Origin of the sequence: Bradyrhizobium sp. INPA03-11B (assembly GCF_040446015.1) — a bacterium.
GTDB lineage: Bacteria > Pseudomonadota > Alphaproteobacteria > Rhizobiales > Xanthobacteraceae > Bradyrhizobium > Bradyrhizobium macuxiense_A.
The window spans coordinates 1-57,671 of record NZ_JASGSR010000044.1 but is presented as its reverse complement, the minus strand read 5'-3'; the positions used below and the strand labels follow the sequence as shown (position 1 = coordinate 57,671).

General features: G+C 64.6%; 45 protein-coding genes and 4 tRNA genes. 28 read left to right on the top strand and 21 right to left on the bottom strand.

Annotated features, from left to right (window positions below; genetic code table 11):
- The first annotated feature begins 33 nt into the window (after window positions 1-33).
- Window positions 34-339, top strand: coding sequence for a hypothetical protein (locus QMZ05_RS20015; protein ID WP_353702305.1), 306 nt, complete (start codon window positions 34-36; stop codon window positions 337-339).
- Window positions 340-552: 213 nt separating this feature from the next.
- Here QMZ05_RS20015 and QMZ05_RS20010 read toward each other — a convergent pair whose 3' ends face one another.
- The 10 genes from QMZ05_RS20010 to QMZ05_RS19965 all read right to left on the bottom strand — a co-directional run bounded on the left by QMZ05_RS20010 (window position 553) and on the right by QMZ05_RS19965 (window position 8,041).
- Window positions 553-1,008, bottom strand: a complete 456-nt coding sequence (locus QMZ05_RS20010; RefSeq protein WP_353702304.1) for a DUF992 domain-containing protein — start codon at window positions 1,006-1,008, stop codon at window positions 553-555.
- A 352-nt stretch (window positions 1,009-1,360) separates the two neighbouring features.
- Window positions 1,361-1,495, bottom strand: coding sequence for a hypothetical protein (locus QMZ05_RS20005; RefSeq protein ID WP_353702303.1), 135 nt, complete (start codon window positions 1,493-1,495; stop codon window positions 1,361-1,363).
- Between the two features lie 265 nt (window positions 1,496-1,760).
- Window positions 1,761-3,092: a glycosyltransferase family 87 protein gene (locus QMZ05_RS20000; protein ID WP_353702302.1), complete on the bottom strand. Its 1,332-nt coding sequence runs from the start codon at window positions 3,090-3,092 to the stop codon at window positions 1,761-1,763.
- 410 nt (window positions 3,093-3,502) lie between these two features.
- Window positions 3,503-3,634, bottom strand: a complete 132-nt coding sequence (locus QMZ05_RS19995; RefSeq protein WP_353702301.1) for a hypothetical protein — start codon at window positions 3,632-3,634, stop codon at window positions 3,503-3,505.
- Window positions 3,635-3,806: 172 nt separating this feature from the next.
- A complete protein-coding gene (locus tag QMZ05_RS19990) occupies window positions 3,807-5,594 on the bottom strand; it encodes a retroviral-like aspartic protease family protein (protein ID WP_353702300.1) in 1,788 nt (595 codons plus the stop codon).
- Window positions 5,595-6,148: 554 nt separating this feature from the next.
- Window positions 6,149-6,225, bottom strand: a tRNA-Arg gene (locus QMZ05_RS19985).
- Window positions 6,226-6,568: 343 nt separating this feature from the next.
- Entirely contained in the window at window positions 6,569-6,826 is a 258-nt protein-coding gene (locus tag QMZ05_RS19980; protein WP_353702299.1) for a hypothetical protein, read from the bottom strand.
- Between the two features lie 113 nt (window positions 6,827-6,939).
- Window positions 6,940-7,302: a hypothetical protein gene (locus QMZ05_RS19975; RefSeq protein WP_353702298.1), complete on the bottom strand. Its 363-nt coding sequence runs from the start codon at window positions 7,300-7,302 to the stop codon at window positions 6,940-6,942.
- A gap of 142 nt (window positions 7,303-7,444) precedes the next feature.
- Window positions 7,445-7,621 carry a hypothetical protein gene (locus QMZ05_RS19970; RefSeq protein ID WP_353702297.1) on the bottom strand — a complete coding sequence of 59 codons (177 nt, stop codon included), beginning with the start codon at window positions 7,619-7,621 and terminating at the stop codon, window positions 7,445-7,447.
- A 33-nt stretch (window positions 7,622-7,654) separates the two neighbouring features.
- Complete coding sequence (locus QMZ05_RS19965) at window positions 7,655-8,041, bottom strand: hypothetical protein (RefSeq protein WP_353702296.1); 387 nt, start codon at window positions 8,039-8,041, stop codon at window positions 7,655-7,657.
- 82 nt (window positions 8,042-8,123) lie between these two features.
- Here QMZ05_RS19965 and QMZ05_RS19960 point away from each other — a divergent pair, with 82 nt between their 5' ends.
- Entirely contained in the window at window positions 8,124-8,435 is a 312-nt protein-coding gene (locus QMZ05_RS19960; protein WP_353702295.1) for a hypothetical protein, read from the top strand.
- A 475-nt stretch (window positions 8,436-8,910) separates the two neighbouring features.
- Here QMZ05_RS19960 and QMZ05_RS19955 read toward each other — a convergent pair.
- Window positions 8,911-8,987 (bottom strand) — tRNA-Arg (locus tag QMZ05_RS19955).
- 287 nt (window positions 8,988-9,274) lie between these two features.
- Between QMZ05_RS19955 and QMZ05_RS19950 the strand changes: the two genes are divergently transcribed.
- The 7 genes from QMZ05_RS19950 to QMZ05_RS19920 all read left to right on the top strand — a co-directional run bounded on the left by QMZ05_RS19950 (window position 9,275) and on the right by QMZ05_RS19920 (window position 22,445).
- Entirely contained in the window at window positions 9,275-14,482 is a 5,208-nt protein-coding gene (locus QMZ05_RS19950; RefSeq protein WP_353702294.1) for an alpha-2-macroglobulin, read from the top strand.
- Entirely contained in the window at window positions 14,479-16,593 is a 2,115-nt protein-coding gene (gene pbpC, locus QMZ05_RS19945; protein WP_353702293.1) for a penicillin-binding protein 1C, read from the top strand. The genes QMZ05_RS19950 and pbpC overlap by 4 nt, the downstream gene beginning before the upstream one ends.
- Window positions 16,594-16,756: 163 nt before the next feature.
- A complete protein-coding gene (locus QMZ05_RS19940; protein ID WP_353702292.1) occupies window positions 16,757-18,421 on the top strand; it encodes a glycosyltransferase family 39 protein in 1,665 nt (554 codons plus the stop codon).
- Window position 18,422: 1 nt separating this feature from the next.
- Entirely contained in the window at window positions 18,423-19,268 is an 846-nt protein-coding gene (locus QMZ05_RS19935) for a phosphatase PAP2 family protein (RefSeq protein WP_353702291.1), read from the top strand.
- A 69-nt stretch (window positions 19,269-19,337) separates the two neighbouring features.
- Complete coding sequence (locus QMZ05_RS19930) at window positions 19,338-20,099, top strand: glycosyltransferase family 2 protein (RefSeq protein ID WP_353702290.1); 762 nt, start codon at window positions 19,338-19,340, stop codon at window positions 20,097-20,099.
- Window positions 20,099-20,437 carry a lipid-A-disaccharide synthase N-terminal domain-containing protein gene (locus QMZ05_RS19925; RefSeq protein WP_353702289.1) on the top strand — a complete coding sequence of 113 codons (339 nt, stop codon included), beginning with the start codon at window positions 20,099-20,101 and terminating at the stop codon, window positions 20,435-20,437. The genes QMZ05_RS19930 and QMZ05_RS19925 overlap by 1 nt, the downstream gene beginning before the upstream one ends.
- Window positions 20,438-20,639: 202 nt before the next feature.
- On the top strand, window positions 20,640-22,445 hold the full coding sequence (locus QMZ05_RS19920) for a M23 family metallopeptidase (protein ID WP_353702288.1): 1,806 nt from the start codon (window positions 20,640-20,642) through the stop codon (window positions 22,443-22,445).
- Window positions 22,446-22,466: 21 nt separating this feature from the next.
- Here QMZ05_RS19920 and QMZ05_RS19915 read toward each other — a convergent pair whose 3' ends face one another.
- On the bottom strand, window positions 22,467-24,149 hold the full coding sequence (locus QMZ05_RS19915) for a Na/Pi cotransporter family protein (protein WP_353702287.1): 1,683 nt from the start codon (window positions 24,147-24,149) through the stop codon (window positions 22,467-22,469).
- A 332-nt stretch (window positions 24,150-24,481) separates the two neighbouring features.
- On the opposite strand from QMZ05_RS19915, the gene QMZ05_RS19910 reads away from it, so the two are divergent.
- Both QMZ05_RS19910 and QMZ05_RS19905 read left to right on the top strand, forming a co-directional pair.
- Complete coding sequence (locus tag QMZ05_RS19910) at window positions 24,482-24,727, top strand: PilZ domain-containing protein (protein WP_021079298.1); 246 nt, start codon at window positions 24,482-24,484, stop codon at window positions 24,725-24,727.
- Between the two features lie 140 nt (window positions 24,728-24,867).
- Window positions 24,868-25,692, top strand: coding sequence for a tetratricopeptide repeat protein (locus tag QMZ05_RS19905; RefSeq protein ID WP_353702286.1), 825 nt, complete (start codon window positions 24,868-24,870; stop codon window positions 25,690-25,692).
- Between the two features lie 24 nt (window positions 25,693-25,716).
- On the opposite strand, the gene QMZ05_RS19900 is transcribed toward QMZ05_RS19905, so the two are convergent.
- The 5 genes from QMZ05_RS19900 to metC form a co-directional block, all read right to left on the bottom strand.
- Window positions 25,717-26,985 carry an AAA family ATPase gene (locus QMZ05_RS19900; RefSeq protein ID WP_353702285.1) on the bottom strand — a complete coding sequence of 423 codons (1,269 nt, stop codon included), beginning with the start codon at window positions 26,983-26,985 and terminating at the stop codon, window positions 25,717-25,719.
- Window positions 26,982-27,719, bottom strand: coding sequence for a CpaD family pilus assembly protein (locus tag QMZ05_RS19895; RefSeq protein ID WP_167528989.1), 738 nt, complete (start codon window positions 27,717-27,719; stop codon window positions 26,982-26,984). Before QMZ05_RS19895 ends, QMZ05_RS19900 begins: the two co-directional genes overlap by 4 nt.
- A gap of 33 nt (window positions 27,720-27,752) precedes the next feature.
- Complete coding sequence (locus QMZ05_RS19890; RefSeq protein ID WP_353702314.1) at window positions 27,753-29,141, bottom strand: type II and III secretion system protein family protein; 1,389 nt, start codon at window positions 29,139-29,141, stop codon at window positions 27,753-27,755.
- A gap of 91 nt (window positions 29,142-29,232) precedes the next feature.
- Window positions 29,233-30,036 carry a Flp pilus assembly protein CpaB gene (cpaB, locus tag QMZ05_RS19885; protein WP_353702284.1) on the bottom strand — a complete coding sequence of 268 codons (804 nt, stop codon included), beginning with the start codon at window positions 30,034-30,036 and terminating at the stop codon, window positions 29,233-29,235.
- Window positions 30,037-30,321: 285 nt separating this feature from the next.
- Window positions 30,322-31,518 carry a cystathionine beta-lyase gene (metC, locus tag QMZ05_RS19880; RefSeq protein ID WP_353702283.1) on the bottom strand — a complete coding sequence of 399 codons (1,197 nt, stop codon included), beginning with the start codon at window positions 31,516-31,518 and terminating at the stop codon, window positions 30,322-30,324.
- Window positions 31,519-31,846: 328 nt separating this feature from the next.
- Here metC and QMZ05_RS19875 point away from each other — a divergent pair, with 328 nt between their 5' ends.
- Genes QMZ05_RS19875 through QMZ05_RS19860 form a run of 4 tightly spaced genes read left to right on the top strand, consistent with a single transcriptional unit; the run spans window position 31,847 to window position 36,363 of the window.
- A complete protein-coding gene (locus QMZ05_RS19875; RefSeq protein WP_074126434.1) occupies window positions 31,847-32,863 on the top strand; it encodes an amino acid ABC transporter substrate-binding protein in 1,017 nt (338 codons plus the stop codon).
- Window positions 32,864-32,888: 25 nt separating this feature from the next.
- Window positions 32,889-34,094, top strand: a complete 1,206-nt coding sequence (locus QMZ05_RS19870; RefSeq protein WP_353702282.1) for an ABC transporter permease subunit — start codon at window positions 32,889-32,891, stop codon at window positions 34,092-34,094.
- Window positions 34,091-35,611, top strand: coding sequence for an amino acid ABC transporter permease (locus tag QMZ05_RS19865; protein WP_353702281.1), 1,521 nt, complete (start codon window positions 34,091-34,093; stop codon window positions 35,609-35,611). Before QMZ05_RS19870 ends, QMZ05_RS19865 begins: the two co-directional genes overlap by 4 nt.
- 11 nt (window positions 35,612-35,622) lie before the next feature.
- A complete protein-coding gene (locus tag QMZ05_RS19860) occupies window positions 35,623-36,363 on the top strand; it encodes an amino acid ABC transporter ATP-binding protein (RefSeq protein ID WP_074126441.1) in 741 nt (246 codons plus the stop codon).
- 177 nt (window positions 36,364-36,540) lie between these two features.
- On the opposite strand, the gene QMZ05_RS19855 is transcribed toward QMZ05_RS19860, so the two are convergent.
- A complete protein-coding gene (locus tag QMZ05_RS19855; RefSeq protein WP_353702280.1) occupies window positions 36,541-37,575 on the bottom strand; it encodes a cysteine synthase A in 1,035 nt (344 codons plus the stop codon).
- Window positions 37,576-38,146: 571 nt separating this feature from the next.
- Between QMZ05_RS19855 and QMZ05_RS19850 the strand changes: the two genes are divergently transcribed.
- The 6 genes from QMZ05_RS19850 (at window position 38,147) to QMZ05_RS19825 (ending at window position 48,219) form a co-directional block, all read left to right on the top strand.
- Window positions 38,147-39,616, top strand: coding sequence for an efflux transporter outer membrane subunit (locus tag QMZ05_RS19850; protein WP_353702313.1), 1,470 nt, complete (start codon window positions 38,147-38,149; stop codon window positions 39,614-39,616).
- On the top strand, window positions 39,606-41,051 hold the full coding sequence (locus QMZ05_RS19845) for an efflux RND transporter periplasmic adaptor subunit (protein WP_353702279.1): 1,446 nt from the start codon (window positions 39,606-39,608) through the stop codon (window positions 41,049-41,051). The genes QMZ05_RS19850 and QMZ05_RS19845 overlap by 11 nt, the downstream gene beginning before the upstream one ends.
- Before the next feature lie 48 nt (window positions 41,052-41,099).
- Window positions 41,100-44,228, top strand: coding sequence for an efflux RND transporter permease subunit (locus QMZ05_RS19840; protein ID WP_353702278.1), 3,129 nt, complete (start codon window positions 41,100-41,102; stop codon window positions 44,226-44,228).
- A complete protein-coding gene (locus tag QMZ05_RS19835; RefSeq protein WP_353702277.1) occupies window positions 44,225-47,329 on the top strand; it encodes an efflux RND transporter permease subunit in 3,105 nt (1,034 codons plus the stop codon). The genes QMZ05_RS19840 and QMZ05_RS19835 overlap by 4 nt, the downstream gene beginning before the upstream one ends.
- 35 nt (window positions 47,330-47,364) lie before the next feature.
- Complete coding sequence (locus tag QMZ05_RS19830; protein ID WP_353702276.1) at window positions 47,365-48,090, top strand: tRNA-uridine aminocarboxypropyltransferase; 726 nt, start codon at window positions 47,365-47,367, stop codon at window positions 48,088-48,090.
- Window positions 48,091-48,145: 55 nt separating this feature from the next.
- Window positions 48,146-48,219 (top strand) — tRNA-Cys (locus tag QMZ05_RS19825).
- Between the two features lie 44 nt (window positions 48,220-48,263).
- On the opposite strand, the gene QMZ05_RS19820 is transcribed toward QMZ05_RS19825, so the two are convergent.
- Both QMZ05_RS19820 and QMZ05_RS19815 read right to left on the bottom strand, forming a co-directional pair.
- Entirely contained in the window at window positions 48,264-48,446 is a 183-nt protein-coding gene (locus tag QMZ05_RS19820) for a hypothetical protein (RefSeq protein WP_024584196.1), read from the bottom strand.
- A gap of 408 nt (window positions 48,447-48,854) precedes the next feature.
- Entirely contained in the window at window positions 48,855-49,499 is a 645-nt protein-coding gene (locus tag QMZ05_RS19815) for a TetR/AcrR family transcriptional regulator (RefSeq protein ID WP_353702275.1), read from the bottom strand.
- 94 nt (window positions 49,500-49,593) lie between these two features.
- Here QMZ05_RS19815 and QMZ05_RS19810 point away from each other — a divergent pair, with 94 nt between their 5' ends.
- From QMZ05_RS19810 to QMZ05_RS19780, 7 genes are all read left to right on the top strand, one after another.
- The gene (locus QMZ05_RS19810; RefSeq protein WP_353702274.1) at window positions 49,594-50,079 is read left to right on the top strand and encodes an anthrone oxygenase family protein; all 486 of its coding nucleotides are present in this window, start codon (window positions 49,594-49,596) and stop codon (window positions 50,077-50,079) included.
- 341 nt (window positions 50,080-50,420) lie between these two features.
- A tRNA-Asn gene (locus QMZ05_RS19805) sits at window positions 50,421-50,495 on the top strand.
- Between the two features lie 133 nt (window positions 50,496-50,628).
- Entirely contained in the window at window positions 50,629-50,808 is a 180-nt protein-coding gene (locus QMZ05_RS19800; RefSeq protein WP_050419688.1) for a hypothetical protein, read from the top strand.
- Window positions 50,809-50,930: 122 nt separating this feature from the next.
- Window positions 50,931-51,596, top strand: a complete 666-nt coding sequence (locus tag QMZ05_RS19795) for a protein-L-isoaspartate O-methyltransferase (protein WP_353702273.1) — start codon at window positions 50,931-50,933, stop codon at window positions 51,594-51,596.
- Window positions 51,597-51,816: 220 nt separating this feature from the next.
- Window positions 51,817-53,199, top strand: a complete 1,383-nt coding sequence (locus QMZ05_RS19790; RefSeq protein ID WP_353702272.1) for a TolC family outer membrane protein — start codon at window positions 51,817-51,819, stop codon at window positions 53,197-53,199.
- Window positions 53,200-53,534: 335 nt separating this feature from the next.
- Window positions 53,535-54,284 (top strand): DUF2497 domain-containing protein, encoded by a 750-nt coding sequence (locus QMZ05_RS19785; RefSeq protein WP_353702271.1) that lies wholly within the window; start codon window positions 53,535-53,537, stop codon window positions 54,282-54,284.
- Between the two features lie 134 nt (window positions 54,285-54,418).
- Window positions 54,419-57,286, top strand: a complete 2,868-nt coding sequence (locus tag QMZ05_RS19780; protein ID WP_353702270.1) for a valine--tRNA ligase — start codon at window positions 54,419-54,421, stop codon at window positions 57,284-57,286.
- A gap of 30 nt (window positions 57,287-57,316) precedes the next feature.
- On the opposite strand, the gene QMZ05_RS19775 is transcribed toward QMZ05_RS19780, so the two are convergent.
- Window positions 57,317-57,671, bottom strand: a 355-nt coding sequence (locus QMZ05_RS19775; RefSeq protein ID WP_353702269.1) for a DNA-3-methyladenine glycosylase, incomplete at its 5' end; no start/stop codon positions are given.

Here is a 57,671-nt window from a genome sequence, read left to right as displayed (position 1 = left end):
CAGCGTGTGCAACGGATCTGGACGGAATCTTCCATGACGGCCCTGAAGTATCGGCGAGCAGCGCGCGCTCACAATAGCTTTGCGGAGGCAATTTCGGACCAAGAAATCACGAGGCGAAGCGCGCCGCAAACCATCGCGGCAGCCTGCAACGTTGCGAACCGAATGCGTCGGGCAGCGCAAGCGCTGCTGGAACTTTGTTCACGCACGGAGAACTACGGAAGCATTCGTGCGCTGAATGATAAGGAACAAGACGCGACTTCAGAGCAGATCGTGAACATCAAAAAGAAAAGGCCTCAGCGCGTGGGCCACGCCGAGGCCAAGTTGACACTTTGGTCGTGAGGCACCGTCACCAGCGCCTCGATGCTTAGCCTACCTTCGTTTCTCTGCAGCTAAATAGCCCATATGGGCCATGATGCCTGGCACAGAACGTGCAGTGTTGGAGCCGTCAGGATTTTGCATCACCTTCCTGGGGCTAGGAGCAGCGCCGTCCGCCTATATTTCAAGCGGACGGCGCTGTGCATTTGGGCCGCCGGCACGCGGCTCAAGCCGCGATCAGTGATCCATCGGCCGAATCTCCAGGCTCTCGATCTTCACCGGCGGAATTGCGGGATCCTTGTCATCGAGCGGATGCAACGCGATCGTCGCATGCGTGCCGCCGGCGAGAACATTGTCGCCGGCGCCGCTGGCGTGCGCGTAACTGCCGGCGAGATCGTCGAGCCCGAGCCACGGCACCGGCGCCATCACCTTCCAGCTCAACACGACGTCCTGATCGCCGATGAAAACACCAAGGTTGGGAATGGCTGCGACGTAGCGGCGGTCGGGCGCGCTCTCGACGTGCAGCACGCAGTCGAGATTGGTCACCGGGCCCAGGATGAAACCGGTATCGGGGCCGCCGCGGCACGCGAGCGTTCCGGCCTGCACCTGTTGTGCCTCGGCCGTCGTGATGGGCGCGGCGAGAGCTACCACGCCGCACATCGCAAGCAGCACCCAATGACCGGTCGTACGCATGGGGCTGTACAACGCCGATCGATGCGCAATCGCTCCACGATCTCGGCCGCGGCCTTCGCTTGTGGTTAAGAGAGTTTTAGAGCTGGGGTTTTGTTGCCGCCAACGGGTGGGCCTTTGCGGGCGATCCGGCTGAGCTAGCGGACACATCCGCCAGTTAAGGGGCAGCCGATCACCCCGCCGCAAACATGCGCCGGCGACGACCACGTTGCTCAGTCTGAAAAAAAACTACGCCGCCGGGCTCGAAATGGATTGTCCCGGCGGCGCCCTGTTTCAATCTGGGCCCGCAATCCCAGTCATGGTCTGTCTGCAAGAGCGGCGCCAAGGTTCGAATGCCCCGGAGTCTTACGGGGATTTAGCGTCTGGCGACCGTCTGGTGCTGGTCGCTGACATTCTTGTGCCCGGGCGGAGGTCCGATGGTGGCCCAGACCACCGCGGCAATCACCATCGCCGTGACGATGGCGCCGGCCAAGGGCTGATCGTTGTCCATGCTCCGCGCCCGTTCAGCTATGGTGCTCGAGCTTCCGCATCTCGTGCAGGCGAGCCAGGCAAAAATCCCGATACAATTCGTTGATGAAATCCCACATGACCGAATCCCCTTTGGTCCAATAATGGGACGCTACGCCGGGTTTGTTTCCGGCCGGCTTCGTGGCTTTCGGAAAATGGCTTCATAGCGAGCCGATACGGGCAGGACCCGAACGTATGAGCTCCTTGCCCCAGCCGCGGCCTGGCGCCTCCCGCTGCGGACGCGACCCTCAAACGCTCGCCGGCTCTCGCAACGGTGCGGCTGTGGTTGTCTCGCTCGCCGTGCGATGGCGGTAACTCATCAAGATGACCGCGATCACGGTCGCGCACATGAGCGGGCCGACCGGCCACAACACCAGCGGGAATACGTATCCCAGCAGGAACACGATGCCGACACCGATCCGGAAGACACGACGATTGGAGCGCGGCGCGATCCGCTCGTCCGTGCCCGCATTCATGAGAAAGACCAGCGCGATCGCCAGGATCGGCATATCGTAGATGGCGAAATAAGGAGAAACGAGTGGCGTTGCCGCCAGCAGACTCGCGGCCTGCACCGAAAAGCTGACCTGGCGACGCCAGATGATCAGCACCCAAATCGCGCAGGCCGCCGCGATTGCGACGTGCAACGACATCGCCGGTCCGTAGTCCAGGCCGGCAAACCGAAACAGGCCATAGTTGCTTTGCAATTTGTACCATGGCAGTGCGCCGCTGAGGTGAAACTGCGTCGCCGCGTAAGTTGCCGCTTCACGAAATCCCTTGAAAGTATCCCAGCCGAAGATGATCCCCGTGAGCAGGATCAGGGTAGGCGCCACGAGGCTGGCCGTGACGACGACACGCCAGCGCTTGGTCGCGATCAGCACGAAAGGAAGCAGAACGCCGTATTGAGGCTTGAAGATGAGCAGCGCGAGCAGGAAGCCGCTCAGCAGCGGGCGCCTGTCCAACGTCAACAGGATGCCACCGAGCAGCGATGCCGCGAGCAGCGCACTTTGGCCGGCAATAAAATCAAAGAAGACCGGCGGCGCGGCGAGCGCAAGCAGCATTGCGGCGGAACGTGGCCGGATCGCATGAACGACGAGCAGCCAGCATAGCAGCTTTGCCGCGCTCCAAACCCAGAACGCGATCCAAAACGGCAGGAGCGCCAGCGGTGCCAGAACCAGGAAAAATACCGGCGGATAGAAAAACGGAACCGGCATCTGATCGTAGGGATACGCGGCGTGAATGATCGGCTGCATCCGGATGAGCAATTGATGCAGTTGCTGCCAGTCGTAGGCGGCCGCCGCGTGGCCCTCGAGCGCCATCGTGCCCGCGCCCCAGAAACACGAAAAGTCGATCCCGGGATGGCTGCCGCCACTGACAAATATCAGCACTACGGCAAGGATCGTGAGGCACAACAGGACAGCGCAGGCAACCGCCTGCGCTGGGTCGTCTCCCGCAGCAGCATCCCAGCTCAGCATCTTTTTCAACGAACCAGTCATGATCAAGATTGCTTCTGAAAAATAGAACTGTTCGCGCGGACTGGAAGAAATCGGTGTCGCCGTCCGGCAATGTTCAAAAATATTCAAACGTCACGCCAAGGTTTATCCCAGCAATCTGCGATGCAGCAACGAGGTATTGTTCTTAACCTAACCGGCCGAGGCCAGCTGCCCTGGTCCTGTCCCGGTCGTGATTTTACGGGACTGCGGTGTTGATTACGCGTTCTGACCGTCCCAAGAAAAGACGCCGCCGGTCTCACAAATACACGCCCGGCGGCGGTTTCTTCCTGAACCGGGACACTGAAATCCCCGGCCTTGGAGAAGCAGCAATGGCAATGCCAAGCTACTCTGGCGAGGTGATCCGTTTGAGCCATTGACGAGGATACGCAGGCGGGTCTGAATTCCCCGATGCGAGGTGTCGAAGTCCCCCAAACCCCGACGCCTCCATGCCCCACGGCCCCGGTACTCCAAGACTGGGGCCGTGCCCATTCCTGGGCCGCTCAATTTGGCTTCTTTCGAGCGAGCAGCAGGACTGCCACGGCAACCAGCGCGGCAATGCCGAGAGGGCCGGTTGCGTGGCCTTCGAGGATGCAGCTGAGTTTCAGGGAAAGCGAATTGGCTTCGGTGAGCATGGTGGCCTCCGTTGAAGAGGCCTCCCATTGGTGGCACGTCCCGAATTCCAGCAACGCACCATCAACGAGGAACGTTGCGCCAACCTTCTATCCCGGATCACCGAAGCTGTTGACCTTGGCGATGAGTGCGACCGCGGCGACGACTAGGATAACGAGCGGCAAGAGTAGAAAGCTATTGCAGTACAAGCTCGTGACTCACGTTATCCTGTGACCAAGACCTGAACCTATTCAAAAAGGACTGTCCAAGCAGCAAAGGGGCATTCGCGCGTGCGATGCTCGCACGAACATTGGTCACCGTTCGATCTCCAACCGTCAAAGATCTGATGATAAACGTCCTTGATGAGACAATTGAACCATCAGCAAGGCGATGGTTCGCCGATCCAGTAAAGTCGCTTTCGTTGATCGTGCCGGTACTCATCAAGGTGCGAGCAACATCGGCGGGGATCGAAACGTCAGAGGCGCCGCTGTCAACAACGAAGTTCAACTTTAGAGTATCGTTTATGAGAACGGGCACGTGAAAGGTCCCGTTGCCTGAAACCATCCTCACGCGCACCTCGCCTACAGATTGTTCGGTCGTTATCGGAGATGCCGCGGGCCGAACCATGCTGAGACGGGCCAATGCTGCTTGGGCAAAACCATTTCCGTGATCTGCGGCCAACCTGTACAGACGGACGGCTTCGCGCTCATCTTTTACTAACCCGCCGTCGCCACGCTCGTATGCAGCTGCGAGATTTGCCTGACCTTGAGCGTTACCACCCTCTGCAGACATTTTGAAAAACCGTACAGCCTCCACGACATCTTTGGGCAGTCCTCCGAGCCCGCGCAAATAGGCAAGTCCTAGATTCGCCTGCGCCAGCGCATTCCTGTGTTCTGCTGAGAGCTTATAAAGCCGTACTGCTTCGGTCTCGTCCCTAGTTAAGCCACCAGAGCCGCGCAAATAGGCCGCGCCCAAGTTATTTTGCGCCTGATCGTTGCCTTGATCAGCTGACAGCTTGTAGAGACGCACAGCTTCACGATCGTCTCTTGCTAGCCCGCCCTCTCCGCGCTCATAGGCAAATCCGAGGTTCAGCTGGCCGACAGCGTTACCTTGATCAGCCGAAAGCTTAAAAAGTCGTACAGCTTCACGCTCGTTTTTTGATAACCCTGCGCGACCTCGCGCATAGGCGAGTCCTAGATAGGCCTGTCCGAGAGCATTACCTTGGTCGGCCGATAATCTGTAGAGTCGGCCTGCTTCACGTTCATCTTTTGTGACTCCGCCGCGTCCCTCGAGATAAAAGAGCCCGAGATAGACTTGCGCGAAGGCGTTACCGCGCTCTGCTGCTGTTCTGTATAGACGGACGGCCTCGTACTCATCTTTGGCTAAGCCGCCACGTCCCGTTTGATAGAATTTGCCGAGATTATATTGCCCCGGCGGGAAGCCCTGATCTGCGGAAAGCCTGAAAAGACGAGCGGCTTCAACATCATTTTGGGGAAGCCCGCCACGCCCCCCTAGATAAAGAACTCCGAGGTCGTTTTGACCTTGCGCATTCCCGCGGTCTGCAGCGATTTTCGACAGGCGGGCCGCTTCGGCGTCATCCCTCGGGATGTCGTCTTCTCCAATCAGATAAAGCGACGCCAGGTTGGCCGTAGCTTGAACGCTGCCACCCTCGGACGCCTTCAAGTATTGCCGCCGGGCCGCATCAGCGTTCTTTGCGGCCTGATATGCCCGACCAAGCTGCATGGCGATCCGGGGATTGTTTGGGGCCACCTTCGCTGCGCGTTCGCATGCATCGATCGCGACCTCTGCGACGATCTTTTCAAAACTGACGCCGGCAACTCTCGCTGGTCGCGTGCTATCAAATGGATGAGCCGCAACTTGATCGCAGGCTGCTAGAAGTTCAACGACTGGCTTCTCGGCGGCGGAAATAGAGGACCCACTAAATCCAATCAAGAGTCCGACGGAGATATAAACGAGCCTCACCGTACTCCCCCTGTGAGACGTGCTGAAAGTGTTTCGCTACAATTGGACCCAAGCCTATTCGTCCGGCCCGCTCCTGCCAATGCCGGATGCTCAGGAAGATGTGCGGTGCCAGGGAGAAAACTCTCGGTTGATCAAGAGTTCCCGCTGGGTGGACACGCTCGCGCCCGCCAAAGTATCCCTTCGCCCGCGGAGGCATGACGCGCGGCTAGGGGAGGGCGCCCTCTGGGGCCTGAACACAGCTGCCGAGATGTCCTTGCTGGTCGCCGCCTAGCCGAACGCCAATCCGCGCTCGCCTGATGTCACGCGGACAGCAAACGTTCAGGCAGCCGCGGCGCCACGCCTTGCAGACTATGGCGCGACTGCACATCAACTGATGTCTTGGTTTGGATGGCGCACGCTGAGCGAGGCTGAGCGCTACACCGAAGAAGCAAACCGGAAGCGTCTGGCGGCTGAGGCCGGCAAGCTCATAACCGGAACAGGAATTGGCAAACTGCAAATCCAGTTTGCCAAAAACAGACGTAAGCCACTGAAATCTAAAAGGTCGAAATCATGAGTGGCGATCCCGGCAGGATTCGAACCTGCAACCCGCGGAGTAGAAATCCGCTACTCCATACAGTTGAGCTACGGGACCGTGGCCGCCTTGTAGCACCGCCATTGCGGCGTCCGGATCTTTCATCAACTTGCGCACGGCCGCTTCGGCCTCCGCCTGAAGTCCGCTACTTCCGCCGCTGAGGAGCAGCACCGCGAGAAGAGAAACCGCCGCTACGACGATCATGATGTAAAATCTAGCATCAAAAGAGGGCGCGCTCTGGTTGCTGCTTTCGGTCGGCTGCATGGGGAAATTAGTATCGCTCATACAAAATACCCCAATCAAAGGGGTATCGTATCGCAACCTATGCGGGCAGGAAAGCAGGCCGAGTAGACCTAGCGTCCCCGTGATTTTACGGTGGAGAACGCGGACGCTGGCGTGGCCGTTATCCCTCGATAATGAGGCGACCCAGGAACGCATTGCAGGCCCGTTCGGCTTCAGCGAACGTGCTGAAGGGCGATCCGGACACTAGAGCCGCCGGCATATTCAAAAAGTCGGGGCGATACGACGCAACAAAGCCCGGCTCTCCATGCAGCCCAGGTCCACTTCGGCTCTCGTTGCTGATAACGAATGAATAGTCGTCGCTGCTTGCAATCCATATCTCCAGATCGCCATTCTCGACGCGGCTGAAGTGCAGGGCCATTTCACCCTCCACATCACATCGGTAGTCATGACCACCACCTACCTAGATCAGCGAGAGTCGAGCTCGCCGCTAGGATCGTCGTGGTTCATCTTAGCGGGCGGCCGGCTTCGCTGCTAATAGCAAGCATATGCATTCTGGCTGGCGGTTGCGATGCAGTAGCCATAACTCGCTCGGTACGGGTAGCCGTAGCCATAGGGGTAACCGTAGTCGTAACCGTATCCGTACACGGGGTAGCCGTATCCGTAAGGGTAAGCGTAGGCGCCGGCCAAGCCGAGCCCTATCCCAAGTCCAAGAGCGGCGGCTCCAAATCCGCCTCCGCGCCAACCGCCACCACGCCAGCCGCCACCACCAAATCCGCCGTGGAAGCCGCCGCCATGAAAGCCACCGCCACCGAAGCCGCCACGCGCAGAAGCAGTGGTCGGCGCAAACGCCACGGTCATAACCGCGATGAATATGATTAGGGCTTTCCCAGACATCGGACTCTCCCAGCTTTAGCAAGTCGCCCGATCTGGAAAACGCCTCACGTCCGTTTTGGTTGCTGACTACCGGCCTCCGATCTCGACCAACCGCGTGACGGGGCCAACGAAATTTCGCGATATCCCAACTAGTGGATCGTCGCTAATAGGTCAGCGCCAGCAGCCGCTGCACGATCGCGCCGAGACACACTAGCACTACCAGCAGCTTCAGGAGCTGTGCCAGGCGACCATCCGGCGCGAACCTATCTATCACCCAAAAGCAGATCGCCCCCACAACCACGATGATCAGAATGCCGATTAAGAGTGGAATGATCGCCATTGTGCAGGTCCCTTTCGCGCTATTTCGATCGGCTCATTTCCGGTTGCGGTCGCGTCGCACCCTCTGAAATTCCTCGGGCCCCTTTACGAGTTGGCGCTTGCGGCTGGCCAGCTCATCTGGGTTGGCCGCCTTGTCGGCCATTTTGTCGATTGCTTCGCTGGCCATCTCGCGAGCGTGCTGGCGTTGGCTTTCAGTTTTGGGGCGTACTTTGGTTGATAGGGTCAACGCGAGGAGTCGACGGATGGCCTCGGGTCGTGATGGCTTGTCCTCCTGCTTCGCGATCCAGCCATCAATGGCGGCCAATTCGGCTGGCGGCAAGCGAAGCCCAATCTGCGGAGCTCCTTTGCCTTCGCTGCCCTCATAAAGCACGGGCCTGCCGCGCTTCTTTTTACTGCTACCAGTTATTGTTGACTTCGCCATAGATAACTGATACCAGAATATGCAAGCCGGGGCAAGGCGCGCCGAAGGCGAGCGACTTTACGAAGAAGCAAAGCAGGGACGAATGACGCTTACGCACGACGAGCGGTGGGAAATCGTCTGGGCCATGCCGGAGTGGAAAGAGCATGACCGGCTCGTCGAGCTGAGTAACGAGCATTTCGACCGCATGTTCGGTTTGATCGACGCGATGTGGGCGATTCCGGCACGGACGGAGGCCGGCAGAAAGTCGAAGGTGCTGGTGCTACTCGCCTGCGTACTGGACCTGCGGGGCCATGATGACGAGCTCGATTATCGGGACCTCTTGGGCCGTCGGCTGCTAATCGAATTCGTCGGCGGTGAGGCTGCAGCGTCATTGCGAGAATCGTTCGCCGCTTGACAGGCGGGGGATCTTGCCCGCTGCGGCTGGCGGTCCCAAGAAAAGACGCCGCCGGTCTCAAAAATACACGCCCGGCGGCGTTTCCTTCCTGAGCCGGTACACTGAAATCCCCAGCGGCAGATGTGCTGCACGGTCTATGCCGCGGGCCGGAGTAACCCTTAAGAGCGTCGCGTTGCCGCTAACTACCCGGGAACAGGTGGGCATCCTCGGACGTCATCTTGGTTGGCTTCCGTTGTCACACCTGCCCCCCGACTGCGGGAGTCGGAATGGCGGCCTCGGCGTGCCCACACACCGGGGCCGTTGCTTTGCGATTTTCGCTAGGGGCGAGCAGAACAAACGCGGAAGTGCCGTGTACGATCCGTGTACTACCCACTCAGCGGGACCAAGCGGGAAAGCCTGAAATTAAGGGGGTTTCGTCAACGCGCGATGATACGTGATATTTTGGAGAGCAGAACACGCATCGCATTGAGATAGCTGGCGATCCCGGCAGGATTCGAACCTGCAACCCGCGGAGTAGAAATCCGCTACTCTATCCAGTTGAGCTACGGGACCGTGGCCGCCTTGTAGCACCGCCATTATGAAAAATCCGCCTTTCCGCCAAGTCCGTCCGAACCGATTTCTGGGGGCGAACGACAAAGGCGAGCAGGGGTCTCGCCCTGCGTTGACCTGACCAGTCCTCCGGGCCGGCTTGACACTGCCGCCGGGGCTTGTCGAAGGATGTCGGCAATGCGATCTGCGACGTTTTCGTCCGTTCATGTCCGCGCCTTCACTCCGTCACCTTTTCGCGCATTTTTAGCCCCAACGCGGCGCTCGACCGCGGGGCGTTCAGGAGCTCCATCATGATCGGATTGGTTCGTGCCGCCGCACTTTGCGCCGCGCTGGCGCTCGGCATGGTCAGCGCCCAGGCTGCGGACAAGGCCTTCAAGCGCGACGATCTCGCCGATTCCGCGATCAAGCTGGAGGCCCAGATCAAGAGCGAGGCGGGCGCCGTCAACAAGTCGGCGGCGACCTTGCGCACCGATGCCGACGCCGCCTTCAAGCGCAACGATTTCCGCGGCGGGCTCACGATCCTCGGCCAGATCGCGGCGACCGCGCCCGAGGACGGCGCCAACTGGCTGCGGCTCGCCAAGACCGTCTTCCAGATCCGGTCGGCGAGCTCCAGCGAACAGACGTTCCTGATGGAACGCGCCTCCACCGCCGCCTACATCGCCTATCAGCGCGCCGGGAACGCTGCGGAGGAGGCCGACTCGCTGGCCGTGCTCGGCAGGGCGCTCGCCGAGCGCAAGCTGTGGCGGCCGGCACTCGACGCGCTGCGGCTGTCGCTCGACCTGCGCGAGGTGGCCGATGTCAGAGGCCAGTATGAGAAGATGCGCGACGAGCACGGCTTCCGGCTGCTCGATTATACCGTCGATTCGGATGCGGCCTCGCCGCGAGCCTGCTTCCAGTTCTCGGAGGAACTGGCCAAGCGCGTCGACTTCGCGCCGTACCTGGCACTGGCCGGCACCGACAAGCCGGCCTTGTCGGCGGAAGCCCAGCAGCTCTGCGTCGACGGGCTGAAGCACGGCGAACGCTACAACATCAATCTGCGCGCCGGTCTGCCGTCGACCGTCAAGGAGACCCTGTCGAAATCGGCCGAGTTCAACATCTATGTCCGCGATCGCAAGCCGTTCGTGCGGTTCACGGGGCGGGCCTATGTGCTGCCGCGAACCGGCCAGCGCGGTATCCCGGTGGTCAGCGTCAACACGCCGGCAGTCACAGTCGACGTATTCCGGATCGGCGACCGCAATCTGATCAACACCGTGATCGACAGCGACTTCCAGAGCACGCTGAGCCGCTACCAGCTCTCTGATCTCGGCGGCCAGCGCGGCGTCAAGGTGTGGTCCGGTGAGCTTGCGACCGCGACCACGCTGAACCAGGACGTGGTCACGGCATTTCCGGTCGACCAGGCGCTCGGCGACCTGCAGCCGGGCGTCTATGTGATGACCGCCGCGGCCAAGGGGCCGGGCACCGACGACGACGGCACGCTGGCGACACAATGGTTCATCGTCTCGGACATGGGCCTGTCGGCCTTCTCCGGCAATGACGGTATCCATGTCTTCGTCAACTCGCTGGCCTCGACCGAACCGGTCGCCAATGCCGAAGTGAAGCTGGTCGCCCGCAACAACGAGATCCTGGCCACCCGCAAGACCGATGCCGCCGGCCACGTGCTGTTCGAGCAGGGGCTGGCACGCGGCGAGGGCGGGCTGTCGCCGGCAATGCTTACGGTGATGGGTGAAAAGTCGGACTATGCCTTCCTGAGCCTCAAGACCAATGCCTTCGACCTCACCGATCGCGGCGTCGCCGGCCGCGCCATCCCGGCCGGTGCGGATGCCTTCGTCTATGCCGAGCGCGGCGTCTACCGCTCCAACGAGACCGTTTACCTGACCGCGCTGCTGCGCGACGGTCAGGGCAATGCCCTGACCGGGACCCCGCTGACCATGGTGATCGAGCGGCCGGACGGCGTCGAATTCCGCCGCGCCGTGCTGCCCGACCAGGGCGCCGGCGGCCGGATGCTGGCAGTCGCGCTGAACTCCGCCGTGCCGACGGGCACCTGGCGGGCCCGCGTCTTCACCGACCCCAAGGGCGCGTCGGTCGGCGAGACCACCTTCATGGTCGAGGATTACATCCCTGAACGGATCGAATTCGATCTGACCAGCAAGGAGAAGGTCATCAAAGCTGAAGTTCCAGTGGAACTTCAGGTCTCGGGCCATTTCCTCTATGGCGCGCCGGCCTCGGGCCTCCACCTCGAGGGCGACATGCTGGTCGCGCCGGCGGCGAACGGCCGGCCCGGCTATGCCGGCTACCAGTTCGGCGTCGACGACGAGCAGACCGCGAGCAATGAGCGAACCCCGATCGAGGATCTGCCGGAGGCCGATGCCAATGGCGCCGCCAGCTTCCCGGTCAAGCTAGAGAAGGTGCCGGCCTCGACCCGGCCGCAGGAGGCCCAGATCTTCATCCGCATGGCGGAGACGGGCGGCCGCTCGGTCGAGCGCAAGATCGTGCTGCCGGTGGCCCCTGGCGCCTCGCTGATCGGCGTAAAGCCGCTGTTCGGCGACAAGAGCGTGGCCGAGGGCGATAAGGCCGAGTTCGACGTCGTGTTCGTCGCGCCTGACGGCAAGCAGCTGCCGCGCAACGGACTGCGCTACGAGCTGCTGAAGCTGGAATCGCGTTATCAATGGTACCGGCAGAATTCGTCGTGGAACTATGAGCCGGTCAAGTCGACCCGCCGCGTGTCCGATGGCGACGTGAACCTTGCGGCCGACAAGCCGATGCGCCTGAGCTTCCAGCCGCAGCCCGGCCGTTACCGGCTCGACGTGAAATCGACCGACGCCGACGGTCCGGTGACCTCGGTGCAGTTCGACGTCGGCTGGTATTCCGACGGCAGCGCCGACACGCCGGATCTGCTGGAGACCTCGATCGACAAGCCAGAATATGCCCCGGGCGACACCATGACGGTATCGGTCAACGCCCGCACCGCCGGCAAGCTCACGGTCTATGTGCTCGGTGACCGCCTGCTGACGACCCAGAGCGTCGACGTCAAGGAAGGTACCCAGCAGGTCAAGCTGCAGGTCGGCAAGGACTGGGGCACCGGCGGCTATGTGATGACGACGCTGCGCCGTCCGCTCGATGCCGCCGCCGGGCGCATGCCGGGCCGCGCGATCGGGCTGAAATGGTTCGGCATCGACAAGAAGACACGCACGCTTGCCGTCGAGTTGTCGCCGCCTGCCTTGGTGCGGCCCGGCTCGACGCTGAAGATCCCGGTCAAGCTCGGCGGGCTCAATCCCGGCGAGGACGCCAAGGTGGTGCTGGCCGCGGTCGATGTCGGCATTCTCAATTTGACCAACTACAAGCCGCCGGCGCCGGACGACTACTATCTCGGCCAGCGCCGCCTAACCGCCGAGATCCGCGACCTCTACGGCCAGCTGATCGATGGCATGCAGGGCACCCGCGGCCAGATCCGCAGCGGTGGCGACGCCGCCGGCGCCGAGCTGCAGGGCTCGCCGCCGACGCAGAAGCCGCTCGCGCTCTATTCCGGCATCGTCACGGTTGGCCCCGACGGCACCGCCGAGGTGAGTTTTGACATCCCCGAATTCGCCGGCACCGCGCGGGTGATGGCGGTGGCGTGGAGCGCCACCAAGCTCGGCCGCGCCAATGTCAACGTGACTGTGCGTGACCCCGTGGTGGTGACCGCGACCTTGCCGCGCTTCCTGCTGACCGGTGACAAGGGCACCATCAGCATGGATATCGACAATGTCGAAGGCGCCGCCGGCGATTATGCCGTCAGCGTCAAGGCGAGCGGCCCGATCAAGGCCTCGGGCAATCCGACCACGACGGTGAAGCTCGCCGCCAAGCAGCGCTCATCGTTGTCGCTCGGCCTCGAGGCCGGCGGTGCCGGCCGCGCCGATTTCGACGTCGACATCTCCGGGCCGAACGGGCTGACGCTGGCGCGGCACTATGCGCTCGACGTCAAGCCGGCGACGCAAGTGCTGGCGCGCCGCTCGATCCGCACGCTGGCGAAGGGCGAGAGCCTGACGCTGACGTCGGACATGTTCTCCGACCTCGTGCCGGGCACCGGCAGCGTCTCGATCTCGGCGAGCCTGTCGACTGCGCTCGATGCGGCGAGCATCCTGAAGGCGCTCGACCGCTACCCCTATGGCTGCTCCGAGCAGATCACGAGCCGCGCGCTGCCGCTGCTCTATGTCAACGATCTTGCCGCCGGCGCCCATCTTGCGATGGATACTGCGGTCGACCAGCGCATCCGCGATGCGATCGAGCGGCTGCTGGCTCGACAAGGGTCCAATGGTTCGTTCGGCCTGTGGTCGGCGGGCGGCGACGACGCCTGGCTCGACGCCTATGTCACGGACTTCCTGACCCGGGCCCGCGAAAAGGGCTTTGCGGTGCCGGACGTGCTGTTCAAGAGCGCGCTCGACCGCGTCAGGAACTCGGTGGTCAATGCCAACGAGCCGGAGAAGGACGGCGGCCGCGACCTGACCTACGGCCTCTACGTGCTCGCGCGCAACGGCGCCGCGCCGATCGGTGATCTGCGCTATCTCGCCGACACCAAGCTGAACAATTTGGCGACGCCGATCTCCAAAGCGCAGCTCGCCGCGGCGCTGGCGCTGGTCGGCGACAAGGCGCGGGCCGAGCGGGTCTATGGCGCCGCGCTTGACGCGCTGAACCCCAAACCGGTGATCGAGTTCGGCCGCGTCGATTACGGCTCGGCGCTGCGTGATGCCGCAGCGCTGGTCTCGCTCGCGGGCGAGGGCAATGCGCCGCGCACCACGCTGACGCAAGCCGTGCTGCGGGTCGAAGCGGCGCGGGGACTGTCGCCCTACACCTCGACGCAGGAGAATGCGTGGATGGTGCTGGCGGCGCGCGCGCTTGCCAAGGAGACGTTGGCGCTCGACATCAACGGACAGCCGGTCAAGACCGCGGTCTATCGCAGCTACAAGGCCGAGGAGATGACGGGCCAGCCGCTCAGGATCACCAACACCGGCGATGCACCGGTGCAGGCGGTGATCTCGGTGTCGGGCTCGCCGGTGACGCCGGAACCCGCGGCCTCCAACGGCTTCAAGATCGAGCGCAGCTATTTCACGCTCGACGGCAAGCCGGCCGACGTCATCAAGGCGAAACAGAACGACCGCTTCGCGGTTGTCCTGAAGGTAACCGAAGCCAAACCGGAGTTCGGGCACATCATGGTGGCGGACTACCTGCCGGCCGGGCTCGAGATCGACAACCCGAACCTGGTGTCGTCGGGCGATTCCGGCACGCTCGAATGGATCGAGGATGGTGTCGAGCCCAAGAACACCGAGTTCCGCGATGACCGCTTCACCGCGGCGATCGACCGCAGCGCCAACGACAAGTCGGTGTTCACGGTTGCCTATGTCGTGCGCGCGGTGTCGCCGGGCAAATACGTGCTGCCGCAGGCCTATGTCGAGGACATGTACAACCCCTCGCGCTACGGCCGCAGCGGCACCGGTGCGGTTGAGGTGAAGCCGGCGAAATGAGTGCAACGTTGAAGGTAGCCCTCGAACGCGGATCGCGCTGGCCCCGGATCAAGTCCGTCCTGGCGATCGGCGCCGTCGCGACGCTGGTCGCAGCCGGCGCGTTAGCCGGCTGGGTCGTCTCACTCGGTCCGCTGCCGCTCACGCAGGCGCAGCAGGTCTCGACCACGGTTGTCGACCGGAATGGAAAACTGTTGCGCGCCTATGCGATGGCGGATGGGCGCTGGCGGCTGCCGGTCGAGGCGAAGAGGTCGGTCGATCCCGGCTATCTGAAGCTCCTGTTCGCCTATGAGGACAAGCGCTTCTACGAGCATCACGGCATCGATCCGCTGGCGCTGTCGCGCGCTGCGTTCCAGCTGCTCACAAGCGGCCATATCGTCTCGGGCGGTTCGACCATCACGATGCAGCTGGCGCGGCTGATCGAGCCGCGGCACCAGCGCTCGGTCTACGCCAAGCTGCGGCAGATGGTACGCGCGGTCGAGCTGGAGCGGCAGCTCTCGAAGGACCAGATCCTCGATCTCTACCTTGCGCTGGCGCCGTTCGGCGGCAATCTCGAGGGCGTGCGCGCCGCCTCGATCGCCTATTTCGGCAAGGAGCCGAAGCGGCTCTCGCTCGCCGAGGCGGCTTTGCTGGTGGCGCTGCCGCAATCGCCGGAGCGGCGTCGGCTCGATCGTTATCCGGAAGCCGCCCATGCCGCGCGCGATCGTGTGCTCGACCGCATGGTCGAAGACGGCGTGGTCTCGAAAGAGGATGCCGCGCAGGCCACGGCGACGGCGGTGCCGAAGCTGCGCAAGCAGATCCCGATCCTCGCACCGCATTCGTCCGATCAGGCGATCGCGACGATGAAGGATGCGCCCGTCATCAAGCTGACGCTGGACGCGACGCTGCAGCGGAACCTGGAGGCACTGGCGCGCGATCGCGCCATCGCGCAGGGGCCTGACGTCTCGGTTGCGATCGTCGTGGTCGACAATGCGACGGGCGACGTGCTCGCGCGCGTCGGTTCGGCGGATTATTTCGACGAGCGGCGGGCCGGGCAGGTCGACATGACGCGCGCGGTGCGTTCGCCGGGCTCGACGCTGAAGCCGTTCATCTATGGCCTCGCCTTCGAGGATGGCTTTGTTCACCCCGACAGCCTGATCGAGGATCGGCCGATCCGCTTCGGCACCTACGCGCCGGAAAACTTCGACATGACGTTCCAGGGCACGGTACCGATCCGCAAGGCGCTGCAATTGTCGCTGAACGTGCCGGCGATCGCACTGCTCGACCGGGTCGGCGCGAGCCGGCTGTCGTCGCGGCTGAAGCAGGCCGGCACCAGTCTCGTGCTGCCGAAGGACGAGGCGCCGGGCCTTGCGATGGGTCTCGGCGGTGTCGGCATCACGCTGCAGGATCTCGCCCAGCTCTATTCCGGCCTGGCGCGGCTCGGCGCCACCAGGCCGCTGCGCGAGATCATGCGGGAGAATGATAGCCGCGACACGATGCGGCTGATGGATCAGGCCGCGGCCTGGCAGGTCGGCAACGTCCTGCTCGGCACGCCGCCGCCGGAGAACGGCGTGCATAACCGGATCGCGTTCAAGACCGGCACCAGCTACGGCTATCGCGATGCCTGGTCAGTCGGCTTCGACGGCCGTATCACGATCGGGGTCTGGGTCGGCCGCCCAGACGGCGCGCCGGTGCCGGGTCTGGTCGGCCGCACGGCGGCGGCGCCGATCCTGTTCGACGCCTTTGCGCGCACCGGGAAAATCCCGGCGGCGTTGCCGAAACCGCCACGGGGCGTGCTGGTCGCCTCCAACGCGAAATTACCGCCGCCGCTGCGCCGGTTCCGGCCGCTCGGCGAACTGGTCCGCAGCGGCAACGACCAGGCACCGCATATCCAGTTTCCGCTGAACGGCTCACGCATCGACGTCGATCAATCCGAGGGCGGCCGCAATGCGCCGCTGCCGGTCAAGGTTGCCGGCGGCGTGCTGCCGCTGACGGTCCTCGTCAATGGTGTCTCAGCCGGGGACATCGACAGCCGGCGCCAGCGCCTGATCGACCCGCCCGGTCCGGGGTTCGCGCGGCTCACGGTCATCGATGCCACGGGTGCCGCGGATACCGTTGTGATCCGCGTGCAATGATCGCGCAGGAAAGCGGACCGGCACGGTTGGAAAGCGGAACAGCACGGTTGTTTGCGGTGCGGTTTCATCGTATGCGAAACCCATGGTGGACGGCCTCCAACCCCGGCGCTTCGGAGCAGGGCAACAGTTTGTAAAACCTGCGCATTCGAGCCGCAGGCTGTTCATGGCGTTCGAGTTCGCAACGGCCAGCCAATGGCGTTCGATCCTGTTCCTGACGCTGACCTGCCTGGTGCTGTTCCTTCCGGGCTTCTTCACCATCCCGCCGGTCGACCGCGACGAGGTGCGCTTTGCCCAGGCCACCAAGCAGATGGTCGAGAGCGGCGATTTCGTCGATATCCGCTTCCAGGACGACGTCCGCTACAAGAAGCCGGTCGGCATCTACTGGATGCAGGCGGCGGCGCTGAAGACGATCTCCACGCTCGGGGTACCGCGTGCCCAGGTCCGCATCTGGGTCTACCGCCTGCCGTCCCTGATTGGCGCCATCGGCGCCGTTTTGCTGACCTATTGGACGGCGCTCGCGTTCGTGACACGACAGGGGGCGGTGCTGGCCGCCCTGATGATGGCAAGCTGCGTGCTGCTTGGGGTCGAAGCGCGGCTCGCCAAGACCGACGCCATGCTGCTGCTGACGGTCACCGCGGCGATGGGCGCGATGGCGCGCGTATACCTATCCTGGCAACGCGGCGAGGATCCGGCGCATCCATCATGGGGCCCGCCCGCGGTCTTCTGGACCGCGCTGGCGGTCGGCATCCTGCTCAAGGGGCCGCTGATCCTGATGTTCGTCGGCCTTGCGATGGCCGCGCTCGCCATACTCGATCGCTCGGCGGCGTGGTTGTGGCGGATGCGTCCGGTCTGGGGCCTGATGTGGACCCTGGTGCTGGTGCTGCCGTGGTTCGTCCTGATCTTCCTGCGCGCCGGAGAGACCTTCTTTGCCGACTCGGTCGGCGGCGACATGTTGAGCAAGCTCGGCGCCCAGGAATCCCACGGCGCGCCGCCCGGGCTCTATCTGCTGCTGTTCTGGATCACGTTCTGGCCCGGCGCGCCGCTTGCCGGCCTCGCTGCGCCCGCGGTCTGGCGTGCGAGACGCGAACCCGGCGCGCAATTTCTGCTGGCCTGGCTGATCCCGTCATGGATCGTATTCGAGGCTGTTCTGACCAAGCTGCCACATTATGTGCTGCCGCTCTATCCCGCGATTGCGATCCTGACCGTGGGCGCGCTGGAGCGACGGGTGCTGTCGCGCTCCCCCTGGCTGTTGCGCGGCGCCGCCTGGTGGTTCGCGATTCCCGCGTTCGGCGCGGTGCTGGTGATCGTCGGCGCCATCAAGGCGATCCATCAGCCGGTATTTCCGGCGTGGCCGCTGTTTGCCGTCGCGATGGTGTTCGGCCTGATCGCGTGGTGGATGTTCGAGGACAGCCGCGCCGAGCGCTCGCTGCTCAATGCGGTGATCGCCGCGGCGCTGATGGCGGGCGCGACCTATGGCGTGGTGCTGCCACGCCTCACCACCGTGTTTCCGAGCCAGGAGGTCGCGCGCGCCTTGCGTAACGTGACCTGCGTCGGCCCGAAGGCGGCGGCCGCCGGCTTCCACGAGCCGAGCCTCGTGTTCATGACCGACACCTCGACGCTGCTGACCGACGGATCGGGTGCCGCCGATTTCCTGGGGCAGGGCTCCTGCCGCTTCGCGCTGGTCGAACAGCGCTCGGAGCGCGCCTTCGTGCAGCGCGCCGAGGCGATCGGCCTGCGCTACAACGCACCGGTACGGATCGAGGGTTACAACATCTCGCAGGGCAAGGCGGTCTCGATTGCGATCTTCCGTTCCGAAGGAACGGAGTGACATGCCGGCGCCGCCAGCCAACCCGGAATCCGCCAACTATTTCGGACGATTGCTGACGCTGGTCTGGCTGTCCTTTGCCCAGCTCGCGCGGGCTCCGTCGCATTCGCACCGGGCCGAGGCGGCGCGGCGCTCCGCGCGCCATGTGCTGCTGCTCGTCGTCATCGTCGGCGCCGTGGTCATCACGCTGATGTATGCGGTCGATGTCGCCGAGATCAGCCTGATGCCGCCACGCGGCACGCCGAGCCTCTGGTGGGTGAAGATACTCACCGATTTCGGCAAGGACGAGTACGTGCTAAGCGCGCTGGGTGTGCTGCTGATTGTTGTCGCATTGACGGCGCCTGCGCTGCGCAGTGTGCCGCGCGCGACCTTGCTCGGCTTTGGGACGAGGCTGCAATACCTGTTCCTGTCGGTCGCGCTGTCGGTAGCGGTCGGTGAAGTGATCAAGTGGGTCGTCGGCCGCGGGCGGCCGTTCGTCGGCGGCAAGGCCAACGCCTTCAACTTCCAGCACTTCGCGGGCACCGAGGCCTATTCGAGCTTTCCGTCGGGACATTCGATCACGGCATTCGCGCTGGCGTTCGCCGTTTCGGCAGTCTGGCCGCGCGCACGGCGCGCGATGCTGGTCTATGCGCTGATCATTATTGCGACGCGGCTGGTGCTGTTGGCCCATCATCCGAGCGACGTGGTGGCCGGCGCGGCCGTCGGCGTAATCGGCGCAATGGCCGTACGCTACTGGTTCGCCGCCCGCCGCCTTGGTTTCGCCATTGATCGCGATGGCACGGTCGTGGCCCTGCCGGGACCGTCGGAAGAGCGCCTCAAAAGGGTTGCGGGGAGCGCCTTCGCCCCATAAAAGCGGTCGCCCGGCGGCCGGATCGGGCGGGTTCCAGCCGCGAACCCCACATCAACCACGAGTGTCGAATTGCCTGTTTCCGACCAGACGCCGGTCGCCGTTTCCATCGTCGTGCCTGTGCGCAACGAGGCGGATAATATCGCGCCGCTGATCGCCGAGATCGCGGCGGCGCTCGACGGACGCTGGGTCTACGAAATCGTTTACGTCAATGACGGCTCGACCGACGCCACCGGCGAACGGCTGAGCGCGATCATGACGCAGCGGCGCAACCTACGGCAACTCCGCCACGCGGTCTCCTCGGGGCAGTCGGCGGCCGTGCGCAGTGGCGTTCGCGCCGCGCGCGGTGCGATCGTGGCAACGCTCGATGGGGACGGCCAGAACGATCCGGCCTTCCTGCCTAACCTGATCGCGGCGATTGAGAGCGGTAACGGTCGGGTCGGCCTCGCCGCGGGCCAGCGGGTCGGCCGCAAGGACACCGGTTTCAAGAAGCTGCAATCGCGCATCGCCAATGCGGTGCGCGGCATCATCCTGCGCGACGGCACCCGCGACACCGGCTGCGGCCTGAAGGCGTTTCCGCGCGAGGTGTTTCTGACCATGCCCTATTTCGACGGATTGCATCGTTTCCTTCCGGCGCTGGTCCGCCGTGAGGGGCTGGCGATTGCCTATGTCGACGTCGTCGACCGCCCGCGCCATTCCGGCGTGTCGAACTACGGATTCTTCGACCGGCTCTGGATCGGGATCATGGATCTGGCCGGCGTGTGGTGGCTGATCCGCCGCAAGAAGCCGACGCCGCTCGTCACGGAAGTGACGGGTGTCACCGAGGTGAAGTGATGCTGATTCAGTACGGTCAGGCGCTGAGCGCCTATCTCTACGACGTGTTCATCGCCAAGTTCGACTTCTGGCTGGCGTTCGGCCTCATCGCGCAATTGTTCTTCACCGCGCGCTTTCTCGTGCAGTGGATTTCCAGCGAGCGCGCCGGCCAGAGCGTGGTGCCGATGGCGTTCTGGTTCTTCTCGATGGGCGGCGGTCTGATGACGCTGGTCTACGGGCTCGCCAAACGCGAACCCGTCATCATCATCGGGCAGGGCCTCGCCACCCTGATCTATATCCGCAACATCATGCTGATCGTGAAGAACCGCGGAAGCGCATCGAAGACGCTCGACAACTGACCCTCGCCGCGGTCCGTGCGGCGAGCGGTATGCTGAGGCTCCTCTTTAGTTTCGACAGATTCCAGCATCCGGCTCGGCCCGGCATCAATTGCGTCCGAATCCGAACGACGGTCAAACAATCGCCCCAAGGCGCATGGCATCTGCGGCTTGTCGTGGGCGTGGCGGCATCCCGAGTCCATGCGCCGAGGGATGAGGGCCGTCGATGACCAGCCGTGGCGAACCGACCAAAGCGGGTGGTTATCGGTCGCGCGCCAATGAGGTCGCATTGCTCGACGAGCCGCCGCTGACCGGCGAGCGCGGTTTGCCGGACCGGCGCGCCATCAGTATCCGCTGGATGGCGGGGACGGTTCTGATTGGCGCTGCGGCCGTCGCGCTGCTTGGTGGCGCGCTTCGCGGCGCATTTGGCTATCGCGCGCGATTCGCAACGTCGCCCGTCGTTTCGCTTCCGCGCTTCACAGGGCAGGTGGTCGACGAGGCGCGGCGCGGCGATCGCCTGGATCGGAGGCCCGGCCAGCAAGGCGATCCCTCAGCGCTCAAGATCGAGCAATTGAGCGATGCCGGCGCGGTCCGTCGATTTACCCGCGTGTCGGCGCGGCTCGCGGAGATCGATCCCGAACCGCAACAGGACCATCGTCGCGAGGTTCCGCCAGACGGCAAGGACGAGCGGCGCGCGAATTCGCAATTGCTGTCGGAGTTACCGGCCATCATACGGGCAGGTCCGTCGCACCGTGCGCTGCCGGGCCGCACCAGCGCCTATGCGGCCGATGAAGGCGCGCCACGTTCGCCTGCTCCGATCGGTGAGACTGTCAACGTCACCAGCCTTCCGAAATCTCCTTCGGCGCCGCGTCACCATCGGCACGTCATCATCGCGCGAGCTGGTGACACGCTGTCGGCCATTCTGCGCGCGCTTGCCGCGGCTGCGAAAGATGCGCCGGCGATCCTTGCTGCTTTCCGTTCGCCAGGCGGTCAAGAGACGCTGTCCGGCGGCGAGAAAATCACGATCGTCGAGCAGAGCGGAGATACTGCTTCGTCACGCGGCCAAGTCGCGAAAGTGTCGATCGAACGGGCGGACTCCACCGTGGCTGCCGTCGGTCGCACCGATAGCGGCCAGTATCAGGCGATTGCACCGGAACAGCCGGACGTCGCCCTGCGGAGCGAGAGCTCGCTACGCGAGTCGATCGACACGCACGCCGTGCCCGGCGAGACGCTACGAGACGGCCTCAACGCGCTTGCGCGCTCCAACCACGTCGACGAGGGGATCGTCGCTGAACTGATGCGGCTGTGCGGCCGCGATTTCGACCTCGACGAGCCGCTCGGCGACAGCGATGTCGCCGAGATCATCTATGCGCCCAACGACATTGGCCAGCCGGAGCTGGTCTTCATCGATTTGACGGCGGGCGGGCAGACGCGCCGCTACTATCGCTTTACGGCGCCGGACGACGGCAGCTCCGATTTCTACGACGAGGACGGCCAGTCGATCACCAAGTTTCTGCTGCGCAAGCCGGTCGTCAGCGGGCGGCTCGGCGACGGTTTCGGCTGGCGCATTCATCCGATCCTTGGCGACCGCCGCTTCCATGAGGGCGTCGATTTTGCAGCCCCCTATGGTTCGCCGATTGCGGCGGCAGGCGCCGGCGTCGTCGAGACCGAAGGGTTTGAACCCGGATACGGGAAATATATCCGCGTGCGTCACGATCGCGGCTACGAGACGACCTATGCCCACATCGCGAGCGTCCCGGCCGGGCTGAAGGTCGGCGACCGCGTTCGTCAGGGCGAGACGATTGCCTATGTCGGATCGACCGGGCTCTCGACGGGACCGCATCTCTATTACGAGGTGCGGATCAACGGCCGCAATGTCGATCCGCTCCGGATGAAATTGTCAGGCGGCCGGGTGCTGCAGGGGGATCTCCTTGGCGCCTTCGACCGGCAGCGCGACAGCATCAACCAGCTCGCTGCCGCATCCGCATTTCCTCACCCGAAGCATGGCTCCGAACACCGGCCGCCGACGTAGCGCAGGTCGTAGCCCGGTTGATCAGAGCCGCCCGGGCGCCGGAAGTTCGGCCGCCTCCACCGCATTCCGGCGGTCGGCCGAGGTCTCGCCGGCGGCGTCGAGCACGGGATAGGCGACCGAGCAGATGTGCGAATGGATGCGGCGCAGGTCGCGCAGCACGTCGAGATGCAGCGAAGTGGTCTCGATGGTCTCGGGCCGGCCTTCGCGCAGCCGCTCCAGATGGCGCTCGACGGCGGCGAGCTCCGCCGCGCGCAACGCGACCTTCTCGGTGAGCAGCCGGCGCGCCTCGTTCGCATCGCCCGACATGAACACGCCGAAAGCGATCCGCAGCGAGTCGATCGTGCGTTTGTGGAACGCCGACAATTCCTCGGCGCCTTCGGCGGAGAATTGCAGGCGATGCTTGATCTTCTTGGTCGCAAGCTCGCTCAGGTTCTTGTCGATGATGTCGCCGATATGCTCAAGGTTGATCGCAAACGCGACGATCTCCATGGCGCGGTGACCCTCCCGTTCATCGAGACTGCCGCGGGTGAGTTTCGTGACGTAGAGCTTGATCGCCTCGTTGAGCCGGTCGACCGTGTTGTCCATCTTCGACACCTGGTCGACCAAAGCGCGATCATTGGTCAGCATCGCTGCCATCACCTTGCGCAACATCGCCTCGGCGTGGTCGCCCATATGCAGCACCTCGCGCGCGGCATCGGCCAGGGCGAGCGAGGGCGTCTCCAGCGCGCTCTCGTCGAGATAGCGCGGCCGTGACGGATCGGTCTCCTGCGCCCGCTTGGGCAACAGGCGCTCGAGCAGACGCGCCAGGTGGTCGAGCGCGCCGATGAACAGCAGCGCGGTCGCAACGTTGAAGGCGATGTGGAACAGCGCGGTCGCCTTGGCGAGATCGGGCTGCCAAGTATAGATGGTCTCGGTGATCGGGCGCAGGAACGGCGCCACCAGCAGGATGCCGACGACACGGTTGACGAGGTTGCCGATCGGCAGCCGGTAGCTCGCGGGATTGTCGCGCCGCGCGCCCTCCAGCAACGGATTGACGGCGCTGCCGAGGTTGGCTCCGAGCACGAGGGCGAACGCGGCATACGGCGAGATGAACTGGGAATAGGCCAGCGACATCACCAGCAGCACGCTGGCGACGCTGGAATGGACCAGCCAGGTCACGACCGCTCCGATCAGGATACAGAGCACGGGATCGCCGGTGATCGCGTTCAGGAACACGCGCACGCCCGGGGCGTTCTCGGCCGGTGCCATCGTATCGAGCAGGATATGCAGCGCGAGCAGCATCAGGCCGAGGCCGATCGAGACGCGGCCGAGATCCTTGATGCGGGAGCGCGGCCCGCTGCGGAATGCGACGAGGCCGACGATGAACAGCACCGGCGCCACGGCTGCGACGTTGAACGACAGCACCTGCACGATCAGCGTGGTGCCGATATTGGCGCCAAGCATGATCGCAAGCGCCGGCACCAGGCTGACGATCTCCTCGGCGGCGAAGGAACTGGTGATCAGGGCGGTCGCGGTCGAGCTCTGGAGCAGGGCGGTCAGGCCGAGCCCGGCGCCAAGGGCGGTGAACCGGTTGCGCAGCGCTCTCGCCAGCAACAGCCGCAAATCGGGCCCGAAGGCCCGCAGGATCCCGCTATGGACCATGTGCAGGCCCCACAGCAGGAGCGCGACGCCCCCCATCAGATCAAGCAGAACAAGACTTCCCATACGTCCTGGATATCCCGGTAAATTCGAGTCGAAGGGTTCACGCTATAGAGCCAATTGACCCGCGATCAACCCCTTTGTTCCCGCTGGAACCGGAGGGAGGGAAGAGGTTGCAACGAAACAGGCCGGCCAATTGTGGCGCCTTGCGCCGGGACCGGACGGCCTTAAGCCTCGGGCCAGTCCCTTGGCTCAGATCGGACGGCGACGGGTCTAGCCCGGTAAACGAATCCTAGAGATGACCGTTCAATTGCGATGGGATCCGCTAGGCAGTTCCCAATCTTTCCCCGCTATGAAGGTGGAAACGAGAAGCTGTCCAGCAAGGCTTGGGGATCAGGATGTTTGTCAATCGCCGCAAGAGCGAACGCCGTGAGTGCCGGAGCGTCGCCAAAATTCAATTGGGCACAGGGTCGTTGCCGCGTGACTGCATGATCACCGACATCTCGGCCGGCGGCGTCAAGGTGATCGCCGAATATCTCGAGATACCGCCGGAATTCACTATCATCCTGTCGAGCGGCAGTCCGCGTCAATGCCGCCTGGCCTGGCGGATCGGGCACGAATTCGGCGCCCAGTTCGTCGACTGATTCGGCCACAGGGCCGGTGGCCGGCCCGGCACGCCGGCCCCGCTTCGGGGCCGGATGACGGCGAGATGATGGCATCCTTAACCGGAACTTAGGGTTAAGCTGTGAGCATCCCGGAACCTTCGCTGTTCCGAGTCTCGTTGATGTCTGAGAAACTAACCCGACCTTCCGGCCGCATGCACCGTCTTGCCGGCTCGGTATCTGCCGCGATCCTGCTGATCGGGCTGTCCGCCTGTCAGACCTCGGGTCCGTCCGACATCACCGGGTCATTGGGCGAAACGGCGGAGGCCACGCCGGCTCCCACCGACCCGCGGCGCGACATCGCGACCTATCACGAGCGGGTCCGCGCCAACCCCAAAGACACCGATGCCGCGCTGAAATACGCCCGGGCGCTGCGTGCCACCGGCCAGCGGGCGCAGGCGGTTGCCGTCATGGAGCAGGCGGTGCTGGCGCAGCCCAGCAACAAGGCACTGCTCGCCGGCTACGGACGGGCACTCGCCGACAACGGCAATTTCCAGCAGGCGTTTGACGTGCTCGGGCGCGCCCACACGCCGGAAGACCCGGACTGGCGCATCCTGTCGGCGCAAGGCGCCGTGCTCGACCAGCTCGAGCGTCACGACGAGGCCCGCCAGTACTATGCGAGCGCGCTGAAGATCGTGCCCGACGACCCGTCGGTGCTATCCAATCTCGGCCTGTCCTACCTGCTTTCGAAAGACCTGCCGAAAGCCGAGGAGACGCTGCGCCGTGCCCGTGGGCGCGCACCCGACGACATGCGGGTCCGCACCAATCTCGCCGTCGTGGTTGGCCTCGAGGGCCGCCAGGCCGAGGCGGAAACCATCATGAAGGCCGATCTGCCGCCGGAGCAGGGCTCAGCCAACGTCGCCGCATTGAAGCGGCTGTTGGCGCGCAGGGACGCGAGCCGCACCGATACCGACAAGATCCCCGTCGCGGCCAGCCGCCGCGACTAGGCCGGTCAGCGCCTCACATTCGGGTTAGCCCGCGGCGCGGCGTCCATCGCTGCGGCGCGGCTGCAGCTTCTTGAGGATCGGCGACAGGAACGATTCGCGCGTCTCGGCGAGATCGGGGCGGCCGGTCAGCCGTTGCGCGATCTGCAGGAAGGTCTTTGTGGTGCGGTGACGCGCGGAGACTTCCGCGATCATCTGGCCGTTATTGGCGGCCTCACCGAACAGCCTGCAATCGAACGGGATGGCCGCGATCGGCTGGCTCTCGATTGTCTTGGCGAAGTCCTTGACCTCGATCTCGGGGCGCTTCGACATGCCGACCTGGTTCAGGCAATAGAGCGGCGGGCGGTCGTTGGGACGCGCGGTCTGCAACATGTTCATCATGTTCTTGGTGTTGCGCATGTTGGCGAGGTCGGGTTCGGCGACGATCAGGATATCGTCGGCACCGATCAGCACGCGTTTGGTCCAGGCTGTCCACTGATGCGGAACGTCAAGCACGATGCAGGACATGGTCATGCGCATCGTATCGAAGATCGCATCGAACGCCTCGGCGCCGAAATCGTAGACCTGATCGAGCGTGGCCGGCGCCGCCAGCAGGCTGAGGTGATCGCCGCATTTTGCGAGCAGGCGCTCCATGAAGGCGCTGTCCGGACGTTCCGGTGAGAACACCGCATTGGCGATGCCCTGTACCGGATCCTGATTGTAGTCGAGGCCGGCGGTGCCGAAGGCGAGATCGAGATCGACGACAACCGAATCGAGACCCAGGTCGCGCGCAATGGTCCAGGCGACATTGTGGGCAATGGTCGAGGCGCCGACGCCGCCCTTGGCACCCGCGACTGCGATCAGGCGGCCGACCGAGACCGCTTCGGAGGACGAGAACAGGCCGCAGATCGAGCGCACGATGTCGAGCACCTTGACCGGCCCCACCACGTAATCGTTGACGCCGCGCCGGACCAATTCGCGATACGGCGCAGTCTCGCCGGGCGCGCCGAGCACGACGACACGGGTGCCGGGATCGCAGACCGTCGCGAGCTCGTCGAGGGCGGCGAGCAAATCGGTGTCCGGCTCGGTCTCCAGCATGATGACATTGGGCGTCGGCGCCTTGTGATAGGCATCGATGGCCGCGGCGATGCCGCCCATGTGGACGGAGAGGTGAGCCTTGGCGAGCCGGCGGTCGTCGGCGGCCGCGCGCGCCGTGGTGGCGGTCGCGACGCTGGCGCAGAACGCCTGCACGGAAATCCGCGGCGCCGGCGCGATGTGGTCGTTGGTGTGCTGTGGCTCGTCTTGTTGTTCGGTCATTTCCCGGCGTCGCTCAGCTTGGCTCTATCGGCTTCAGGGTAGGTGGTCGCGGTCGTCTCACCCTTGCTGTATTTCTGGAACGCGATCGACCGGCGCGGGGTGTAGGATGCGGTCTCGGTCCGCGGCTGTTCGAGGTCGGACGGATTGGCGACCATCGCAGCCAGATTGCGCTGGGTGGCGCAGCCGAAATTGTCCCACTGCTTGTTCTCGTTGTAGCTCGGATTGTAGATCGACGGGCCAAGGTCTGCCGGCCACACGCCGCAGGGCCCGGCGACCGCGGCCATCTTCGGATAGCTGAGGCGGATGGTCGGCAGCGCGCGCGGGTCGTCGAGGCGGTAGGAGCGCCTGGTGATGGCGTGGGCGGGCACGCCCATCGACGCCAGGACGCCGCGGATTTCCTGGTACACCGCCTGAGCCGAGCGCGCGTTCGCGGTGTCGGCGGGTACGTCGACCGCGATCGCGCCGGTGCCTTCGCGGCGCCAGCTGCGGGCCAGGCCCATGACGTCGTCGCGCTGGGTTTCGGTGAGATTGCCACGGGCGCGGCCCACGAACACGACGATCGATTGTTCGCCCTCGGTGACTGCGATCGGATGCCGTTGCCGATAGTCGTCGGGCACGGTGCCGGTAACAACATCGCCCGTCAGATTGCAGCCGCCGAGCGCGATCGCCGTGGTGACGAGCGCGCCGAACAGCGAGAACGTTCTCGCGTGACCTGCTTGTGTGTTGCGTGTCATCATAGGATCCCCCAACCCCTTCAGGTCCGCGCCTCAGTCGATGATGAAGCCGAAATTGACCGGCGTGGCGCCGATCGGCTCAGCACGGGCGGCAACGCCGTAGATGCGATTGACGCGCGCCAGCAGCGCCGACTGCGCGTCGGAAGCCGGGGCGAAGCCGTCATCGGGACGCGACAATTCCTTCTGCGCAACCGCGCGCACCACATAGGGCGTCACGATGACCATGAGCTCGGTCTCGTTGTTGACGAAGTCCTGGCTCCTGAACAGCTGTCCGAGGACCGGGATCTGATCGACGCCGGGCATGCCATTGATGGCCTGCTTGGTCTGCTCCTGGATCAATCCGGCCATCGCGATCGAGCCGCCGGAGGGCACTTCCAGCGTGGTGTCGGCGCGGCGGGTCTTGATCGAGGGAATCGTCGTGCCGCCCTGGCCACCGGTCAGCGCGTTGTCCATCGAGACTTCGGACACCTCGGTCATCACCTTCAGGCTGATGCGTCCCTCGGACAGCACCACCGGGGTGAAGTTGAGCGAGATGCCGAACTTCTTGAAGCTGACGGTCTGGACGCAATTGCCGATCGTGCCCGTGCTCGAGGTCTGGCAGGTCACGCCGGTCGGAATTGGAAATTCGCCGCCCGACACGAAGGTCGCGGACTCCCCGGAGATCGCCGTGAGGTTCGGCTCGGCCAACGTCTTGACCACGCCCGCGCTTTCCATCGCGCGCAGCGTCGCGGTAACGGTCGGCACGCCGAGCTTGTTCAGCGCCGCGCCGGCCAGCACATTGCTGTTGAGCGGTCCGTTGTTGGCGGTGAAGGGGTTGGCGTTGTTGAAGACCACCGCGGCAGTGCCGTAGTTCATGTTGGCAGTGAGATCGACGCCGAGCTGCTTGACGACGTCACGCCGCACTTCGGCGACGGTGACCTTCAGCATCACCTGGTCGCGGCCGCGCACCACGATGGAGTTGACGACCTTGTCGGGGCTGCCGACGAGCTTGGCGGCGATGTCGCCGGCCTGCTGGGCCTCGACCGGGCTCGCCACCGTGCCGGTCAGCACCACGCTCTCGCCGACGCCCTCGATCTGCACGCCCGGCAGCATCTGCTTCAGCGCGGCGCGCATGCCGTTGAGGTCGCGCTTGATCGCAATGTCGTAGGAGGCGACCTGGTTGCCCTCGGCGTCGAAGAACACCACGTTGGTCTGGCCGACCGCCGCCCCGATGATGTAGGCGCGCTGGGCCGAGCGGATCACCGCGTTGGCGATCTTGGGATCGGCGACCAGAACGTCCTTGGCCTCGCGCGGCAGGTCGACCACGACCGACTTGCCGACGCCGAGCGAAACGAACCGCGTCTTGGCGGCAATGCTGCTCGTCACCGCGACATCCGCGTTCTTGTCCGGATCGGTCGCGCTGGCGAGGGCAGGGATCAGCATCAGGGCGGCGACCGCCGAGATCGACAACGAACGGACCAGCGTGGTCCGCATCGCCAGTTGTTTTGCAGCCGTGTTCATATCGAAGCCCCCATCACTTCTGTGTCGTCTGAGAGCTCGGGATGCCGAAGCGCACCACCCTGATGCTCTCGCCCCGCTTCGGGGCATGATCGCTGGTCTCGTCGGTCTTCTCGTTGACGTCGGCGATGCTGCGCAACGCCAGCGCCAGCGTGCCGCTCTGCCGTGCGCGCGCGAGCGTCTCGGCCTGTTCGGGCTTGAGCTCGAGGGTCACGGTCTTGCCGACGAGGGAGTTGTTGCCGTCCTTCTCCTTCGGCGCCTGGTCGATCGCCAGCACGCGGACATTGGACAGCAGGATTTCGGTGGTGATGATGTCGCGGCCGCCCTGCACCTGATCGGGATTCTTGTCGCGCCGCGACAGGATCACATCGACGCGGTCGTTCGGCAGGATGAAGCCGCCGGCACCAGTCTCCGGCGAGATTTCCGTGGAGATCGCGCGCATGCCGGAGGGCAGGATCGCGGCCATGAAGCCGCTGCCGTTGGCCTTGACCAGTTTCTGGTCGCGGATCGGCTCGCCGACGATGAAGGGAGCCCGTGCGATCGAGCCGATGACGTCCTTCATGGCGTCGGCATTGGTGTCCTGGCGGATGAATGCGCTGCTGGCGGTCTCGGCCGGCCAGCGCTGCCATTGCACGTCTTCAGCCTTGACGGACTGACCAAGTCCGATGTCGGACTTCGCCACCAGCACCTCGACGGTCGGCAGTTGTACCACTGGCGGCGCGACCGGCGCCGGTTTGCGATCGCCGGTGCTCGCGAGATACATGGCCGCGAGGCCTGCGACGCCGGCGATGCCGAGGACCACGATGCGTGCCGTCTTCATGCGATTGTCTGAATGCCCTTAACGCCGGGCAGTCACGTCCTTACGGCACTGACAGCCCTTCCCAGAGCATCACTACGGCCGCAAAAGTATAAGGGAACTTGATGGAAGGTCCGGACAATTAAGGGATTGGTGGGGATGGTGAACGGCGAGTTATCGGCGTCCGTCGCATCTCCGCAGAATCCCGGAGATCGTGCGCGTCCAACGTGTGCGACGCCGGTCGCACACGGCGTCACGGCCGGTCGGCCGTGGTTAATGTCGTCTAACGCACGAGGTCGCGTGGCACGATCAGAGCGCGGCCTTCAACGCCGCAAATCCGCGATCGAGATCGGCCTTGAGGTCGTCGAGATTTTCGAGCCCGATATGCAGCCGCAGCGTCGGCCCGCCCGGCGCCCATTTGGTCGCGGTGCGATAGTCGCTGCAGTCGAACGGGATGGCGAGGCTCTCGAAGCCGCCCCAGGAAAAGCCCATGCCGAACAGCTGGAGCGCGTCGAGCATTGCATCGACCGCGGCCTGCGGCACCGGCTTCAGCACGATGCTGAACAGGCCGGATGCGCCGGTGAAGTCGCGTTTCCAGATCGCGTGCCCCGGATCGCTCTCGAGGGCAGGGTGCAGCACCCGATCGACCTCGGGCCGCGCGCCAAGCCAGCGCGCGATCTCGACCCCGGAGCGATGGTGCTGCGCAAGCCGCACCGACAGCGTGCGGACCCCGCGCAGCGCGAGATAGACGTCGTCGGGACCGGCACAGACGCCGAGCAGGCGGATCGCCTCCTGAACCAGCGGCCAGGCCTTCGCATTGGCCGCGATGGTGCCGAACATGATGTCGGAGTGACCGCCGATATATTTTGTGCCGGCCTGCATGCTGATGTCGACGCCCTGTTCGAGCGAGCGGTGATAGAGCGCCGTCGCCCAGGTGTTGTCGTCGATCACGAGCGCGCCGCGGGCATGCGCCACCGCCGATATCGCGCGGACATCGGGCATCTCGAAGGATTGCGAACCGGGCGCCTCGAGCAGCACCGCGCGGGTATTCGCATTGAACAGCGCCTCGATGCCGGCGCCGATCAGCGGGTCGAAATAGCTGGTCTCGATGCCGTACCGCTTCAGCATGTTGTCGCAGAAATTGCGGGTCGGCCGGTAGGCGTTGTCGCAGACCAGCAGGTGGTCGCCGGCCTTCAGCACGGCGAGCAGCGTGGTGCTGATCGCGGCCAGTCCCGACGGGGCGAGGCCGACGCCGGCGCATTGCGGGCCTTCCAGCGCCATCAGCACGTCCTGCAGTGCCCGCGTGGTCGGGCTGCCGTGACGGCCATAGGTAAATTCGGCGCGGTGGGCGTGCAGGGCCTCGGCGGTCGGATAGAGCACGGTCGAACCGTGAAACACCGGCGGATTGACGAAGCCCTTCTGGGCCTTGGTATCGCGGCCGGCCGTGACCAGGCGGGTCGCGGCGTCTTGCGGGCGGGAGGGCGTGGAGCCGTCGGAGGAGGTCATGGTTCGCTGCCGTTGGACTTTAGACTTTTTGCCACAGCCGCACCCGTCGGGAAGACGGGGCTACGCCGGGAGTTGCTACTAACAAGAGGTCGAAGACATGCGTCAACCCCTTGACCCGGCTCGCCAGTCGCTATGTGATGCGGCGCAACTACCCGTCGCCGCACGTTGAGGGGCCTGCCGCGACCTACGATCCGTTGCCTGACCGGTTTGCACGCCAAACTGCCGGTTCGATCAGCATTATTTGCTGCAGGGGATCATTGGGATGGCCCGTGAACGCGAGGCGATCACAAAGCAAACGTCCAACGGACGACCCTGAAAGGCCCCGCCCATGAAACGCGTATCCCTGGCTGTCATACTTGCCGCTGCCGCCGCCCTGTCGGTCCAGGCGGCCTCGGCGCAAACCCTCAAGACGGTCAAGGATCGGGGCCAGCTGTCCTGCGGCGTCAGCCAGGGCCTGCCCGGTTTTTCGGCACCCGACGACAAGGGGAACTGGACCGGGATCGACGTCGACGTGTGCCGGGCCATCGCCGCCGTGGTGCTCGACGACCCGACCAAGGTCAAGTTCGTGCCGCTGTCGGCCAAGGACCGCTTCACCGCGTTGCAATCCGGCGAGATCGACGTGCTGTCGCGCAATACCACCTGGACGGTGTCGCGTGACACCTCGCTCGGCGCCAATTTCACCGGCGTGACCTATTATGACGGGCAGGGCTTCATGGTGAAGAAGTCGCTCAAGGTCAATTCGGCGCTCGAACTGAACAGCGCCTCGGTCTGCGTGCAGACCGGAACCACCACGGAGCAGAACCTCGCCGACTTCTTCAAGGGCAACAACATGAAGTATGAGGTGATCGCGTTCGGCAGCATCGACGAAGCCGTCAAGGCCTATGAATCCGGACGTTGCGACGTCTTCACCGACGACGCCTCCGGGCTCTATGCCAGCCGTCTGAAGCTTGCGAACCCCGCCGATCACATCGTGCTCCCGGAGATCATTTCCAAGGAGCCGCTGGGGCCGATGGTGCGCCACGGCGACGACCAGTGGTTCGACATCGTGAAGTGGACGCTGTTTGCGATGATCAATGCCGAGGAACTCGGCATCACCCAGAAGAACGTCGACACGATGCTCAAATCCGACAAGCCGGAGATGAAGCGGGTGCTCGGCACCGACGGCAATCTGGGCGAACAGCTGGGTCTCACCAAGGACTGGGTGGTGCGGATCGTGAAGGCGGTCGGCAACTATGGCGAGACCTTCGAGCGCAATGTCGGCACCGGCTCGCCGCTCGGCATCGCCCGCGGCGTCAACAACCTCTGGAACAAGGGCGGTATCCAGTACGCGCCGCCGATCCGCTGATCGATCCCGGCCAACGGCTGCCGCGATGAGCATCGCGCCCCGCAAACCACCGCTGCAATTTGCCCTCAGGCTGAAGCGAGCGCTTGGCGGCAAGGCCGGCTGGAACGGGTTGGCCGCCCAGATTGCCTTCGCCGCGATCCTGGCCTGGATCGCCTATGAGGTCGTGGCGAATGCGCGCACGAACCTGGAGACCCAGCACATCGCGTCGGGCTTCGGCTTCCTCAAATACAATGCGGGCTTTGACGTCAATCAGAGCCTGATCGCCTACAACAATTCCGACACCTACTGGCGGGTGTTCTTTGTCGGCTTGTTGAATACGATCCTGGTCTCGGTGATCGGCATCGTCTTCGCCACCGTGATCGGCTTCATCGTGGCGCTGTGCCGCCTGTCGCCCAATTTGCTGCTGTCGCGGATCGGCGGCATCTATGTCGAGATCATCAGGAATTTGCCGCTCCTGTTCCAGATCCTGTTCTGGTATCTCGCAGTGCTCGCGGCGCTCCCGGCGCCGCGGCAGAGCATCTCGATCTTCAATACGTTCTTCCTCAACAATCGCGGCCTGGTCGTGCCGCAGCCGGTCACCGAGCCGGGGCTCTATCCGTTCATCGCCGCGCTCGCGGTCGGCATCGCCTTGGCGCTGGGATTGCGACGCACCGCGCGGCGTGCCCTGTTCCAGCGCGGACAGATGATCCGGATTTGGCCCTACGTGCTGGGTTGCCTCGTCGGTCTGCCGTTGGTCTCGATGCTGGTCTTCGGCGGGCCGTTGAAGTTCGAGCTGCCGCAGCTGAAAGGGTTCAACTTTGCGGGCGGGGCGCGGATCATTCCCGAATTCGTGGCGCTGACGGTCGCGTTGTCGACCTACACGGGGGCTTTCATCGCCGAGATCGTCCGCGCCGGCGTCATGTCGGTGCACAGGGGACAGATGGAGGCGGGCTCGTCGCTCGGCCTCAGCCGCGCCGCGACGCTGCGGCTGATCGTGGTGCCGCAGGCGATGCGCGTGATCGTGCCGCCGCTGACCAGCCAGTACCTCAATCTCACCAAGAATTCGTCGCTGGCGGTGGCCATCGGCTATCCGGATCTGGTCTCGGTATTCGCCGGCACCGCGGTGAGCCAGACCGGGCAGGCGATCGAAATCATCGCCATGACGATGGGCGTCTACCTGCTGCTCTCGCTGACGACGAGCGCGCTGATGAGCGTCTATGGCTGGCGCATCAACCGGAGCATGGCGGCATGACGGATATCTCCGCTCCGTCCTTTGTCCGGCAGGACCTGGTCGCCGAGCGCGCGGCGCCGGCAAAGACCACCGGCTTCATCGGCTTCGTGCGAATGCGGCTGTTGAATTCGCCGGGCAACATCCTGCTCACGATCCTCGGGCTCTTGCTGGCCTGGTACATCGTGGTCCCGGCAATCAAGTTCCTGCTGGTCGACGCGATCTGGACCGGCAAGGATCGCACCGCCTGCCTCGCAGACAAGGCGGGGCACGAGGTCGGCGCCTGCTGGCCCTATATTCAAGCCAAGCTGACGCAGCTGATCTACGGCTTCTATCCGGAAGCCCAGCGCTGGCGCGTCAACCTGACTTATGGGCTCGGCGCCGCGCTGTTGCTGCCGCTGCTGATGCCGCGCCTGCCGGCGAAGGGCCTGAACTCGGGCCTGTTCTTCTTCGCGTTTCCTGTGGTGGCGTTTTTCCTGCTGCATGGCGGCGGCATCGCTGGCTTCGGCGTGAGCTGGACTGCGGGCCTGTTGCAACTGTTCGAGCAGAGCATTGGCGGCGCCGGCGATCTGCTGGTCAATCTCAGCAAGAGTTCGGCGATCGGCCCGCTGCCGTGGGTCCTGGGCAAGCTGCTCGTCCTGGTCGGGTTGCTAATCCATTGGCTGATCTTTCCGCTGACCTGGCTGCGCGATCAGTTTCAGCTCTCGTCGGTGCCGGTCTGGGGCGATTTTCTCCTGACTGCCGTGATCGTATCCGCTGCGCTGTTTGTGCTCGGCGGCGGCCTGCGCACCGGCGGCAGGGCGCTGATCGGCAGCCTGCTGACGTTTGCCGGGATCGCCGCCGGCATCAAGCTGATGGGGCTCGATCGCGGCGGCTTTCCGATCGTCGACACGCGGCTGTGGGGCGGCCTCCTGGTGACGCTGGTGATCGCGATCACCGGCATCGTCGCCTCGATGCCGATCGGGATTGCGCTCGCGCTCGGCCGCCGCTCGACCATCCCGCTGATCCGGATCTTCTCGATCGCCTTCATCGAATTCTGGCGCGGCGTACCGTTGATCACGGTGCTGTTCTTCGCGACCTACATGCTGCCGCTGTTCGTGCCGGGCAATTTCGCGGTCGACGGCCTGCTGCGCGCCTTGATCGGCGTCGCGATCTTCACCGGCGCCTATATGGCCGAGGTGATCAGGGGCGGGCTCGCTGCGGTGGCGCGCGGGCAGGCGGAAGCCGCATCGGCGCTCGGCCTGTCCTGGTGGAAGACGACGTCGCTGATCGTGCTGCCGCAGGCGCTGCGCTATGTCATTCCCGGCATCGTCAACAGCTTCATCTCGCTGTTCAAGGATACCTCGCTGGTGTCGATCGTGGCGCTGTTCGATCTGTTGGGGTCGCTGCGGGCGTCGTTCTCGGACCCGAACTGGTCGACGCCGACCACGGCCTTTACCGGCTTCGCGTTTGCCGGAATGATCTATTTCGTGTTCTGCTTTGGAATGTCGCGCTACTCGCTGTTTGTCGAAAATCGGCTCAACGCTCACCGCCGCCACTGAACAAGGTCACCATGTCCACAAACCCGATCGTCAACATTTCCACGCTCAACAAATGGTACGGCGACTTCCACGTGTTGCGCGACATCAACCTTGAGGTCGGCAAGGGCGAGCGCATCGTGATCTGCGGCCCGTCCGGCTCGGGCAAGTCGACCCTGATCCGCTGCATCAATGCGCTGGAGGAGTTCCAGGAGGGCGAGATCGTGGTCGACGGCATCGAGCTCGGCCCCAACCTGCGCCGGGTCGACGAGGTGCGGCGCGAGGTCGGCATGGTGTTCCAGAGCTTCAACCTGTTCCCGCATCTCACCGTGCTCGACAATTGCACGCTGGCTCCGATCTGGGTGCGCAACATCCCGAAGAAGGATGCCGAGGCGACCGCGATGAAGTTCCTCGAGCGGGTCAAGATCCCGCATCAGGCCAACAAGTTCCCCGGCCAGATGTCGGGCGGCCAGCAGCAGCGCGTCGCGATCGCCCGCGCGCTGACCATGAACCCGAAGGTGATGCTGTTCGACGAGCCGACCTCGGCGCTCGACCCGGAAATGGTCAAGGAGGTGCTCGACACCATGGTCGATCTCGCCAGGGAAGGCATGACTATGCTGGTCGTGACCCACGAAATGGGCTTTGCCCGCGAGGTCGCCAACCGCGTCGTGTTCATGGACGCCGGCCAGATCATCGAGTCGAACACGCCGCAGGAGTTCTTCGCCAACCCTCAGCATGCGCGGTCGAAGCTGTTCCTGAGCCAGATTCTGCGGTGACGGTTTCCGTCATTGCGAGCCACCCGGTCGGCGCGAAGCGCCGCCGGATGACAGGCTCTGCGAAGCAATCCACATATCCGCCTGGAGCGCATGGATTGCTCCGTCGCTTCAGCGCAAAATTGCTTTGCAATTTTGTCGCGAGCGCCTCGCAATGACGCTTGTACCGACGTTCGCAACTCACACGAACGGCAGCTCGATCTTGCTGCGCTTTTCCAGCCATTCCGGGACCGGCAGATTCTTCGAACGCATGAAGGCCGGGTTGAACAGCTTGGACTGATAGCGGTTGCCGGAATCGGCGAGGATGGTGACGATGGTCTTGCCGGGGCCGAGCTGCTTGGCAAGCTGGATCGCGCCCGCGATGTTGACGCCGGTCGAGCCGCCGAGGCACAGGCCTTCGTGCTCCAGCAGCTCATAGATGATGGTCACGGCGTCCTCGTCGGAGACCAGGAACGCATCGTCGACATTCGCGGTCTCGACGACCGGCGTCTTGCGTCCGAGCCCGATGCCTTCCGTAATCGAGTCGCCCGGCGTCGATTTGACCTGGCCGTTCTTGAACAGTTCGTACATCGCAAAGCCATGCGGATCGGCGCAGGCGGTGACGATGTCCTTGTTCTTTTCCTTCAGATAGCGGCTGACGCCGGCGAGCGTGCCGCCGGTGCCGACCGAGCAGATGAAGCCATCGACCTTGCCGTTGGTCTGCTGCCAGATCTCCGGCCCGGTCGAGTCGTAATGTGCCTTGGGATTGTCGAGGTTGTTCCACTGGTCGGCGAACAGCACGCCGTTCGGCTCGGTCTTGCGCAGCTGCTCGGCGAGACGCCTGCCGAGATGCTGATAGTTGTTCGGATTGGAGTAGGGCAGCGCCGGCGCCTCGACCAGTTCGGCCCCGCACAGCCGCAGCATGTCCTTTTTTTCCTGGCTCTGTGTCTCCGGAATGACGATCAGGGTGCGGTAGCCGCGCGCACTCGCCACGACCGCAAGCCCGATGCCGGTATTACCCGCGGTCGATTCGACCACCAGGCCGCCGGGCTTCAGGTCGCCGCGCCTTTCGGCCTCCAGGATCATCCCCTTGCCGGCGCGATCCTTGACCGACTGGCCGGGATTCATGAATTCGGCCTTGCCGAGAATGGTGCAGCCGGTCAGTTCGGATGCACGTTTCAGCTTGATGAGGGGGGTGTTGCCGATCGCTTCAATGACGTCTTTGTTGAATGCCATGTCGGGGAATTTCTTTGCCGGTCTGTGTCTTGCTTGCCGCGAACCTAGTGTGCTGATCGAAAAAGGGAAGGGCTTTTGCACTGCGGCAAACGGCGGGTTCACCACGCATCACCGCGTGCGCATGGCCATCACGGGCATGCGGAGAACAGCGTTTTTCGGCGATCGGGACGTCCGGCAGAATCGTTCCGCTGCGCGCGGTTTTGCGTCAGTCGCCGCGACGGCGTCGCTGTGCCGGCGCATCTTGCGGATTTGGCGCAACAGGGCCGAGAAATCCCCATGAAATCTTTGTTAGAATCGAGACTTCCGGCACGGGTCTGAAACGCACGCAAATGCCGTAAAAGCAGGGAAAAGCCCGCAATCAGGGTGGCCTCGAATCGCTTGCGATGCGACGTCGCGTATTCGTGACAGGGGCTGTCCGCCCTATTGTCCCAAGGGTAGGATGGGACAGTCAGGTTCCATTGAAAGCATTACCCGTGTACGTCACCCAGACCACCGCTGAACGCGTCACTCGTGCGCCATGGGCGAAGTCTGGCTCCGGCGGAGCACGGGTGTGACCCAGCAAGCATCCGTGATGGTGCCTGGAGGCCGGTTCGGCCTCGCCGTCCGCGTGCGGCGGCTGGCGGGACGCTCGCTTGTCGCGCTCGGGCTGGTCGCGGGCTCGGCCGGCTGCATTCTGACCCAGGACATCCCAGATCCGGCGCTCGACGTGCCGCAGGGCTATAAGGCCGCGCGGCTTGGCCGATCGGGCGACGCGCTTCCGACGCTCGACTGGTGGCGCGGCTTCCGCTCCAAGGAGCTGACGCAGCTGATGGAGGAGGCGCAGACCGTCAACCTCGACATCGCGGCTGCCGTGGCGCGCTTCCGCCAGGCCGACGCGCTGGCGCGGCAAGCCGGTGCGGCGCTGCTGCCGACCCTCAATCTCAATGGATCGGAGACCTACTCGCGCACCTCCGGCTCCAGCGCCAGCGGTCTCACCAATGGCGGGCGCGAGGTGGTGAACTACAATGCCTCGCTCAGCGCCAGCTATCAGCTCGACTTCTGGGGCCAGAATCGCGACGCAGCGCAGGCGGCGGAGGAGACCGCCGTCGCCAACCGGTTCGACCGCGAGGTGGTGGCGCTGACCACGCTCAGCAGCGTCGCCAACGCCTATTTCACGGTGCTTGCCACCCAGGACCGGCTGCGCACCGCGCAGCGCAATATCGCCAGCGCCGAGCGCATCCTCAACGCGATCAAGGACCGCTTCAAGGCCGGCACCGGATCCGATCTCGACGTCGCGCAGCAGGAGAGCGTGCTGGCGAACCAGCGTGCGCTGGTGCCGCCGTTGCGGCAGACGCTCGAGCAGAACATCAACGCGCTCGCGGTGCTGGTGTCGCGGCCGCCGGAGAGCGTGCGCGTTGCCGGCGGCTCGCTCAACTCGGTTGCGATCCCGCGCGTCACGCCGGGTCTGCCGTCCGAATTGCTGACCCAGCGTCCCGATATCCGCAGGCAGGAGGCACAGCTCGCATCCGCCACCGCCAATGTCGGCAGCGCGCGGGCGCAGTTCTTCCCGAGCATCCAACTGACCGGGACGGGCGGCTACCAGAGCCAGGCACTGGTCTCGCTGTTCCAGCCGCACGCGGCCTTCTTCAACCTGGTCGGCAGCATGACCCAGCCGATCTTCGACGGTGGCCGGATCCTCGGCAATTTCGAAAACGCGAAGGCGAAGCAGGACGAGCTGCTGCAGACCTACCGCAAGACGGTCGTGCAATCGTTCACCGATGTCGACAACGCGCTGGTCGCGATCCGTGAGACGACGCGGCGGCTGCAGTTGCAGCGCGACGTGCTGTCGTCGTCGCGGCGCGCCTTCGATCTGGCCGAGCAGCAGCTCAAGGCCGGCACCGCCGACATCGTAACTGTGCTAAACACGCAGCTGACCTTGTTCCAGGCGGAAGATGCTTATTCGCAGGCCCAACTGGCCCGGCTTTTGGCGATCGTAAGCCTGTATCAGGCCTTGGGGGGCGGCTGGGAACCGAAGATGGAAAGACCGGTCGATGCTCTTTAAGCCCGACTCCAAGGAAAACGACAGGGATGACGAGAAAAGCACTGCGCCGCGCAAGCGGAGCCTGATCTCGCGCCTGCTTGGGCGCATGGTGTCGCTGCTCATCACGCTCGTGATCCTGGGCGGGCTCGGCTATCTCGGCTGGCTTGCTTTCCAGCCCAAGCCAAATGGAGGCGGCGGGCGCGGCGCGGGCGCGCGGCCCGATCTGCCGGTACCGGTGCTTGCGGTCACGCCACAGGTGCATGACGTGCCGGTCTATCTCGACGGCGTCGGCTCGGTGAAGGCGTTGAACACGGTCACCGTTCGCTCGCAGGTCGACGGCAAGCTGCTCAAGGTCAATTTCGCCGAGGGCCAGGACGTCAAGAAGGACGACGTGCTCGGCGAGATCGATCCAGCGATCTACCAGGCGCAATACGATCAGGCGGTGGCCACGAAGGCCAAGGACGAAGCGCTGCTCGCCAATCAGAAGATCGACCTTGCCCGCTATGAGCAACTCGCTGCCACCAATGCGGGCTCCAAGCAGCAGGCCGACACGCAGCGCGCGCTGGTCGCGCAGCAGCAGGCCATCATCAAGGCCGACCAGGCCCAGATCGACAATGCGCGCACCACGCTCGGCTACACCAAGATTATTGCGCCAATTTCCGGTCGCGCCGGCCTGCGCCAGGTCGACCAGGGCAACATCATTCACGCCTCCGACACCACCGGGCTCGTGATCCTGGCCCAGCTGCAGCCGATCGCGGTGTGGTTCAGCCTGCCGCAGCAGCAGATCATGCGGGTCAACGCCGCGGCCGCGAAGGGCCAGCTCGCGGTCGACGTGTTCGGCAATGACGGCGTCACCGTGATCGATACCGGCAAGCTGACCGGCATCGACAATCAGGTCGATCCGACCACCGGCACGCTGAAGCTGAAGGCCGAGCTCCCGAATGCCAGCTATCAGCTCTGGCCCGGGCAGTTCGTCAATGTGCGGCTCAAGGTCGAGACCCTGCCGCAGGCGATCGTGGTGCCGACCTCGGCGGTGCAGCGCGGTCCGGCCGGCACGTTCAGCTATGTGATCGGCGCGGACAACATCGTCACCGCCAAGCCGGTGACGGTCACGCAGCAGAACGAGCATGAAGCCGTCATCGCCAGCGGCCTGACCACGTCCGACCGCGTCGTCACGACGGGCTTCGCCAATCTCGCCGACGGCGCCAAGGTCATCGTCGGCAAGGACGACGGGCCGCCGGCCGCCGATCTCGCGCCGCGCAAGCGCAGCCGCAGTCCCGACGGCAAAACCGGGGGCCAGAGCAAAGACGGCAAGCAGGACGGGCAGGGCAAGAATGGCGAGCACCGCGGCCGGCCCGAGCACAGCGAAGGCGACCAGAAGGGGCAGACCGGACCGGCGCCCGCGCCGGCGGCAGGGGGCGAACAGTCGGGTGGCGCGCCGAAGGGGCAGCCATGACCGGCATCCCGACCTCGTAATGTCCGACGCTAAAGCGAGAACGCAACCATGAGCGTCTCCGAACCGTTCATCCGCCGGCCGATCGCCACCTCGCTGCTCGGCATCGCCCTGATGATCGGCGGCGCGCTCGGCTATTGGGCGTTGCCGGTCTCGGCGCTGCCGCAGGTCGACTTTCCGACCGTGCAGGTGACGACGCAGCTGCCCGGCGCGAGCCCCGACGTGGTGGCCTCGCTGATCACGGCGCCGCTGGAGCGGCAGCTCGGGCAGATCCCGTCACTGTCGTCGATGAATTCGACCAGCTCGTTCGGCGTCAGCCAGATCTCGCTGCAGTTCGACCTCAATCGCGACATCGACGGCGCCACCCAGGACGTGCAGGCCGCGATCAACGCCGCGGCCGGCATCCTGCCGAAGACGCTGCCGTACCCGCCTGTCTACGCCAAGGTGAACCCTGCGGACGCGCCGGTCATGACCCTGGCGCTGACCTCGGACACGATCTCGCTGCGGGCGATGAGCGATCTCGCCGACACCATCCTGGGCCAGCGGCTGAGCCAGATTTCCGGCGTCGGCCGGGTCTCGATCCTTGGCGGCCTCAAGCCGGCAGTGCGCGTGCAGGCCGACCTCGCGCGGCTTGCGGCCTACGGCATCGCGATGGAGGATTTGCGCAGCGCGATCGCCGGCGCCAACGTCTCGGGACCGAAGGGTTCGCTCGACGGCGCCCAGCAGTCCTACACCATCGCCGCCAACGACCAGATCGCAGCCGCCGACGCCTACCGGCCGATCATCATCGCCTACCGCAACGGCTCACCGGTCACGATCGGCGACGTCGCGCAGATCGTGGACGGGCTGGAGAACGACCGCACCGGCGGCTGGTACCAGGGCACACCGGCGGTCATCATCGACATCCAGCGCCAGCCCGGCGCCAACGTCATCGACGTCGTCAAGCAGATCCGCGGCGAAATCCCTCGGCTGCAGCGCTCGGTGCCGGCCGGCGTCAAGTTGACCATCGTCTCCGACCGCACGGTGGCGATCCGCGCCTCGGTCCGCGACGTCCAATTCACGCTGATCCTGAGCGTCGTGCTGGTGACCTTGGTGGTGCTGCTGTTCCTGCGGTCACTGCGCGCGACCCTGATCGCCGGCGTCGCGCTGCCGCTGTCGCTGATCACGAGCTTCGGCATCATGTATTTCGCCGGCTTCAGCCTCGACAATCTGTCGCTGATGGCGCTGACCATCGGAACCGGCTTCGTGGTCGACGACGCCATCGTCATGATCGAGAACATCGTCCGCCACATGGAAGGCGGCGAGACGGTTATGGAAGCCTCGATGAAGGGCGCCAGCGAGATCGGCTTCACGGTGATCTCGCTGACGGTCTCGTTGATCGCCGTGTTCATCCCGCTGTTGTTCATGTCCGGCCTGGTCGGCCGCATGTTCCGCGAATTCGCGCTGACCTTGACGATTGCGGTCGTGACCTCGGCGATCGTGTCGCTGACGCTGACGCCGATGATGTGCTCGCGGCTGCTCAAGAACATCCACGAGGAAATGGCGGTTCCGGGCCTTGCCGCGGTCAGCCGCTTCATCGACCGGATGGTGGAGTTCTACCATCGCACGCTGCTCTGGGTGCTGCAGCGCCAGCGCGCGACGCTGCTGGTGACGTTCGCGACCATCGCGCTGACGCTGATCATGTATGTGCTGGCGCCGAAGGGCTTTTTGCCGCTGCAGGACACCTCCTCGATCACGGCGGTGACCGAAGCTGGTCCCGACGTCTCGTTCGCCGAGATGCAGCGGCGGCAGAGCGCCGTCTCCGACATCATCAAGGCCGACCCCGACGTGGTCGGCGTGGTCTCGGTGATCGGCTCGGGTTCGGTCAATCCGACCACCAATGTCGGCCGTCTGGTGATGACCCTGAAGCCGCTCGACCAGCGGCGCGACGGCGTCGTCAACGTGATCGAGCGGTTGAAGCAGAAGATATCGACAGTCCCCGGCATGACCGTCTACTTCCAGCCCGTGCAGGATGTGCAGATCTCGACCCAGTCGAGCCGCTCGCAATACCAATACACGCTGACCGCGACCGATGCCGCCGAAGTCTCGCAATGGGCCCAGAAGCTGGTCGCCGAGATGCGGCGCGACCCGATCTTCCGCGACGTCTCCTCGGAGGCGCAGGAGGGCGGCTTGCGCGCGGCGCTCGACATCAACCGCCAGCGCGCCGGCCAGCTCGGCGTCAATCTTCAGGGCGTCACCGACACGCTGAACGACGCCTTCGCGCAGCGCCAGATCTCGACGATCTACGGCCAGGCCAACCAGTACCGCGTGGTGCTGGAGGCGCTGCCGATGTACCAGCGCGACCCGTCGATCCTCGACAAGCTTTATCTGCCCGGCGCGAACGGCGCGCAGGTGCCGCTGTCCGCGGTGGCGACGCTGGTCCGCACCACGGCGCCGCTCGCGATCTCGCACCAGGCGCAATTCCCCTCGGTTTCGCTCAGCTTCAACCTGGCGCCCGGGGAGGCGCTGGGCGACGCGGTCGTCGCGGTCAAGGCGATCGAGAGCAGGATCGGGATGCCCGGCAGCATCGTCGGCATCTATTCCGGCGACGCCGCCGAGTTCGCGCGCTCGCTTGCCGGGCAGCCCTGGCTGATCCTGGCCGCGATCATCACGATCTACATCGTGCTCGGCGTGCTCTACGAGAGCTACATCCACCCGATCACTATCCTGTCGACGCTGCCCTCGGCCGGCGTCGGCGCCATCCTCGCGCTGATGCTGTGCGGGCAGGACCTGTCGGTGATCGGCCTGATCGGCATCATCCTCTTGATGGGCATCGTCAAGAAGAACGCCATCATGATGATCGACTTCGCGCTGGAGGCCGAGCGCCATCAGGGCATGTCGTCCTATGACGCCATCGTGCAGGCCTGCCTGTTACGATTCCGGCCGATCATGATGACGACGCTGGCCGCGCTGTTCGGCGCGCTGCCGCTCGCGATCGAAAGCGGCACCGGTGCCGAGCTGCGCTTCCCGCTCGGTATCTCGATCATCGGCGGCCTGCTGCTCAGCCAGCTGCTGACGCTGTACACCACGCCGGTGATCTATCTCGCGCTCGACCGGCTCAACCGGCGGATCGAGCGGGCGGTGCCGGAGCCAGGTCCCAGCGGACCGCCGATCGCGGGCGCCACCGAGGGCATGCAGTGATCTCGATCTCCGAGCCCTTCATCCGCCGGCCGGTGGGCACCACCTTGCTGGCGATCGGGCTGTTCCTGGTCGGGATCGTCGCCTACGAGTTCCTGCCGGTGTCGTCGGTCCCGAACGTCGACTTCCCGACCATCCGGGTGTCGGCGTCTCGGCCCGGCGCCGATCCCTCCGTGATGGCTTCGACCGTTGCCGCGCCGCTGGAGCGCAAGCTCGGCACCATCTCGGGCGTCGACCAGATCACCTCGACGAGCTCGCTCGGCGTCACCAGCATCCAGGTGCAGTTCTCGATCGGCCGCGACATCGACCGCGCCGCACGCGACGTGCAGGCCGCGATCAATGCTTCGCTCGCCGATCTGCCGAGCGACCTGCCGTCGCTGCCCAAGTTCCGCAAGGCCAATCCGGCCGCGGCACCGGTGTTCGTGCTGGCGCTGACCTCGAAGACGATCTCGACCAGCGCGATGTACGACGTCGCCGACACCGTGCTGGCGCAGCGCATCTCGCAGGTGCCGGGGGTCGGCGAGGTCACCGTCAGCGGCGCCGACCAGCCGGCAGTGCGTATCGCGCTCAATCCGGTGTCGCTGGCAAATGCCGGGATCTCGACCGACGACGTCCGGCTCGCGGTCATCAATGCCAATCCGCTCGGCCCCGTCGGCATTTTCAATGGCGACCGGCTGAGCGAGACGCTGTCGATCAACAAGCAGATGCGCACCGCGGCCGAGTTCCGCGACATCCTCATCAAGAGCTCGAACGGCAATTTTGTCCGTCTCTCTGACGTCGCCGAGGTCGAGGATTCCGTCCGCAACTCGCGCTCGATCGCCTGGTTCAACAAGCAGCCGGCGGTGCTGATCCAGATCACCAAGCAGGGCGATGCCAACGTCATCGACACCGTCGACAACGTCCGCCGGTTGCTGCCTGACTTGAGGAAGTGGATTCCGGCCGGTGTCGAGATCTCGACCCTGGTCGATCGCACCGGAACGATCCGCGCCAGCGTCGAGGACATGCAGTTCACGCTGCTGGCGACAGCCATACTCGTGATGGTCGTGGTGTTCGTGTTCCTGCGCCGGATCGTGCCGACGATCGCGGCCGGCGTCTCGGTGCCGCTGGCGCTGGCCGGTACCTGCGCCGGGATGTGGCTCGCCGGCTTCTCGATCGACAACCTGTCGCTGATGGCGCTCGCGATTTCGGTCGGCTTCGTGGTCGACGACGCCATCGTGATGATCGAGAACATGTACCGCAATCTCGAGCAGGGCATGGCGCCGTATCCGGCGGCGGTCGAGGGCGCCAAGCAGATCGGCTTCACCGTGCTGTCGATCTCGCTGTCGCTGATCGCAGCCTTTACGCCGCTGATCTTCATGGACGGGATCGTCGGCCGGCTGCTGCGGGAGTTCTCGCTGACCCTGACGTTTGCCATCATCGTGTCGACCCTGGTGTCGGTGACGATCACGCCGATGATCTGCGCGCACTACATCAAGGAGGCGACCTCCGATCGCGCCACCTGGTACGACCGCGCCATCGAGGGTGCGCTGTCGCGGGTCGTGGCATTCTATACGTCGACCCTGCGGATCGTGCTCGGCTATCCCTTCCTGACCCTGATTGTGTTCTTCGCCACCGTCGCATTGACGGTGACGCTCTACATCAAGACGCCGAAGGGCTATTTCCCGACCGACGACAGCGGATTCGTGATCGGTTCGACACGGGCCTCGGCCGATATCTCGTTCCAGTCGATGCTCCAGTTGCAGCAGCGGCTCGCCGACATCGTGATGGCCGATCCCGCGGTCGCCGGCATCGGGTCGTCGGTCGGCTCCGGCGGCGGCCCGGGCGGCGCCACCTCCAACCGCGGCACGATGTTCATCAGCCTGAAACCGCCGGAGGAGCGGGCAGGCCTATCGACCGCCCAGGTGATCGACCGGCTGCGCCGCAATCTGTTCATGGTGCCCGGCATCCGCCTGTTCATGTTCGCCGCCCAGGACATCCGCACCGGCGGCCGGCAGAGCGATTCCGACTACCAGTACACGCTCGCCTCGACCGATCTCGATCTGTTGCAGAAATGGGCGCCGCTCGTCGCCAAGCGCATGGAGACCGTGGAGGGCATCACCGACGTCTCCTCCGACCGCGATCCCGGCGGCCTGCAGCTCAACCTCGTGATCGACCGCAAGATCGCCTCCAGCCTCGGCGTCCGGGTGCAGGACATCGACAACGCGCTCAACAACGCCTTCTCGCAGCGGCAGATCTCTTACATCTACACCCAGCGCAACCAGTACGTAGTGGTGCTCGAGATCGACCCGAAATTCCAGAGCGATCCCTCGAACCTCGAGCGCATCTATGTCGCCGGCGCCAATGACGTGCAGGTGCCGCTGTCGGCGCTGGTGCACTACCAGCGCGGACTGTCGGCGCTGGCGGTCTACCACTCCGGCGGCTTCCCCTCGACCACGGTGTCGTTCAACCTGTTGCCGGACGTGCCGCTGGAGGTCGCGACCACCAACATCCAGCAGGCGGTCAATGAGCTGCACATGCCGGAGGGCATCCGCGGTAGCTTCGACGGCAATGCCGGCGACTTCAACAAGACCAGCGGGCGGCAGCCGCTGTTGATCCTCGGCGCGCTGATCGCGATGTATATCGTGCTCGGCGTGCTCTATGAGAGCCTCGCGCATCCGATCACGATCATCTCGACACTGCCGTCGGCCGGCCTCGGCGCCTTGCTGGCGCTGCAGGTGACCAACACGCCGCTGACCGTGATCGCCTTCGTCGGCATCATCCTCCTGATCGGCATCGTCAAGAAGAACGGCATCATGATGGTCGACTTCGCGCTGGAGGCCGAACGGCATCAGGGCCTGTCGTCGCGGGATGCGATCTTCGAGGCCTGCCGGGCGCGCTTCCGCCCGATCCTGATGACGACGATGGCGGCGCTGTTTGCCGGCATTCCGCTGGTCATTGCGACCGGCCCGGGCACCGAGCTGCGGCGGCCGCTCGGCATTACCATCATCGGCGGCCTGTTCGTGTCGCAGATCCTGACGCTCTACACCACGCCTGTGATCTATCTGTTGATCGACCGGCTGCGTCAGCGCCGCGAGCCGTCAGGCGTGCACGCGCCGGCGGAATAGTTTGAATTGCGCCGTCGTGGGCGTATAGCGAAGCGATGTCCGAACCGACCGAAGTCAAATCCGACGTTATCGCCGAGATCGAGGATTGCGCGCATTGCGGCAAGCCGCTGCCGCTGTGCATCTGCGACAGCGTCACGCCGATCGAGAGCCGCATCCAGCTCCTGATCCTGATCCATCCGCAGGAGCAGGACAGGGCGCTCGGCACCGCGCGGCTGCTGGCGCAGCATTTCGAGAATGCGGTGGTGCGGATCGGGTTGTCGTGGCCGAGCCTTGCCAAGGCGCTCGGCCGGCCGGTGCCCGACCCCTCGCGCTGGGCGGTGCTCTATCTCGGCTCGGCCAAGGTCGAGGACCTCGAGACCGATGCCGAGATCGTCGCGATCAACCGCAAGGGCGAGCTCGAGCCGCATCAGCGCGCGATCCTGTCGGACATCGAGGGCGTTGTGCTGCTCGACGGCACCTGGAGCCAGGCCAAGGCGCTGTGGTGGCGCAATGCCTGGATGCTGAAGTGCCAGCGGGTGATTCTCGGGCCGAAACGCCCCTCGCTGTACGGCAAGCTGCGCCGGGAACCGCGGCGCGACGGTTTGTCCACCATCGAGGCGGCCGCGATCCTGCTGGCCGGGCTGCAGAAGCGGCCCGATATCGCCGCAACGTTAACCGACAGTTTCGAGCGGATGCTGGCGAGATTCCGCGAAGTCCAGGCCAAAATGCCGGAATTGGCGCCAAAACCTAGGAAACGGGACTACCGGAGGCGCCGGCGTTAGCTGTTGGGCTTGGTTGCCTATCTGAGAGAGGGCGTATATGAAGTGCGCCGCAAGGGGCCACGTGGCGGAGTGGTTACGCAACGGTCTGCAAAACCGTGTACACCAGTTCAATTCTGGTCGTGGCCTCCACTCATCTCAATCAATGGCTTGCAGCCAACAAATGAGAAGCCGCATTAGCTCGCGGCGTACCAACCTTCAGGAAACGGAATCAGCGGCCACGGCGCCTGGTTGTCATTGGCAGCGCGCGGCGGCGGCTGAATGCGGGGCGAGGGTTGGGCCACGAAATCCTCCTGAGCAATAGGCGCGATCGCCGTTCGCACGGCGTCCAGCAGCAGATCAAATTCGACTTCGCTCATCGCGCCCTCCGAGGTTCGAGAGCGCAATGGTCGCAAAACTGTCTTCGGTCCGGATTGAGCGATTCGTTCGAATTTTATGAAAAGAACGATGGCGCCCTGTTTGGTTAACAAATCGCTGATGATCCCTTCGGGAACCTAGGTCGGCACCGCCGCACCTCGTGTGAGACAAATCACATCTTGCGAAAAACTCTTCCCGGAATTCTCGACAGTATTCATAGCCGTCAAATATCGCAGGAATTTTAGGAAGACGTGACAACCGGGGCAAGCAGACCGCAGTGTTGCCTATTGTGTGGTGCATCGATCCTCGGCCCTCGCTGACTTCGTTCGCCAGAGCCGGGCAGCGCCGCTCTACGCCCGATGCCTATCGCCCCTGCGCGGCGGAAATTCCGGCGGTCGGCGCGAATGTGGTCAAGCCAGCCCGTTGAGGTCATCCGGCAGCATGGTCTTGAATTGCGTCAGCACCTGTCGCGCCTTTTTCGGCGGCAGCGTGATCGCGTGGCGTACGGCAGCCGCGATCAGCGTCATCGTCAGTGCTGAGAAGGTGGCGAGGGTGGCAGCCGCCACGCCCGGCGCAACCCGCCGGATCGCGTCGGACAGCAGGCCGGAAAGCACGGCCATGTCATCCGCATCGAGCTTTTGCAGGGCGCGGTCGGCCTGCGTCGCCTGCCAGATGTCGCGCATGACCGGCACCCGTATGAACATCTCATAGTAGCTGTCGACGATCCGGCAAAGCGCGGGATGCAGGTCGCGCGGGGCCGTGACTGCAGCCAGATCTCGCCTGACACAATCGCGTCCGATGGCGTTGTGCCGTTCCGCCAGCGTGCCGATGATCGCGGCCTTGTCCGGGAAATATTGGTAGAGCGAGCCGAATGCGACGCCGCTGCGTTCGACGATGTCGCTCATCCGGAAGGCCTCGCTGCCTTTCTCCGCCATGATCTCGGTCGCGCAGGCGAGGATGCGCTCGAACCGCTCGCGGCTGCGCTGCTGCGTCGGGGCAAGCCGTGCCAGCCCGGGCAGGGGGGCCGCCACGGGCGCGGCCTTTCGTCTCGCCACCTTCTGTCTCCTTCGAAATCGGGTTGACGTCTGTAATACGAGAGTTTATCGCATTTCACAAATGCGAGTATCTCTCGCATTCGGAGATGGAGCGATGCGCAATATCCTGACTTCGGGCTTGTTGTGGTTTTCCGCGCTCGGCTGCGGCCTGCTTGCCGGGCTCTATTTCGCGTTCTCGACGTTCGTAATGACCGCGCTCGGCCGCATCGACCAGGCCGCCGGCATCTCGGCGATGAACGCGATCAATGTCGACATTGTGCGTTCGCTGTTCATGCCGGTCTTCCTCGGCACCACGCTGTCCTGCGCCGTGCTGGTCGTGCTCGGTGCGCTCAGATGGCAGGAGCCGGGCGCCATCGCGATGATTTGCGGCGGCGGCCTCTATGTCCTCGGGATGTTCGTCGTCACCGCCGTCTTCAACGTGCCCCTGAACGACCAGCTTGCGGCCACAGATCCCGCCAGCACCGCGGCAGCGCCGGTCTGGGCGCGCTATCTAACCGACTGGACCTTCTGGAACCACGTGCGGACCATCGCTTCGCTCGCGGCGACCGCGCTGTTCATCGTCGCGATCGCCGCGCGTTGATCGGAACGCAGAAGGCTCTGGCAGGGCGCTTTGCATTTTGTGCGCTACGACCCCGGTACCAAGACCACCTCGTTCAACGCGGAATGACATGAAGGGGGCGGGACCCCCGGCCGGGAATCACGGCGCGACCGTAATGCCGCGCCATTGGTCCATCCCGGCCACCGGGCGCCGAGAACGGGACAATCGGGACAGCCCTGCATTGCCCTGGGACGCCGGCAAACCCTTGCATTGCAGCGGTTTACCGTCTTGGGCTAAAGTTTCGCCGAAGGCCCATTTGGTTCTTTGCAAGCCCGAAAGGCTTTGTTATACGCTGCCCGCTCGCGAACACTTTGTTCGCCTATTCCTCGGTAGCTCAGCGGTAGAGCATTCGACTGTTAATCGAATGGTCGCTGGTTCGAATCCAGCCCGGGGAGCCAGCTTTGCTGGCCCACCAACATCGTCATCGACAATCACAAGCACGTGGTCCGCAACACGCGAACCAAAAGCGTCGTCAAATCGACTCAATAACTGTCGACACTTCGTCGTGCCGGGTCTTGAGAGGTGATTTTGATGGCCATTAACCTGATCGACCTGTCGATGCCCCAGCCGACGCTTGTTCCGCATGATGCTCCCGTCATCAGCGACGATGAGTGTGTCCGCCGGCTCGCGAGGGCCGTCGAGGAACATGATTCCGAGCATCTCGATGAAGTGGCCCGCCTGATCGGCCGGCTTGCGGTCACGATCGAATAGAGCGCAGCCCCGGAGCATCCCGCACGCCAACGGCGTGTTGCGTTTTGGCGGAGCTTGTTCCAAAAGATGGCCCTGTTCTAGCTTCTCCAGCGGCAATGCCGCGACTTGCAGGGTCCCCGCCAATGACCGGTTTTTCGACCGCGCGCCAGTACATGGTCGATGGTCAGGTGCGTCCGAGCGACGTGACCGATGATCGTATTCTCGAAGCCATGCTGACCGTGCCGCGCGAAGTATTCGTGCCGGCCAGCAAGCAGGCGCTCGCCTATCTGGACCTCGATCTCGATGTCGCCGAGGGCGGCGCGGCCAGGCGCTGCCTGATCACGCCGGCGCTGCTCGCCAGGATGCTGCAGGCCGCCGAGATCAAGGCCACCGACCGCGTCCTGGTCGTCGGCTGCGCCACCGGCTACGCCGCCGCGATCGTGGCGCGCTTTGCCGAGCAGGTCAGCGCCACCGAGAGCGATCCGGCGCTTGCCGCGAAAGCGACCGCAGCGTTCGCCCAGCTCGGGATCCGGAATGTGACGGTCAAAACCGCAGGTTCCGCGGACGGCGATGCCGCTGGCGCGCCATATGACGTCATCGTCCTCAACGGCGCGACCGAGATCCTCCCGACCGGGCTGTTTGGCCAGCTCAAGGAGGGAGGGCGGCTGGTCGGGGTGTTCGGCCTGATGCCGCCGCCGCGCGCCACCCTCGTGACGCACTCCCACGGGGATTTCGGACATCGCGAGCTGTTCGACGCCACCGCCCCGGTGCTGCCCGGACTGGAGCGGCTTCCCGCCTTCGTCTTCTGACCTGACCGCTACCGCGCTGCGCCAGCTGATAAAATCCCGTTCTGAATCAGAAGTGTGGCCCGTTTGCCCCATGTGAAGAGTTTCCACCATGTTCCGTTGCGGGGTAGTTCCGTTACCCATAGCTGCGGACTAAGGTGAGGCGGGACTCACTTCGTCTGAAGCGACCGCCGGAACTGACTTGCGTGTGGAGACGGCGACTACAATGATTGGATTACCGGGGATGCGAGGGGTGAAGGCTATCACCGCGGCTGCGACTGCCGCCCTTCTGTTGGCGGAGCTGGGCCCAGTGCCTGCGCTCGCCGAAACTATCGAGTCCGCGCTGGTGCGGTCCTACCAGAACAATCCCCAGCTGAACGCGCAACGTGCGTTGGTGCGGTCGACAGACGAAAACGTTCCGCAGGCACTCTCGGGTTACCGTCCGAAGGTCTCGCTGACCGCAACGGCTGGCGGACAATACACCGATGAGCAGTTGGCGCCGGGAAGCGCGCCCGTGTCGGGTGTGAGCCGGCAGCGCACCGTTGGCATCACCGCCAGCCAGTCGCTGTTCAACGCGCAGAACGCTCCCAAAGTACGCCAGGCCGAAAGCCAGGTGTCGTCGGCACGTGAAGGTTTGCGCGCGCTCGAGCAGTCGGTGCTCCTGAGCGCGGCCACGATCTATATGGACTATCTGCGCGACGCGGCGATCGTCGAGGTCCAGCGCAGCAACACGCGCGTGCTGGAACAGACGTTGAAGCAGACCCAGGACCGCTTCAACGTCGGCGAGGTGACGCGCACGGACGTCGCGCAATCCGAGGCCCAGCTCGCGGCCGGCAGAACCCAGCAGCTCACCGCAGAATCGAATCTGACGACGACGCGATCGAACTACCGCCGCATCATCGGCGTCGAACCGCAGAATCCCGCACCGGGCTCGCCGGTCGACCGGTTCCTGCCGTCGTCGCTGTCGGCTGCTGTCGAACTTAGTCTGACCCAGAATCCGAACGTCACCGCGGCGATGTACGGCGTCGACGTCAACTTCCTGCAGACCAAGGTTGCCGAAGGCGCGCTGTTGCCGACGGTTGGGCTGCAGGCGTCGGTCAGCCAGGGCTACGAAACCCAGTTGACCGTGTACCGCCTCTTCAACGCCTCGGTCGGCGTTCAACTGTCGCTGCCGATCTACCAGGGCGGCGCTGAATACTCGCTGATCCGCCAGTCCAAGGAATCGCTTGCGCAGCAGCGCCTGGTGCTGGACCAGACCAGGGATCAGGCGCGTGCCAACGTCGTCACCGCCTGGGGTCAGCTGGTCGCCGGCAAGTCGCAGGTGGCATCGGCGCAGGCGCAGGTGACCGCGTCCGAAATCGCGCTGAACGGCGTGCGCGAAGAGGCCAAGGCCGGCCAGCGCACCACGCTCGACGTGCTCAACGCGCAGCAGGCGCTCGTCAACGCGCGCAATGCGCTCGTCACGGCGCAGCACGACCGCGTCGTCGCATCCTACAATGTGCTGAACTATATCGGCCGCCTGTCGCCGCAGGTGATGGGCCTTTCGACCAACATCTATGATCCGAGCGTGCACTACCAGCAGGTTCGTGACAATTGGGCCGGCGTTCGCACGCCCGACGGCCGCTAAACACCTTCACTTCATCATCGCTTGTCGCGCCATGTTTGTGGTTCTGAGTTAATCAGGACCACAAACGGGCGCGTTTGCTTGCAATCGATAATTGGCCTGACATACCGTTTTGTCGGGCAGCAAGGCGATTCGCGGCGAGCCGGCGTAGCGTGATGACAGGTGCGACGCCACCTGTGATCACGCTGCATTGGGCGACACGAAGCTTGCAGAAAGGCCTCGGGCGGGCGTGATCTGGGGACAAGTCGGGCGGGAGCAATGAAAATCTCCGCCCGCATCATCGGAACCGGCGAATCCTCTCGGGCTTGATGTAAAATAGTTTCGATGTGGAGTCGGAGATGACGCAACCTGCGAAGGTCCAAGAACCCTCGATGGAGGAGATCCTGGCGTCGATCCGTCGCATCATTGCCGACGACGAGGCGAAGCCAGGTGCGGGCGAGAAGCCGGCCGCTGCTGCTCCACCGAAGGCCGAGCCCGCGCCACCACCGGCAGCCAAGCCCGCGATGAAGAGCCCGCCGCCCGCAGCGCCTCCGGCTGCAAAGGCCGCGGCGCCCGCGCCGAAATCACCGCCGCCCGCGCCGGCAGCGGCTGCCAGCAACAGCCAGGACGACATCGATTCACTCCTGGCCAGCCTCGACGAGGCGACGCCCGCGGCCGAGATCAGGCCGTCGCCGCAGCCGGAAGCCCAGCCCGAAGCCGACGTGTTTGAGCTCACCGACGACATGGCGCTGCCGGAGCCGGCCCCCGCGCCATCGTTCCGCAAGGTCGAGCCGCAGGACGACGTCGAATTCACCGAGGCCCGCACCCGAGCGCCCGCTCAGGAATCCGTTCGAGAGCCAGTCCGAGAACCGCCGGCGATCGAAACCGCGCCGATGCAGCAGATCATCTCGGGAACCACGATGCGGGCGGTCGAATCCGCCTTCAACTCGCTGGCCAACACCGTGCTGAGCAACAATGCTCGGACGCTGGAGGATCTGGTCAAGGAGATGCTGCGGCCGATGCTGAAGTCCTGGCTGGACGACAATCTGCCGGGCTTGGTCGAGCGGATCGTCAAGGCCGAGATCGAGCGGGTATCCCGCGGTCGATAGCCCGCCCCGCAGGGGCTTGGCAGCCCTCATTCCGTCCCCAAATGCCCAAAACGCCGTTTTGACGTGCCGGTCCGGTTGACTTGGTGCGCTCCGGCGGCTTTCTAACCTTTCCCCATGGTCCACAGCGCATTGTCATGATCGAGAAAAACTACCAGCCCGCCGATATCGAGCACCGCATGGCCCGGATCTGGGAGGAGAGCGGTGCGTTCAAGGCCGGCCGGCCGGAGCGCAAGGACGCCGCGCCCTTCACCATCGTGATCCCGCCGCCGAACGTGACCGGCTCGCTGCACATGGGCCACGCGCTCAACAACACGCTGCAGGACATCCTGTGCCGCTTCGAGCGGATGCGCGGCCGCGACGTGCTGTGGCAGCCCGGCACCGACCACGCCGGCATCGCCACCCAGATGGTGGTCGAGCGCCAGCTGATTGAACGGCAGGAGCCGGGCCGGCGTGACATGGGCCGCGCCAAGTTCCTCGAGCGCGTCTGGCAGTGGAAGGCAGAGAGCGGCGGCACCATCGTCAACCAGCTCAAGCGGCTCGGCGCGTCCTGCGACTGGTCGCGCGAGCGTTTCACCATGGACGAGGGCCTGTCGCGCGCCGTCGTCAAGGTGTTCGTCGAGCTGCACCGCGATGGCCTGATCTACAAGGACAAGCGCCTGGTCAACTGGGACCCGAAGCTGCTCACCGCGATCTCCGATCTCGAGGTGCAGCAGGTCGAGGTCAAAGGCCATCTCTGGTACCTGCGCTACCCGATCGAGGGTCGCAGCTTCAGCCCCGACGATTCGAAATCGTTCATCGTGGTCGCGACCACGCGGCCCGAGACCATGCTGGGCGACACCGCGGTCGCGGTGCATCCGGACGACGAGCGCTACACCGATCTGGTCGGCAAGCACGTCATCCTGCCGCTGGTCGGCCGCAAGATTCCGATCGTCGCCGACGATTATTCAGATCCGGAGAAGGGCTCGGGTGCCGTCAAGGTGACGCCGGCGCACGACTTCAACGACTTCGAGATCGGCAAGCGGCACGGCCTGCCGCAGATCAGCGTGCTCGATCAGGAAGGCTGCCTCAGCCTCTCCGACAACGAGGACTATCTGCGCGGCCTGCCTGTTGGCGCCGACGAATTCGCCGCCGAGTTCGACAAGATCGAGCGGTTCGCCGCGCGCAAGAAGATCGTCGCAAGGCTGGAGGAGTTCGGCTTCCTCGAGCGGATCGAGCCCAACACCCACATGGTGCCGCATGGCGACCGCTCCGGCGTCGTGATCGAGCCGTATTTGACCGACCAATGGTATGTCGACGCCAAGACGCTGGCGCAGCCTGCGATGGCGGCGGTGCGCTCGGGCGAAACCACGTTCGTGCCGAAGAACTGGGAAAAGACCTATTTCGAGTGGATGGAGAACATCCAGCCCTGGTGCATCTCGCGCCAGCTCTGGTGGGGCCATCAGATCCCGGCCTGGTACGGCCCGGACGGCAAGGTGTTCGTCGCCGAGACCGAGGAAGAGGCGGTCGGCAACGCGCTCGGCTATTACGTCGAGCAGGAGGTCATCACGCCGGAGCAGGGCCATGACATGGCCACCGACCCCGCCAAGCGCGAGGGCTTCATCACGCGCGATGAGGACGTGCTCGACACCTGGTTCTCGTCAGCGCTGTGGCCGTTCTCGACGCTGGGCTGGCCGGACGATACGCCGGAGGTCGCACGCTACTATCCGACCAACACGCTGGTGACCGGCTTCGACATCATCTTCTTCTGGGTCGCCCGCATGATGATGATGGGCCTGCATTTCATGAAGCAGGCACCGTTCTCGACCGTCTACATCCACCGTCTCGTCCGCGACGAGAAGGGTGCCAAGATGTCGAAGTCGAAAGGCAACGTCATCGATCCGCTCGGCGTGATCGACGAATACGGCGCCGACGCGCTGCGCTTCGCGCTGACCCGCGAGGCGGCGCAGGGCCACGACATCCGGCTGTCGCCGCATTTGGTCGAGACCAACCGCAACTTCGCGACCAAGTTCTGGAACGCCTGCCGCTTCGCCGAGATGAACGAATGCGCCAAGCCGGACGGTTTCGATCCGAAGGCCGCCAAGGAAACCTTGAACCGCTGGATCGCGCACGAGACCTCGCGCGTCACCCGCGAGGTGACCGAGACGATCGAGGATCATCGCTTCAACGATGCAGCCGGCGCGATCTACCGCTTCGTCTGGAACGTGTTCTGCGACTGGTATCTCGAGCTCGCCAAGCCGGTGCTGATGGGCGAAGAGGGCGCGGCGAAGACCGAGACCCGCGCCATGATCGCCTGGGCGCGTGACGAGATCCTCAAGCTGCTGCACCCGTTCATGCCCTTCATCACCGAGGAGCTGTGGGCCGTGACTGCAAAGCGCGACGGCCTCCTGGTGCTGGCGTCCTGGCCGCGCAAGTCGGGCGTCACCGGCGAGCAGCTGGCGGCGATCGCGACCGCAGGGCCGGTCGTCGATCCGATCATTCCGCCGGTCATCGCCGCGCTCGACGCCGACGAGTTCAGCGATCCCGCGGCAGAGGCCGAGATCGGCTGGGTGGTCGATCTCGTCACCGCGATGCGGTCCGTGAAGGCGGAGATGAACATCCCGCCGTCGACGCTGACGCCGCTGGTGATCGTGACCGGCTCGGGCGAGACGCGCGATCGCGCACAGCGCTGGAACGACACCATCAAGCGCCTCGCGCGCTTGTCGGAGATCTCGTTCGCGGATGCCGCGCCGGAAGGCGCGATGCAGCTGCTCGTGCGCGGTGAAGTCGTCGCACTGCCGCTGAAGGGCGTGATCGATCTCGCGGCCGAGCGGGCGCGGCTGGAGAAGGAGCTCGGCAAGGCCGACGCCGATATCAAGCGGGTCGACGCCAAACTCTCCAACGAGAAGTTCGTCGCCAACGCGCCGGAAGAACTCGTCGAGGAAGAGAAGGAAAAGCGCGCGGCTGCGCAGGAGCGCCGCGCCAAGATCCTCGAGGCGATCGAGCGGCTGAAGAAGGCGTCATAGTAGACGCCTTGATGGTAGACGTTGTGGCGCTCAAAACCGCTTGCTGAGGAATTTCGATCCCTTCAGTCCGTAGCGCCACGGCAGCTCGACGGCCTTGGTGATGCCGATCCGGATTCCGGTGACGATGTCGGGCGTCTCGAGCCGCGCGTGGAGCGCGATCGGGGGACGGTCGAGCGGCAATTCGCTGTGGGCGATGGTGATGCCCATCGCCTCGCACAGCTTGCCTGGTCCCGAGCACAGCGCACGCTCGTCTTCCAGCCCGCGCCGCCGCCGCATCGCGGCGAGCCCATGGGTCGGCTCGATCGCACGGATCAGGACGGCGCTGGCCGAGCCCGCTTCCTCGCACACGAAGTTGACGCACCAGTGGATGCCGTAGGAGCGGTAG

Bases quoted from the DNA above. Each gene is read 5' to 3' on its own strand.
- QMZ05_RS19840 (WP_353702278.1), top strand. From the start codon at position 41,100: ATGAGCGTCTCCGAACCGTTCATCCGCCGGCCGATCGCCACCTCGCTG.
- metC (WP_353702283.1), bottom strand. From the start codon at position 31,518: ATGACCTCCTCCGACGGCTCCACGCCCTCCCGCCCGCAAGACGCCGCG.
- QMZ05_RS19910 (WP_021079298.1), top strand. From the start codon at position 24,482: ATGTTTGTCAATCGCCGCAAGAGCGAACGCCGTGAGTGCCGGAGCGTC.
- QMZ05_RS19870 (WP_353702282.1), top strand. From the start codon at position 32,889: ATGAGCATCGCGCCCCGCAAACCACCGCTGCAATTTGCCCTCAGGCTG.
- QMZ05_RS19785 (WP_353702271.1), top strand. From the start codon at position 53,535: ATGACGCAACCTGCGAAGGTCCAAGAACCCTCGATGGAGGAGATCCTG.
- QMZ05_RS19875 (WP_074126434.1), top strand. From the start codon at position 31,847: ATGAAACGCGTATCCCTGGCTGTCATACTTGCCGCTGCCGCCGCCCTG.
- QMZ05_RS19915 (WP_353702287.1), bottom strand. From the start codon at position 24,149: ATGGGAAGTCTTGTTCTGCTTGATCTGATGGGGGGCGTCGCGCTCCTG.
- QMZ05_RS19975 (WP_353702298.1), bottom strand. From the start codon at position 7,302: ATGTCTGGGAAAGCCCTAATCATATTCATCGCGGTTATGACCGTGGCG.
- QMZ05_RS19800 (WP_050419688.1), top strand. From the start codon at position 50,629: ATGGCCATTAACCTGATCGACCTGTCGATGCCCCAGCCGACGCTTGTT.
- QMZ05_RS20015 (WP_353702305.1), top strand. From the start codon at position 34: ATGACGGCCCTGAAGTATCGGCGAGCAGCGCGCGCTCACAATAGCTTT.
- QMZ05_RS19830 (WP_353702276.1), top strand. From the start codon at position 47,365: ATGTCCGAACCGACCGAAGTCAAATCCGACGTTATCGCCGAGATCGAG.
- QMZ05_RS19820 (WP_024584196.1), bottom strand. From the start codon at position 48,446: ATGAGCGAAGTCGAATTTGATCTGCTGCTGGACGCCGTGCGAACGGCG.
- QMZ05_RS19920 (WP_353702288.1), top strand. From the start codon at position 20,640: ATGACCAGCCGTGGCGAACCGACCAAAGCGGGTGGTTATCGGTCGCGC.
- QMZ05_RS19900 (WP_353702285.1), bottom strand. From the start codon at position 26,985: ATGACCGAACAACAAGACGAGCCACAGCACACCAACGACCACATCGCG.
- QMZ05_RS19960 (WP_353702295.1), top strand. From the start codon at position 8,124: ATGACGCTTACGCACGACGAGCGGTGGGAAATCGTCTGGGCCATGCCG.
- QMZ05_RS19970 (WP_353702297.1), bottom strand. From the start codon at position 7,621: ATGGCGATCATTCCACTCTTAATCGGCATTCTGATCATCGTGGTTGTG.
- QMZ05_RS20005 (WP_353702303.1), bottom strand. From the start codon at position 1,495: ATGGACAACGATCAGCCCTTGGCCGGCGCCATCGTCACGGCGATGGTG.
- cpaB (WP_353702284.1), bottom strand. From the start codon at position 30,036: ATGAAGACGGCACGCATCGTGGTCCTCGGCATCGCCGGCGTCGCAGGC.
- QMZ05_RS19905 (WP_353702286.1), top strand. From the start codon at position 24,868: ATGTCTGAGAAACTAACCCGACCTTCCGGCCGCATGCACCGTCTTGCC.
- QMZ05_RS19865 (WP_353702281.1), top strand. From the start codon at position 34,091: ATGACGGATATCTCCGCTCCGTCCTTTGTCCGGCAGGACCTGGTCGCC.
- QMZ05_RS19980 (WP_353702299.1), bottom strand. From the start codon at position 6,826: ATGGCCCTGCACTTCAGCCGCGTCGAGAATGGCGATCTGGAGATATGG.
- QMZ05_RS19845 (WP_353702279.1), top strand. From the start codon at position 39,606: ATGCTCTTTAAGCCCGACTCCAAGGAAAACGACAGGGATGACGAGAAA.
- QMZ05_RS19935 (WP_353702291.1), top strand. From the start codon at position 18,423: ATGCCGGCGCCGCCAGCCAACCCGGAATCCGCCAACTATTTCGGACGA.
- QMZ05_RS19855 (WP_353702280.1), bottom strand. From the start codon at position 37,575: ATGGCATTCAACAAAGACGTCATTGAAGCGATCGGCAACACCCCCCTC.
- pbpC (WP_353702293.1), top strand. From the start codon at position 14,479: ATGAGTGCAACGTTGAAGGTAGCCCTCGAACGCGGATCGCGCTGGCCC.
- QMZ05_RS19890 (WP_353702314.1), bottom strand. From the start codon at position 29,141: ATGCTGATCCCTGCCCTCGCCAGCGCGACCGATCCGGACAAGAACGCG.
- QMZ05_RS19950 (WP_353702294.1), top strand. From the start codon at position 9,275: ATGATCGGATTGGTTCGTGCCGCCGCACTTTGCGCCGCGCTGGCGCTC.
- QMZ05_RS19790 (WP_353702272.1), top strand. From the start codon at position 51,817: ATGCGAGGGGTGAAGGCTATCACCGCGGCTGCGACTGCCGCCCTTCTG.
- QMZ05_RS19860 (WP_074126441.1), top strand. From the start codon at position 35,623: ATGTCCACAAACCCGATCGTCAACATTTCCACGCTCAACAAATGGTAC.
- QMZ05_RS19965 (WP_353702296.1), bottom strand. From the start codon at position 8,041: ATGGCGAAGTCAACAATAACTGGTAGCAGTAAAAAGAAGCGCGGCAGG.
- QMZ05_RS19810 (WP_353702274.1), top strand. From the start codon at position 49,594: ATGCGCAATATCCTGACTTCGGGCTTGTTGTGGTTTTCCGCGCTCGGC.
- QMZ05_RS19795 (WP_353702273.1), top strand. From the start codon at position 50,931: ATGACCGGTTTTTCGACCGCGCGCCAGTACATGGTCGATGGTCAGGTG.
- QMZ05_RS20010 (WP_353702304.1), bottom strand. From the start codon at position 1,008: ATGCGTACGACCGGTCATTGGGTGCTGCTTGCGATGTGCGGCGTGGTA.
- QMZ05_RS19780 (WP_353702270.1), top strand. From the start codon at position 54,419: ATGATCGAGAAAAACTACCAGCCCGCCGATATCGAGCACCGCATGGCC.
- QMZ05_RS19940 (WP_353702292.1), top strand. From the start codon at position 16,757: ATGGCGTTCGAGTTCGCAACGGCCAGCCAATGGCGTTCGATCCTGTTC.
- QMZ05_RS19895 (WP_167528989.1), bottom strand. From the start codon at position 27,719: ATGACACGCAACACACAAGCAGGTCACGCGAGAACGTTCTCGCTGTTC.
- QMZ05_RS19995 (WP_353702301.1), bottom strand. From the start codon at position 3,634: ATGCTCACCGAAGCCAATTCGCTTTCCCTGAAACTCAGCTGCATCCTC.
- QMZ05_RS19925 (WP_353702289.1), top strand. From the start codon at position 20,099: ATGCTGATTCAGTACGGTCAGGCGCTGAGCGCCTATCTCTACGACGTG.
- QMZ05_RS19850 (WP_353702313.1), top strand. From the start codon at position 38,147: ATGGTGCCTGGAGGCCGGTTCGGCCTCGCCGTCCGCGTGCGGCGGCTG.